This is a genomic window from Coleofasciculus sp. B1-GNL1-01, from assembly GCF_040220235.1.
In the GTDB taxonomy this organism is placed as follows: Bacteria; Cyanobacteriota; Cyanobacteriia; order Cyanobacteriales; family Coleofasciculaceae; genus Coleofasciculus.
Map to the genome: position 1 here is coordinate 115,344 of NZ_JAVJTO010000044.1, position 40,696 is coordinate 156,039.

Annotated in this window: 30 protein-coding genes and 3 pseudogenes (1 of these 33 running past the window's edge); 18 read left to right on the forward strand and 15 right to left on the reverse strand. The window is 47.0% G+C overall.

The features are described 5' to 3' along the window. A protein-coding gene (locus tag RID53_RS10275) for a PAS domain S-box protein (protein WP_446388006.1) crosses the window boundary here: on the reverse strand, nt 1-148 show its start. The gene continues 3,866 nt to the left of window position 1, outside the view; only the first 148 of its 4,014 coding nucleotides appear in the window; it begins with the start codon at nt 146-148; its stop codon lies beyond the left edge, outside the window. A 643-nt stretch (nt 149-791) separates the two neighbouring features. On the opposite strand from RID53_RS10275, the gene RID53_RS10280 reads away from it, so the two are divergent. The 3 genes from RID53_RS10280 to RID53_RS10290 all read left to right on the forward strand — a co-directional run bounded on the left by RID53_RS10280 (nt 792) and on the right by RID53_RS10290 (nt 4,358). Then, nucleotides 792-1,466 (forward strand): response regulator, encoded by a 675-nt coding sequence (locus RID53_RS10280; RefSeq protein ID WP_446388007.1) that lies wholly within the window; start codon nt 792-794, stop codon nt 1,464-1,466. Nucleotides 1,467-1,489: 23 nt separating this feature from the next. Further along, on the forward strand, nt 1,490-3,430 hold the full coding sequence (locus RID53_RS10285) for a CHASE2 domain-containing protein (RefSeq protein ID WP_446388008.1): 1,941 nt from the start codon (nt 1,490-1,492) through the stop codon (nt 3,428-3,430). Between the two features lie 178 nt (nt 3,431-3,608). After that, complete coding sequence (locus RID53_RS10290; protein ID WP_446388009.1) at nt 3,609-4,358, forward strand: DUF928 domain-containing protein; 750 nt, start codon at nt 3,609-3,611, stop codon at nt 4,356-4,358. A gap of 167 nt (nt 4,359-4,525) precedes the next feature. On the opposite strand, the gene RID53_RS10295 is transcribed toward RID53_RS10290, so the two are convergent. From RID53_RS10295 to RID53_RS10305, 3 genes are all read right to left on the reverse strand, one after another. Then, nucleotides 4,526-7,195: a CHAT domain-containing protein gene (locus tag RID53_RS10295; protein ID WP_446388010.1), complete on the reverse strand. Its 2,670-nt coding sequence runs from the start codon at nt 7,193-7,195 to the stop codon at nt 4,526-4,528. A 160-nt stretch (nt 7,196-7,355) separates the two neighbouring features. Next, complete coding sequence (locus tag RID53_RS10300; RefSeq protein WP_446388011.1) at nt 7,356-7,742, reverse strand: hypothetical protein; 387 nt, start codon at nt 7,740-7,742, stop codon at nt 7,356-7,358. A 3-nt stretch (nt 7,743-7,745) separates the two neighbouring features. Next, nucleotides 7,746-7,967: a hypothetical protein gene (locus RID53_RS10305; protein WP_446388012.1), complete on the reverse strand. Its 222-nt coding sequence runs from the start codon at nt 7,965-7,967 to the stop codon at nt 7,746-7,748. Nucleotides 7,968-8,138: 171 nt separating this feature from the next. Between RID53_RS10305 and RID53_RS10310 the strand changes: the two genes are divergently transcribed. Continuing rightward, entirely contained in the window at nt 8,139-12,536 is a 4,398-nt protein-coding gene (locus RID53_RS10310) for a two-partner secretion domain-containing protein (protein WP_446388013.1), read from the forward strand. Nucleotides 12,537-13,293: 757 nt separating this feature from the next. Here RID53_RS10310 and RID53_RS10315 read toward each other — a convergent pair. Continuing rightward, entirely contained in the window at nt 13,294-13,635 is a 342-nt protein-coding gene (locus RID53_RS10315) for a hypothetical protein (protein ID WP_446388014.1), read from the reverse strand. Between the two features lie 443 nt (nt 13,636-14,078). On the opposite strand from RID53_RS10315, the gene RID53_RS10320 reads away from it, so the two are divergent. From RID53_RS10320 to RID53_RS10330, 3 genes are all read left to right on the forward strand, one after another. Then, the gene (locus tag RID53_RS10320; RefSeq protein WP_446388015.1) at nt 14,079-16,127 is read left to right on the forward strand and encodes a M10 family metallopeptidase C-terminal domain-containing protein; all 2,049 of its coding nucleotides are present in this window, start codon (nt 14,079-14,081) and stop codon (nt 16,125-16,127) included. A 95-nt stretch (nt 16,128-16,222) separates the two neighbouring features. Beyond that, nucleotides 16,223-16,618 carry a hypothetical protein gene (locus RID53_RS10325; protein WP_446388016.1) on the forward strand — a complete coding sequence of 132 codons (396 nt, stop codon included), beginning with the start codon at nt 16,223-16,225 and terminating at the stop codon, nt 16,616-16,618. Nucleotides 16,619-16,722: 104 nt separating this feature from the next. Then, nucleotides 16,723-18,507 (forward strand): ShlB/FhaC/HecB family hemolysin secretion/activation protein, encoded by a 1,785-nt coding sequence (locus RID53_RS10330; protein ID WP_446388017.1) that lies wholly within the window; start codon nt 16,723-16,725, stop codon nt 18,505-18,507. Between the two features lie 196 nt (nt 18,508-18,703). Here RID53_RS10330 and RID53_RS10335 read toward each other — a convergent pair whose 3' ends face one another. The 3 genes from RID53_RS10335 to RID53_RS10345 form a co-directional block, all read right to left on the reverse strand. Beyond that, nucleotides 18,704-19,333, reverse strand: a complete 630-nt coding sequence (locus RID53_RS10335; RefSeq protein ID WP_446388037.1) for an alpha/beta hydrolase — start codon at nt 19,331-19,333, stop codon at nt 18,704-18,706. A 213-nt stretch (nt 19,334-19,546) separates the two neighbouring features. Then, on the reverse strand, nt 19,547-19,747 hold the full coding sequence (locus tag RID53_RS10340; RefSeq protein ID WP_006101743.1) for a hypothetical protein: 201 nt from the start codon (nt 19,745-19,747) through the stop codon (nt 19,547-19,549). 244 nt (nt 19,748-19,991) lie between these two features. Further along, nucleotides 19,992-20,519: a response regulator gene (locus RID53_RS10345; protein WP_446388018.1), complete on the reverse strand. Its 528-nt coding sequence runs from the start codon at nt 20,517-20,519 to the stop codon at nt 19,992-19,994. Between the two features lie 193 nt (nt 20,520-20,712). On the opposite strand from RID53_RS10345, the pseudogene RID53_RS10350 reads away from it, so the two are divergent. The 3 genes and pseudogenes from RID53_RS10350 to RID53_RS10360 all read left to right on the forward strand — a co-directional run. After that, nucleotides 20,713-20,901 (forward strand): annotated as a pseudogene (locus tag RID53_RS10350) (NACHT domain-containing protein); the annotation flags it as partial. 49 nt (nt 20,902-20,950) lie between these two features. After that, a complete protein-coding gene (locus RID53_RS10355; RefSeq protein ID WP_446388019.1) occupies nt 20,951-21,610 on the forward strand; it encodes an NACHT C-terminal helical domain 2-containing protein in 660 nt (219 codons plus the stop codon). 156 nt (nt 21,611-21,766) lie between these two features. Then, the gene (locus tag RID53_RS10360; RefSeq protein WP_446388020.1) at nt 21,767-22,693 is read left to right on the forward strand and encodes a histone deacetylase family protein; all 927 of its coding nucleotides are present in this window, start codon (nt 21,767-21,769) and stop codon (nt 22,691-22,693) included. Nucleotides 22,694-22,718: 25 nt separating this feature from the next. Here the strand turns inward: RID53_RS10360 and RID53_RS10365 are convergent, their stop codons facing one another. Next, complete coding sequence (locus RID53_RS10365; RefSeq protein ID WP_446388021.1) at nt 22,719-23,393, reverse strand: hypothetical protein; 675 nt, start codon at nt 23,391-23,393, stop codon at nt 22,719-22,721. Nucleotides 23,394-23,453: 60 nt separating this feature from the next. Further along, a complete protein-coding gene (locus RID53_RS10370) occupies nt 23,454-23,654 on the reverse strand; it encodes a hypothetical protein (protein ID WP_446388022.1) in 201 nt (66 codons plus the stop codon). 340 nt (nt 23,655-23,994) lie between these two features. Here RID53_RS10370 and msrA point away from each other — a divergent pair, with 340 nt between their 5' ends. Further along, nucleotides 23,995-24,657: a peptide-methionine (S)-S-oxide reductase MsrA gene (gene msrA / locus RID53_RS10375; RefSeq protein WP_446388023.1), complete on the forward strand. Its 663-nt coding sequence runs from the start codon at nt 23,995-23,997 to the stop codon at nt 24,655-24,657. Nucleotides 24,658-24,777: 120 nt separating this feature from the next. Here msrA and RID53_RS10380 read toward each other — a convergent pair whose 3' ends face one another. Both RID53_RS10380 and RID53_RS10385 read right to left on the reverse strand, forming a co-directional pair. Continuing rightward, complete coding sequence (locus RID53_RS10380) at nt 24,778-25,215, reverse strand: hypothetical protein (RefSeq protein WP_446388024.1); 438 nt, start codon at nt 25,213-25,215, stop codon at nt 24,778-24,780. 21 nt (nt 25,216-25,236) lie between these two features. Further along, on the reverse strand, nt 25,237-25,368 hold the full coding sequence (locus RID53_RS10385; RefSeq protein WP_446388025.1) for a hypothetical protein: 132 nt from the start codon (nt 25,366-25,368) through the stop codon (nt 25,237-25,239). 262 nt (nt 25,369-25,630) lie between these two features. On the opposite strand from RID53_RS10385, the gene crtA reads away from it, so the two are divergent. Next, on the forward strand, nt 25,631-26,455 hold the full coding sequence (crtA, locus tag RID53_RS10390; protein ID WP_446388026.1) for a cyanoexosortase A: 825 nt from the start codon (nt 25,631-25,633) through the stop codon (nt 26,453-26,455). Between the two features lie 737 nt (nt 26,456-27,192). Here crtA and RID53_RS10395 read toward each other — a convergent pair. After that, nucleotides 27,193-30,249, reverse strand: coding sequence for a protein kinase domain-containing protein (locus tag RID53_RS10395; RefSeq protein WP_446388027.1), 3,057 nt, complete (start codon nt 30,247-30,249; stop codon nt 27,193-27,195). Nucleotides 30,250-30,436: 187 nt separating this feature from the next. On the opposite strand from RID53_RS10395, the gene RID53_RS10400 reads away from it, so the two are divergent. Then, nucleotides 30,437-31,498 (forward strand): adenosine deaminase, encoded by a 1,062-nt coding sequence (locus RID53_RS10400; protein ID WP_446388028.1) that lies wholly within the window; start codon nt 30,437-30,439, stop codon nt 31,496-31,498. A 196-nt stretch (nt 31,499-31,694) separates the two neighbouring features. Here the strand turns inward: RID53_RS10400 and RID53_RS10405 are convergent, their stop codons facing one another. After that, entirely contained in the window at nt 31,695-32,201 is a 507-nt protein-coding gene (locus RID53_RS10405) for a hypothetical protein (protein ID WP_446388029.1), read from the reverse strand. 437 nt (nt 32,202-32,638) lie between these two features. Then, nucleotides 32,639-34,267 (reverse strand): mechanosensitive ion channel family protein, encoded by a 1,629-nt coding sequence (locus RID53_RS10410; protein WP_446388030.1) that lies wholly within the window; start codon nt 34,265-34,267, stop codon nt 32,639-32,641. A 235-nt stretch (nt 34,268-34,502) separates the two neighbouring features. On the opposite strand from RID53_RS10410, the gene acpP reads away from it, so the two are divergent. The 5 genes and pseudogenes from acpP to RID53_RS10435 form a co-directional block, all read left to right on the forward strand. Beyond that, nucleotides 34,503-34,751: an acyl carrier protein gene (acpP, locus tag RID53_RS10415; protein ID WP_006101784.1), complete on the forward strand. Its 249-nt coding sequence runs from the start codon at nt 34,503-34,505 to the stop codon at nt 34,749-34,751. Nucleotides 34,752-34,814: 63 nt separating this feature from the next. Then, on the forward strand, nt 34,815-36,068 hold the full coding sequence (gene fabF, locus RID53_RS10420; RefSeq protein ID WP_446388031.1) for a beta-ketoacyl-ACP synthase II: 1,254 nt from the start codon (nt 34,815-34,817) through the stop codon (nt 36,066-36,068). Nucleotides 36,069-36,176: 108 nt separating this feature from the next. Beyond that, a pseudogene (locus RID53_RS10425) lies at nt 36,177-37,414 on the forward strand (hypothetical protein). Nucleotides 37,415-37,608: 194 nt separating this feature from the next. Continuing rightward, entirely contained in the window at nt 37,609-39,627 is a 2,019-nt protein-coding gene (gene tkt / locus RID53_RS10430; protein ID WP_446388032.1) for a transketolase, read from the forward strand. Nucleotides 39,628-40,600: 973 nt separating this feature from the next. Continuing rightward, nucleotides 40,601-40,678: pseudogene (locus tag RID53_RS10435) on the forward strand (RRXRR domain-containing protein); the annotation flags it as partial. Nucleotides 40,679-40,696: the final 18 nt, after the last annotated feature.

Below are 40,696 nucleotides of genomic sequence, written 5' to 3' on the forward strand. Positions count from 1 at the left end.
CCTCACGAGATACACCAAATAGGCGACAAGCCGCTGGATTGACCTCAACATACTGTCCTTGATCATCCGCGATCGCCATGGCGTCGAGTGCTTGATTAAACAGTGCCTGAAATAGCGATAAAGAGTGACTGTCACTGTGGCTATACATAGCGTATACTATTGATTGACTCTCATCAGTTGGGATGTGATGTGAACAACCGCTGCTCATCCTATTGACTACAGCACCATCACCCTACATATCGGATAAGGTCTAATTGAGTTGATTTCAAACGTTGGTAGAAAAATACTCCCCAAAAAATGATTCAGTCGGTAAAGACAAAAAATTGGGGGTGTCCAGTCCTCGTTTCCCTGCTCCCTTATGTCTCCCTAGTGCAAGAGCGAATTTATCTCCCCGGTGTCCCCAGCTTGAACAGCTAGCTACAATGGTGAGAGTTTTCCTCGATTTGAGGGAAAACAAACCCTTATTTGTAATCTACTATACAGTAACTTAGCAACGTATGAATTCAGTCTTGCACCATCCCCAGGCAAGTCGATTTATATAGGATGGGCAAGGGTGGTCAGGATTAAAACGTTTGTACTATAGGCTGGGTTTGGCTAATCACAGTCACATTCTCATCCAAGGAATCCCCAGTGTGGGAACACAACAGGCGCTATCGAGTAAAATTTTACTGAAAAACTTTTCCCTTGGACTTTGAGAGCAGGTGATCGCGCAAAACTGCCACACATCCAGCGTGTTCTACTTAGTCTCAAGTCCAGATGGTGAATAGCAAACTCTGAGGGTTGACGGATTGATGATCAGCAAAGACTTACCAAAGCCAGAGAAGATGAAGATCCTTGTCGTTGAAGACCACGAATTAACCATGGGTGGCACAATCGAGGTGTTGCAACGGCAATACCCAGAGGCTCAAATCCGAACCGCTCAAACGCAACAAAGTACTCTGGAGCAAGTGGAAACATTTCAGCCTGACCTGGTTATTATGGATCTTTCTATTCCAGAAGTCTCTGGAAAGACAGCTAAAACTGAGACGGGCATTAAACTCCTGCGGACAGTGATGCATCAGTACCCCGATCTCAATCTCGTCGTGTTAAGTACCTATGTCAATGCCTTGGTGCGGATTAACCATGAAATTGACGAGCATAAAGGGGGTTTCACCGTGGTTGATAAAGGTTTCTCCAGTCAGGATATGTTAACCCGAGTTGATTGGGCATTCCAGGGATTAACCCATACCAAAGACCTAAATATGCCAGGAGGAGAAGTCAAGCCAGAGTGGCTGGAGGTACTCATCCTAGCATTTCAAGAGGGATTGCAAGATAAGGCAATTGCTGAGCGGATGCAGATAACAACCCGAACCGTGCTTCACTACTGGACGAAGATTCGAGACGTTCTGGGTGTTTATCCGGAAGAGGGGAAGAATCTGCGAATTCAAACCGAGATGCGAGCGAGAGAAGAAGGGTTTATTGATTGATCACTTAAGCAAGGAAGAAGCTGTTGCGGCGAAGTCTTTGGCAAAAAATAAAAAAGGAAATTGTCATCTGGCGTGGAGGATCACTGCCAGGAATTGTGGTGACTGGACTGGTAATACTCGCTCGTCTCAATGGTTCACTTCAAAGTCTAGAGTGGATAATGCTCGATACCTTCCTGCGTCTGCGTCCTGCTGAACCTATCGATGAACGGATCGTCATTATTGGAATTGATGAAGCGGATATCCAGGATGTAGGAAGCTATCCCATACCGGATCAAGAAATTGCCAGATTATTTAGAACATTGCAAACCTACAAACCCAGAGCTATCGGTCTTGATATCGTTCGGGATTTACCAGTTAATCCGGGTCACGATGAACGGGTTGCGGTTTTTGAGGAGTTCAAAAATATTATTGGGATTGAAAAAGTATTACCCGTTCAAATTGCGCCACTTCAAATTGCACCACCTCCCGAATTACCCCCTAAGCAAGTTGGTTTTTCAGATACTATTCTCGATAAAGATGGTAAGATCAGGCGCTCTCTTCTAGTAACGCCTACTTCCCCAGGATACCAGTTTTCTTTATCTCTGCGTCTGGCAGAAATTTATTTAGCCTCTGAAGGCATTTCTCCAGAAAATGACATTCATGATCCTCATGCGATCAGGTTTGGTTCAACGACACTCCCTCGCTTTTTGCCCAATTCCGGTGGATATGTGGGAACGGATGCAGGGGGGGTTCAAGTCTTGCTTAATTTTCGGAGTGGTCGAGAACGGTTTCGGACTCTCTCACTTAATCAGATCAAAACCGGGAATTTTAATCCCAGTTGGATTCGCGATCGCATTGTTATTGTTGGTATAACAGCTCCCAGCGTCAAAGATATCGTCAAGACTTCTGCCATTACCAATCTCAATCCTCCTGGGCAGATTTATGGCGTGGAATTTCATGCTCATTCTACGAGTCAAATTCTCAGTGCTGTTCTGGATGGGCGATCGCTGTTAAGGACTTGGTCAGATGGGTGGGAATATTTATGGATTTTAGGTTGGGGTTTTGTCGCAATTAGTCTGGGGCGGCTGACTCAATCCCCTTGGAAAAGTCTGTTTGGTTTTGGCATTGTTAGCCTGGGGATCGTTGGAATTGGTTATGTGTTTCTAGCTTGGGGGTGGTGGATTACCGTAGCACCTGTTTTATTAATTTTGACCCTCAATGGTTTAGGACTGAGTGCTTTTGCCTTTTATCAACATGACCAAGTTTTGAGGTCTGAGATTTACGTTCGCCAAGGCACTATTGAACACACATTTAATGTCATTCATAATGGTCCTTTGCAAACACTGGCTAATGTTTTGAGGGATATTCGAGAAGACTCACCACAAAACCCCTTTCTCTCAGAATTAGAGAATCTTAACCAGGAAATTCGGGGAGTTGGTGAATACCTGCAACGAGAAGCTCTCACTCAAGAAGAAAGCCTTCTCCTAGGAAGCGGCTTCAAACTCGACTTAAAGCTGCCAATTCACGAACTGTTCTATAAAGTCTATAGGGAGACGCTTCAGCGAGATAACTTTCCCAACTTTAAGACTCTCAAGGTTAAAGTCCGCACATTTGCTCCAATTGAGTCTCAATCCCTGAGCCTTGAGCAAAAGCGGGAACTCTGCCAGTTTCTCGAAGAGGCGCTGTGCAATGTGGGAAAACATGCCAAAGGAGTAACTCGCCTCAGTGCTATTGGCAAGCCCAATCAGGGCTGGTACAGTTTGAGTATTAAAGATAACGGCTCCGGCATCTGTTCATCCTCTGAAAACCGAGGGACAAAGCAATGTAAAAATCTGGCGAAACAACTAGGGGGGACATTTAAGCGAGAGCCTCTTTCTCCCCGAGGAACTCTATGCGAGTTAACCTGGCCCCTCGTAAGTCGGTACTGGAACCTGGGTAAAGTTGGAGATAGCGTTAAATCCTTTTTCTTGAGAAAAATAAGATGATTCGTTTAGCTGCGAAACCGTAGGGGCGCACCGACGTGCGCCCGATTCAATGGTAAAATCTATTCCAAAATTTTAGCTGTGTCAGTCCGCCATAGTGGGTTTGGCGATAGCCGTAACCCGCCAACATCCAGGAATGGATTGTGTTACAGTTTAACCCAAATTGCTAGCACCAGAGATTATGAAAACTAAAACCCTGGAATTTCTGAGCAACCCCATCAACACTAGACTGGTAACTAGCTGTGTTTTAGGCTTATCGCTGGTCATAACTCCGGCGGCTCTAGCTAATTATGTACCCCCTGCTGATCAGGAGCCTCCAAGTGACTATACAGGACAAGCAGGTCCCAGAGGTGGGTGTGAAGGTAAAGGGATACCCCTAACAGCCCTAGCGCCTCAGAGTCATGTTGGACAAACAGCTTCAACTCGCCCGACTTTTGCTTGGTTTGTTCCTGACTCGACCACCAAACCGATGGAATTTAGGCTCTTTGAATATGACTCGAACGGTAACCTCCAATTAATCGGTGAGCCAATTTTATGGGAGAGTTCGCCAGGGATTATGACATTGCCCTTGCCAGAGGACAGACCAAAACTTAAAGTAGGCCACACTTATCTTTGGCAAGTCACCATCTTATGTGACCCAGATAACGCATCGAGTGATTTGATTGCTACGGCAGATATTAAGGTTGTAGAGATGCCTTCGGCTTTGGAAGGTATGTTTGTCGATAGCTCAAACAAATCCGATTTCTATGCCAAGGCAAGTTTATGGTACGACGCTTTAGGTGAAGCGCTCAAGTTGGCTGACAAATCCAGGCTGGGAAAGGTGGGTTCAACCTTGCTAGAGGACCTAGCTGAATTAGAGGCAGCAGAACTAATTGACGAGGAGTATGAACGGATTGAGAACTTAAGCCAAATCGCCAGTAACCTGTGGTAATTGGGGCTTGCTGCACAAAACCGAAACCATTAGCTATCAAGGCTTGGAGTGGCATTAATATTTGCTCTAGTCTAGAAACTATTGTAGAGACGCGCCATGGCGCGTCTGGGCGGGTTTAGTCACATCTGGATGTAACTCACCTCACAACTCCCGACAGCAACCCTTAGTTAAAGCCAATTGCCGATGAGGATAAACGGTGCCCAGTAGGCGGGGTGGGCATATTGGTCATTAATTTCTTCTGTGTCCTTCGCCTCAATCAGTTTTCGCTGAGCTGCACGTAAAGCCTCGGCTTTGCTCACGCCGGGACGGCGCAAGTTGGCATAAAACTCTGTCACCAACTCGGCTGTGGAGGCATCATTGACAAACCAAAGGGAAGCTAAGGCACTGCTGACACCGGCTTGCACGGCAATGCCAGCTAAACCCAGAGCAGCTCGGTCATCTCCGACTGCTGTTTGACAAGCTGTGAGGGCAAGCAAGTCGCCGGAGTCGGGTTTACGACTAACGCGGCTGATGATGTTTTCTAGATCATTGAGGGTGAGTTTGTCGTTATTGCCAGTGACGAGAAAGGTGTCCTCTCGAATCGCACTAAACTGACCGTGGGTGGCGATGTGAAGAATTGGGTAAACGGTTTGACTCAGTTCTTTTTCCATGCTCTCTTGGATAAAATCCTCATTCAAGAGTGTTTTGCTACCGGGAAATTGAGTCTCGATTTCCTTGAGTTCAGTTTTAACATTGGTCAACGCTGAAAACGTTTGCCCATTGACTTCACTTTCTTGGGTTAAACCTAAGGCTAAAACGCGAAGGTTTTGACGGTTCAAAGCTTGCGGATTGGTCAGGTTAAGACTGGGGGTTGTGGCAATGGCATAGTTTTCCACCAAGAATTTCTCACCGTCGTGAAGGGCAGCCATTGGGATGCTGCGTAAGATGCCATCCTGGATGAAAACGAGAGTGTCTATCGGTGCTGAGTTTAAATCATTGGCAAAAGGGGCAATAATCCTGTTGTACAGCTCCTGGGCTGGTTTTGGGTTATAGATAATGTCACGTCTGCGCTCTAGTCCCCGGCGAAATTGGTTAATGTCTTCCCGAAGCTTCTGACTATCAACGTCGATCCACTTCAGCCGCTTTTCACCGTTGGGAAGACTGACCAGAATCGCGGTGCGATCGCTTAAAATAATCGAGCTAAAGACAGCGGTGTTTTCCCCAACCAGTTCGTCAACCCGTTCCTGACTGATGAGTGTTAAGGCACAATCATTCCCGAAGTAATTTTGCAGTTCTGCGAGTTTTAGGGAATCAATGGTTTCGAGGGCAGAGTCTAGTTCCTTTTTATAATCTTGACTATCTCTTGGTTTCAAAACAGCACGCTCTAACCTTAACTGAGCCAACTCCCGGTGGAGAGGATTAATCGCATCCCGAAAGTCAAACTGTAAGTCTCGCTCGGCAATCAGAAGCTCATTTCGGATATCGTTGAGTGTCGCGATCGCTTGTTCATAAGCTTTGAGAGCCTCAGTTTCATTCCCTTGGGCGTTGAAGATGCGTCCTGCCTGCCACTCCCACAAATACAGACTATCTTTAGCCGATTGATTGTTGTCCGCCACCCACTGTGCCTTGCGAGTGAATTCTTGGGCGTTCTTATAGTCTTGGCGGCATTCATAGAGATGACCCAATTCACCCAAGGCAAATGACTCGGAACGGGAGTCCTGAAGACGTTGAGCAATTGAGACGGCTTGATTGAGGAGTTCTTCTGCCTGTCCTTCTAGCAGACGCTTACCGCAGGGACTAACTGGGGTCATTGGCTGCTCCAGTTTAGCTAATTCGATGGCGGCATAGACTTTATCTTGAGAATCCGGTAGCTGCTTGAGTAAGTCCTGAGCTTGTTTGAGGGTTGTTGCTGCGTTGTTTGCGGCGTTGGGTAAGGTTGATTCTTTCGGGCGGTAATAAAGTTTAATTAAATTGCGTAACACCCGCATTTGAGCAAATTGGTCGTTTTGAGCAAGTTGGAGACTCTGTTGAAAATGGGTTTGAGCTTGCTGGTAATATTCAATCGCCTCTTGTCGAAATTCTGATGCCTTAGTGTTAGCACCGCGTTGCTGGGCGGAGTTGGCATAACCCTCTGTGAGTTGAGCTTGAGCCATGTAGACGTTGCCTATATTGTTTAGAGTAGAAGCGGCAGAGGCTGGGTGATTAAGCTCTTGGGCAATTTTTAAGCTCCTGTTTAAATGGGCGATCGCTTGGTCGTAATCCCCTCTGAGGCGATAGGCTTCTCCTAGACTCCCGTGGGCGGCTATTTCTCCGTCTCGATCGTGATGCGCTTGGGCAATTTGCACAGCACTGCCTTCAGGGCAACTCTCCTGTTGGCGAGAATCAGGGACGCCACATAAAAGCGCGATCGCTTTTCTGGCTTGTCCAAAGCGGCTGTAGGCTTGAGCCAGTTCGGTTTTCGTTCGCCCTATTTGCTGCCAGTCACCTAGTTTTTGATAGTCAGCCATGGCTTGTTGCCAATAGCTGATTGCCTGCTCAATGTGACCGATTTTTTGATAGGTTCTTGCTAGGTTTTCCCGGATAATGGCGGCGTTGGCGCGATTATTGGTCCTTTGGTAGAGTTCTAAGGCGTTTTGCCAGGGTTCAATCGCCCCTTGATAATCTCCTGTCCGGTAGGACTCAACCCCTTGTTGCACGAGTTGACTGGCATTGCCAGATTGGGTTGTTGCTACATTTCCCGGTGCAGCCGGTTGAGCAATGGAGGGAAGATGACCGAGCCATAGGGAAAGGGTAAGGCTACTGAGAAAGAGAAATCCTAAAAGGCGATGGACGCTGGTTTGATGATGTTGACTGGGCATTTAATAGAACCCTCCAGTGCTACAGCACTTTCTAACACGGTGTAGTACAGTAACGATGAGACAGTGCTTTTCTACTCTTGGAAATGGTGTATCACATTGAGTCTGAAAACGCTGTAAATACCTGGACACAAATCTTGCACTGATTTGTCGTGTGGCTGTATCAACCTTTTGCGTCTTGCAACTGCTGCGGAACCCGAATTTCTGGTAAGGGTTCTAGGGGGGTGGAGACGGGGGAGTATTGGCAGTAGCAGATGACAATAGAGTCAAAATCAACGCCAGGGATTTTTGATTCATACTCCTCAACCCGGATTACTTGCCAATCTCCCACTCGGCTGTGGGTGCTAGCAGCCAAGAAATGTTCTTTGGCAAATTTTTCAATCCGATGGTACTCTCTAAGTCTGTAACCTGGGGTAGGAGAGGACTGACCAGAAGAGTCAAAGTGTTCGGCAAGAATATCGGTGATTGCGCCTGTATGTGCCAGTATCCTGTTTTCGGCTCCCTGCTCCTCACTCCAGTCTGCACGAAAGATGATGTACTTTCTACCCATTGATTAGTCCTCCATCATGTAATTCGGAAATTCGGTTTGACCCTCAAACACACAATTGTATTTCAGGGTTTTGTCTCCAGTTGGCTCTATTCGCAGCAATGTCCACCTGTATTTCTCCTCCATTTCGTAGCACCGCTTGCGTTCGGCTACAGCGTGACGAGATTCGGGCTGTTCGTTGCGATTGGTTGGGTTACCAGCCGAAGGGCGATCGCTTGAATCCGTCATGATGTGATTCTCGTTTCCCGAAATATGACCTGAAACTATGCTTATGTACCTGCTGGTCAGTATAATTGTACAATTATTCACCTGACTCCTCCTGTTTTTATTTTCGGAAAATTTTGATGGCATGAATTGCCGTGAGCGCTCAAGTGAGCTGTCCCAAAGGAGATAAAGCCCATGATGACTCAACTTATGTACCGTGGATGCTGGATGTTAGGGCTAGCCAGTGGTTTAACCCTAAGTGGGACAATCACTCTCATGGGGTTGTTCGCCAGTGCTTTTTGGGGAAAATGTGCTGTTGCTCAGATTACACCAGATACAAGTTTAGGGGCTGAGAGTTCTCGTGTCACGCCTGATGCTGAGGTGAAAGGGAAGCCAGCGGATTTGATTGAGGGGGGAGCAGCGCGAGGTGTCAATCTGTTTCACAGCTTTACTGAGTTCAATGTTGAGGAGTTACAACGGGTTTATTTTGCCAATCCAGCAGGGATTGAGACTATTCTGTCGCGGGTAACTGGGGCAAATCCCTCGAATATTTTGGGAACCTTGGGAGTTGATGGTGCTGCCAATCTATTTTTACTCAATCCCCATGGGATTTTGTTTGGGTCGAATGCTCAACTGGATGTTGAGGGTTCGTTTGTGGCAACTACTGCTCATTCTATAGGGTTTGAGGATGGCTCATCGTTTAGTGCAGCAAATCCAGAGGACTCATCGTTGTTAACGGTGAGTGTACCTTTGGGGTTGCAGTATGGGGCGAATCAAAGTGGAGAGATTGCCAATGCTGGAAATTTGGCAGTAGGGCAGGATTTGACGCTCTCGGCTGGAAATTTGGATTTACAGGGTCAACTCTATGCTGGGGGAGATTTGACCCTGGAAGCGCAAGATACGGTGCGGATCAGGGATAGCGTGGATGCACCTTTTATGGCAGCAGCGAGAGGACAGTTGTGGGTGCAGGGGAATCAAGGGGTGGATATTTTTGCCCTCAATCATCCCGATAGTGGGTTGTTTTCTGGTGGGAATATGGTGCTGCGAAGTGCGGCTCAAGTGGGGGGAGATGCTCACTATTGGAGTGGGGGCAGTTTTCGCATAGAGCGGTTGGATGGGAGTTTGGGGGATTTGGAGAGTCTCAATGACCCGGTGATTCGGACGATGGGAGATGTGTTGATTGGTGCTTACCAGGGAAGTTCTCTGCATATTGTAGCTGGGGGTAAGGTGGAGATTCCTGGCTTTGTCTTTATTACTGGGGCAGACCCCACCAATGGTTTACAGGAAACTGTTACCTTATCGGATGGCACGACTATAAATATTGACGGTAGAAGCGAACCGACGTTGGATATTCGGGCGGGAGTAGACCCAAGTGCGATCGGAGTTCCATTTTTCTCTGGAACTGGTAATGATTTTTTCTTCCCTCCTTTAGATTTTCCGAATACCCCAACCAGTGCAGACATCACTATCGGCGATATCTTGGTCTTTGACCTCACCGATGGGGGCAAAGTTTTGTTGACGAATCAGTATCAGCCGAACTTAGCACTAGACACCCCCAACGGTATTACTGTTGGCTCGATTGACGCAAGAGATATTTTTGGCGGGGGTTCTGTCTTTATTGATTCTCGCAGCAGTATTACTCTTAATGGCACAGTTAGTGCCTCTGCCTTTGAGCTTTCTGATACTTACTTTGGCGATGGTGGCGATGTCAGGCTAAAGGCTGAGGGTGATATTACTCTCAATCGGGGGGCTAATGTCTTTTCCAGTGGTTTATTGGGAGGGAATATCACCTTCAACAGCGAGGGGGACATTTCTATTGCAGAAAGTGTGGGGACCGCGAGCTTTACCAATGTAGCGGGTGTTACAGGGGGTGAGATTCAGGTGACGGCTAAGTCCCTCTTCTTGACCGAGGGGGCGACACTAGGTACCCTTACCTTTGGGGCTGGGAATGCGGGTGTGGTGAAGATTACCACGACTAATTCAGTGCGCTTGGATGGGCAATCGAGCGATGGATCTGCCAGTGGTGTCTTCAGTCAGGTGCTTCCTGGAGCTGAGGGGAACTCGGAAGGGATTGAGCTGACCACTGCCTCCTTGGAACTAACTAATGGCGCTCAAGTGAGTGCTTCTACCTTCGGGGTTGGGGATGCGGGTGCAGTTAAAATTACCGCTACCGATTCGGTGCGCTTGGATGGGGAATCGAGTGATGGAATTATCAGCAGTGGTATATTCAGTCAGGTGGCTCCTGGAGCTGAGGGGAACTCTGGGGGGATTGAGCTGACAACTGTCTCCTTGGAACTGACTAATGGTGCTCGAGTGAGTGCCTCTACTCTTGGGGTTGGGGATGCGGGTGCAGTTAAAATTACCGCCACTGATTCGGTACGCTTGGATGGGGAAAAAAGCAATGGATTTTCCAGTCGTGTAGTCAGCCAGGTAACTTCTGGAGCTGAGGGGAATTCTGGGGGAATTGAACTAACAACTGCCTCCTTAGAACTGACCAATGGCGCTCAAGTGAGTGCTTCTACCTTCGGGGTTGGGGATGCGGGTGTAGTTAAAATTACCGCCACTGATTCAGTGCGCTTGGATGGGGAACCAAGCGATGGAATTCCCAGTGGTGTATTCAGTCAGGTGGTTTCGGGAGCCGAGGGGAACTCTGGGGGAATTGAGCTGACAACTGCCTCCTTGGAACTGACCAATGGTGCTCAAGTGAATGCCTCTACTGGCGGAGTTGGAGATGCGGGTGCGGTGAAGATTACCGCTACCGATTCGGTGCGCTTGGATGGGCAAGACAGCGATGGATTTACCAGTAATATATCCAACCAGGTGATTCCTGGAGCTGAGGGGAACTCTGGGGGAATTGAACTAACAACTGCCTCCTTGGAACTGACTAATGGTGCTCAAATGAGTGCTTCTACCTTCGGGGTTGGGGATGCGGGTGCGGTGAAGATTACCGCTACCGATTCGGTGCACTTGGATGGGGAATCAAGCGATGGATTTCCCAGTAATATATCCAACCAGGTGGCTCCTGGAGCTGAGGGGAACTCTGGGGGAATTGAACTAACAACTGCCTCCTTGGAACTGACTAATGGTGCTCAAATGAGTGCTTCTACTCTTGGGGTTGGGGATGCGGGTGCAGTTAAAATTACCGCTACCGATTCGGTGCGCTTGGATGGGGAAGACAGCGATGGATTTTCCAGTCGTGTATCTAGTACGGTGGAGCCGGGAGCTGAGGGGAATTCGGAGGGGATTGAACTAACAACTGCCTCCTTAGAACTGACCAATGGTGCTGGAGTGGCTGCCTCTACCTTCGGGTTGGGGAATGCGGGTGCAGTTAAAATTACCGCCACTGATTCCGTCCGATTGGATGGAGAATCAAGCGATGGAATTCCCAGTGGTGTATTTAGTACAGTGGAGCCGGGAGCTAAGGGGAATTCGGAGGGGATTGAACTAACAACTGCCTCCCTGGAACTCACCAATGGCGCTGTAGTGGATGCCTCTACCGATGGGGTTGGGAATGCGGGTGCGGTGAAAATTACCGCCACTGATTCGGTGCGGCTGGATGGGGAATCGAGCGATGGAATTATCAGCAGTGGTGTCTTCAGCGCGGTGGCTCCTGGAGCTGAGGGGAATTCAAAAGGGATTGAGCTAACAACCCCTTCCCTAGAACTGACCAATGGTGCTCAAGTGAATGCCAGTACCTTTGGAGGAGGAAATGCTGGTGATATCTCGGTGCGAGATGCTCAATCGGTCTTCCTAGACAACAATAGCTCTATTTCCACGGCGGTCAACCCTGATGCCAAAGGCATTGGTGGCGATATTGATATCCAAACCGACTCCCTTTCCCTGGAAAATAATTCCCAGATATCGGCTCAGAGTCAAGGACAAAGCAGAGCTGGCAACATTACCCTCAAAGTCTCAGACACCTTAACCGCGACTGACAGCGATATTATTACCGCCACCACGCAATCTGCTGGAGGCGCTATCGACATCACAGCTCAAGACATTCGTCTGCGCGGTGACAGTGACATCACTACCAGTGTCTTCAGTGGTGCCGACAATGGTGGTAATATCACCATCACCACCGACTCCCTGATTGCCTTCGCTGACAGCGACATCCTCGCCTTTGCCCGTGATGGTCGAGGCGGCGATATTACCTTCAAGACCCCTGTTTTCTTCGGCTTTGCCTTCCGTCCAGCCCCCAAAGGCACCGACCCAGCTACTTTAGATAATAATAATCGAGTTGATATCAATGCCAGTGGAGCAGTCGATGGAGTCATCACCTTACCCAACCTTGACTTTATCCAAAACAGCCTGACTGAGTTACCCGAAAATCTAATTGATACCGACAATCTGCTTGCCAATAGCTGCATTGTCCGAAGCGATGAACAAGAGGGAACATTCATCATAACGGGTGCTGGGAACTTACCCACCCGTCCTGGTGACGCTTCAGCCTTACCTTATCCCACTGGAGAGGTACGCGCTGTACCGAGTGAGAGTTCCTCTCGTCCTTGGCAGAAGGGGGACCCAATTGTAGAACCAACTGGGGTGTATCAACTGCCAAATGGACAGTTAGTGATGGCGCGGGAGTGTTCGTGAAGTACCCCAACTTGCGAGAGCTCTTATTTGGGGCTTCCAACCCTCTTGAGCATCGTGCCTTAGAAGGTAAGCTGTCATGCATTTAAATTGGGAATGGGTAGCGAGCAAGATGCAAAGCCTGCGGCATGGCTTCGCTAAACGCACTACAAGGATTTTGCCATTCTTGACATTAAGGTTTAAATGCCGAACAGCTTAGACCGTTAATTGACACTCTCCCGGTTAAAACGCGGGAGATTCTTGAGCTAATCATTGCCCTTTCAAGTCACCCTTCGACTAAGCTCAGGGTTAACCTCTAATTAGGTCTTACACAATTATGTCCTACCCGAAGTCAACTCGAATATCACTTAATATCTAGAACCCCTCTTTTTGGGTAGCTCTCCAAGCTTTTACCTAAATTAATTAGGAAGTTTCCCTATGCCCTACTTCATCCGAGGGATGAATCACGAGGGAACCTGCACCATCGCTAATTCTGTAACTAGGGCTGGCTGCACAAGTCGAAAACCCTTATATTTGAAGGACCTTCAGGAGTTTTCCGGCTGAGGGAGTGCAAGAAAATAAGATAGGATTTGTGAAAAACCTAGCATCATAGCGAGCGAGACGCTCGCACTACCGTTTTGTTCTTTCCTCCTGAACTCCTACTCCCTACTCAAATACTTATTCAGCAGACCCTAACTATTGTACCTACCTCCTTTTCCGGATGTTTCTAACGCGGCTACTCCCATCTTGTTGTAGGAAGAAATCACTGTATGAACTGTCCCTACTGATAAGCTGTTCGACATTTAAACCTTAATGTCAATAATGACGAAATCCTTGCCGTAGTGCGAGCATCTTGCTCGCTACATTGAGCATCTTGCTTGCTACATTGAGCATCTTGCTCGCTACATTGAGCATCTTGCTCGCTACATTGAGCATCTTGCTCGCTACATTGAGCATCTTGTTCGTTACTAATACCCAATTTAAATGCATAACAGCTTACCCCTATTTGTTTAGCGATAAGAGCAGCCGTTCTAGGGTCAACCAACCCATTGTAAACAATTAGCCACTTTTTTCTGAGCCAATAACTCTCTTGTGATTTCAGCTTGTGTTCCACATCTTCCACGCTCAGATGGGGGGGTTGCCCTACTTACTCTACTCATAATTCTACCTTATACATAACTCTCCGTTCTAGACTCTACCAGGACTTACGCAGCCACGCCATATACATAGGTTAAGGTGCGTTACGCTTCGCTAACACACCCTACACATAGAGGCTTTGCGTAAGTCCTATCTACATTAGACGGCAACTTGGCATAAACCCTCTTCCCTCCTGCCTTGGAGCCTCTTTCCCCACCACAAGACTCCCTACAGCAGACCCCACTTATGTAGTTTTCAGCAATCTTACTGTAGTTTTCAGCAATCTGATTGACTCAATCGTGCAAAGAGCCTTGTTTGTCCATACTATCAAACTGGTAGATATGGTGAATGCATTATATAAGTCCTACTTTTATTCTAAAAATTAGCGTATTTACGCAACAGGATAACAATGACGATTTGGAGATAATCATGGCACATTCTAATCCCTATATCGACGGTATTCTCTGGGGAGGAAATAAACTTAATGACAACACAATCACCTACTCCTTCTGGAGTGATGCTTCCCTAGATGATGATTACTACAATGAGGATACCATTAATACACCTTGGTTCGACTATGAAGAGGCGGCAATGCAGCAAGCCTTGACCACTTGGTCTAATGTCGCCAATATTAACTTTGTCCAAACCGCCGACAATGATGCTAATGCCGATTTTGGATTTCTTTTAGTCAACAATTTTGAGGCTAACTACTTAGGAGCATTCTCTCCCCCAGGTACCTTTGGAGAAGGAATTGGTTACTTTAACTGGCAAGGAACAGGTTGGGATGCAGAAGGTTTGCAACAAGGAGGCTTCGGATTTATTACCCTAATTCATGAGCTAGGGCATGGTTTGGGATTAGCCCATCCTCACGATACAGGGGGGGGTTCCAGTATCTATCCTGGGGTTTCTTCTCCTTGGGATACGGGAGATTACGGTCTCAACCAGGGTGTTTGGACAACGATGACTTACAACGATGGTTTAGATACCAACGACTATACCGGAATTACGGATTATGGCTATCAAGGTGGTCCTATGGCTTTCGATATTGCCGCAATTCAATATCTCTATGGGGCAAATATGTCCTACAAGACTGGCAATGATACCTACGTCTTACCGACTAGCAATACCTCCGGCACATTCTACTCCAGCATTTGGGATGCAGGCGGCATTGATACAATTTCAGCGGCTACTGCCACCGCTGATGCTACTATCAATCTCAATGATGCGCCACTAGTCGGACCCAATGCAGGTGGTTACCTATCTGCCGTTGAAGGCATCTATGGCGGTTTCACTATCGCCAATGGTGTGGTGATTGAAAACGCGATTGGTGGTGCTGGCGACGATACCATCATCGGTAATGAGGCAGACAACGATCTCTCTGGTGGTGCTGGCAACGATTATCTTGATGGCTGGACTGGGGATGATAACCTGTATGGTAGTTCGGGTCACGACACCCTTTTGGGTTACTCTGGGGACGATTACTTAAGTGGCGGTTCGGGCAACGATAACTTATACGGTGAAGCTGGCAACGATTATCTTGATGGCTGGACTGGCAACGATAACCTGTATGGTAGTTCGGGTAACGACACCCTTTTAGGTTACTCTGGGGACGATTACTTAAATGGTGGTTCTGGCAACGATAACCTATACGGTGAAGCTGACAACGATTATCTCAATGGCTGGACTGGGGATGACAACCTGTATGGCGGTTCGGGTAATGACACCCTTTTAGGTTCCTCTGGGGATGATTACTTAGATGGCGGTTCTGGCAACGATAACCTATACGGTGAAGCTGACAACGATTATCTCGATGGTTGGACTGGGGATGACAACCTGTATGGCGGTTCGGGTAATGACACCCTTTTAGGTTCCTCTGGGGACGATTACTTAAGTGGCGGTTCGGGTAACGATAACCTATACGGTGAAGCTGACAACGATTATCTTGATGGCTGGACTGGGGATGACAACCTGTATGGCGGTTCAGGTAACGACACCCTTTTAGGTTACTCTGGGGACGATGACTTAGATGGCGGTTCTGGCAACGATAACCTATACGGTGAATCTGGCAATGATACATTACTTGGCGGAACGGGAACCGATATATTAGTGGGCGGTTCCGGTAATGACAGCCTCAATGCCTATGGTGGCAATACGGGAGAATACGATATCCTAAGCGGAGACTACAGTTCATCCCAACCCGGCGTTACAGGTGCTTCTGATGGAGCGGATACATTTGTTTTAGGAGATACCTCTGGGGCGTTCTATCTAGGCTTGGGATATGCTACAGTCACAGACTTCTACTGGGCTGAGGGAGATATGTTCCAGGCTTATGGTAGCCAGAGTGACTACTCCCTGGGCTTCCAAAACTGGTCTGGCAGCAGTGCGACCGATACCTTAGTCTACTATCAGAGCGATCTGATCGCTGTGGTACAAGACACTACCAATGTTATTGTCTCTTGGGACTTTACGTTTGTTTAAGACTCAGATCGTCGATTGCATTCTTAATGCGCTAAAGGCATAAGTTTATCTCGATCAGCCGTTAGCTAGCCCAGTTGAAACTGGGCTTTTGAATGATGACCAATCCACTTAAGCGCTATCACTCGAAGTTTGCGCCAGTTGTTTTTTTACTCTTCTGTACGGGCGTAGCGATTCTCCCAATTCGACCGACTTATGCCTGTTCTTGCGTGCGTCCACCTGACTCGGAACAGGCTCTAGCAGACGCTACGGTTGTTTTTTCAGGGCAAGTTACGAACATCCAACGGGTCAATGGACGACTAAGCGTCACCTTTGGCGTTGACGAACAATGGAAAGGGAAGCCAGCTCAACGCCTGGTTATTCAAACGGCTGCGACAACTGCTATGTGTGGATACCCCTTTGAAGTCGGTCAGACCTATCTTGTCTATGCCAACCATCGACGAGGCAGGCTCCAAACCAATCAATGTTCTCGCACTACCTTAGTTTCCCCCTAAAAGGACTCCTCTCAAATTGCCTAATTCAAGTTCCCATCTTAGAGACAGTTTCTTTAGGGAAATCACTGACTAGAGTTTTGTAAATAAGCCTCAAACTCTGACAAATGAAGAATGACGAAAGACAAAGGACGATTCCCACCGTTAACCTTAATTGTGTCCACCTACTGACACTGAGATGGATTGCAATTTCATGCTCTAGCATTACTACCATCACGGGTATAACCTTGAGGACAGTAGCTCAATCTACCCCACCCCCAGGCGTGAACCTTCCCCCCACCACCCCGGAGAGGATTGAGGAAACCATTCCCAACCCCTCCGACTCCCCCCCTCCTCTCCCGGAAGAATCCCCAGTATCGCCACCAGAACCAGGTCTACAAACTCCTTCCTCTCCCCAACTCCCTGAGGTGACAACTCCATCCAATGTGCCATTTTTTGTCACAGAAGTGGAGGTGCTAGGAAATACCGTATTGCACGATGAGATTGCAACATTAAAAGCCGAATATGAGAACCGTGAGGTAACATTTGAAGAATTGCTGGAGCTGCGCTCTCGGATTACTCAGCTTTACCTTGACCAAGACTACATCACCTCCGGTGCATTTTTACCCCTGCAAGACCCTAGCAATGGTGTTGTGCAAATTCAAGTCGTCGAGGGTGACTTAGAACAGATCGAGATTGACGGCTTAAACCATCTGCGGGAAGGCTATGTGCGTAGTCGCCTTGAACTCGCCACTGACGCACCCTTAAACCGAAACCAATTAGAAGAAGCACTGCAACTGCTGCAACTTGACCCCTTACTCAATCAAGTGGATGCCGAGTTAACCGCAGGAAGCCGTTCTGGTAGCAATATTTTGCAAGTCGAACTCAAAGAATCACCCACCTTTCACGCTGGCGTTTCTACCGCCAACAACCAATCTCCCAGTATCGGTTCCCTACAAACCAGCCTTTTTGTTGCCCATGATAATCTCTTAGGTTTTGGCGATCGCCTCAGCACTCAATACAGCCTCACCGCAGGACTCGACCTCTACGATATCAACTATGCTATCCCCATCAATGCCCGCAATGGCACTCTGAGTGTACGCTACGCTAACAGCGACAGCAGCATTATCGAAGATGAGTTCGAGGAGTTTGATATCGAAAGCGAAACTCGCACCTTTTCTGTCAATTTTCGCCAACCGATATCGCGATCGCCAGAGAGGGAATTTGCCCTGAGTTTAGCCCTAGACTTGCGTCGCAGTCAAACCTTCTTACTCGACGAACCCTTTTCTTTCTCAGTTGGTCCAGAAGACGGCGAATCCAAGGTAACGGTACTCCGATTTTCTCAAGATTGGGTAGACCGTAGTCGATCCAGTCGCATCTTAGCCGCCCGGTCTCAGTTTAGCATCGGGCTAGATGCCTTTGATGCAACCATCAACAACACCGGGACTGACGGGCGATTTTTTTCCTGGCTGGGACAATTCCAATGGGTGCAACGGTTGTCACCGAGAACGACGCTGATCACGCAAGTGAATGCTCAGTTAACCCCAGATTCTTTACTCTCTCTAGAGCGGTTCAGTATCGGTGGAGTCGATTCAGTCAGAGGCTATCGGCAAAATCAACGGGTTGCGGATAACGGTATCTTAGGTTCACTTGAGGTTCGCATTCCCCTCACATCAGACCCCAGCCAGCTACAACTTGCTCCTTTTTTTGCAATCGGTACAGCTTGGAATAATCAAGATCCTGACCCTGACCCAGCCACAATTGCTAGTCTAGGATTGGGTTTGCGGTGGCAAATTCCTTCAGGTTTGGATTTGCGCCTAGACTACGGCATCCCCTTAATGGAGGTCAACAATCAGGGGGATTCGCTGCAAGAGAATGGTCTTCACTTTTCTCTACGCTACCAGCCTTTTTGAACCCACTTTGGACTTTGGACTTTGGACTTTGGAAAAAAAATAAATTTGCGTAAAATACACGCCAAGGCATTGAGAGACAAAAGTTCCTCTATTTCAGCTCAAAGAAAGTTCCCCTGTTCTACCGGAGAAAGCGAAAGCGGTTCTGGGATTAATTAGGGTAGTGCAGCGGATGAAAAATGCTCTAAGGTTGTCAAGTTCACGATACAGAACTTGAACCAATAACATCCAGCACAAAACGCCGTACCAACATCAAAACCTCTGGCAGAATCTGATGCGCCATATCAAACTCTTGATACGTCACCGCGATTCCCAACGCCTTTAAATTATCTCTGGCGTGTTGTGCTTTACTCACAGGTACAACCGGATCTTGTCTACCATGCACAATCAAAACTGGGGGTAACGATTCCCGTGTCAGTTGAGCTGAATCATGCCAGTAGCCACTCATTGAAACTAAGGCGGCACAGGGTAATCTTAACCCCACATCTAACGCCATGGCTCCCCCTTGGGAAAATCCACTTAAAATGGTACGGGATAGGGGTACACCAGTACTTTCTTCCAGAGACGTTAACCAGTCAATCAACTTTTGACGACTTTCCTCTAACCCGTGATTATCTTGGCTTTCCAGCGCATACCAGGCATTGCCCCAGGGGACATCGGGATGAGGAAACGGAGCATCGGGAAATAGAAACTGGACATTGGGCAAGTCTAATGCTGAGGCTAATGGAACTAAATCCTGAGAGTTAGCCCCCCAGCCATGTAAGCACACCATCAAGTGAGTTGGGGATTGACCATTGGTCGGTCCAATAGTGACAGATTTTAAAGACAAAGACTGAGATCCTAAATCAGAGGTTGTTGGATTTCTAGCAGATGGAGAACGGTTTTGGCAAGCCTTCAACCCCAGGACTGTTCCAAATACGGCACAGCCTCGTAAGAAAAATCGCCGTCCCATTAATACCATGTTGCAGTCCAAGATCTCGGATGGCAATCTTCAAATCGCGGATTTCACTGATCAGTCAGGACAATTGAGTCGCTTGTCTGTTTAGGAATTAACCTGCCTTGAACGAGGGACTCTGGAATTGATTAGATGAGAACGTAGGATAGTAGCCAGTATAGCCGCACCATATTTATCTTGAATCTCATCACAGGTGGCTTCGCAAAGTCTCTCGACTTCATTGATACGCTGTTGAAGTTCAGCAATTTGTTGGTCAGTTTTGCTTCTGTTAGGCTGTATCCCAAACATTTCGTCGTTCTCCTCAACGAATTAAACGGTTTGCCAAGCTGATGTCCTAGCCCTCTATAGGATAGTCGGAATGTGCGATCGCAGGGTAGATTAAGGTGCGATCGCGTTCCCACTCTTCAATGTAAGCCTACGGCTGACTTAAATTTGGATTGAGAAATGATTGAGATTCCCCAATTTATCTGTAAAGTTTTTTAAATTATACCGTGTTTGGAGAAAAATAAACAAGGTCAAGTATTGACCGATATCAAAACTGACACATCCTTAACGCTGCAACTAATTTATCAACTGCCAACGGCTTACTCAAACACTCATTCATCCCTGCTTTTAAGCATTCCTCGCGCACCTGTGGCATTTCATCAGATGTTACCGCAATAATACAAGGATGCTGTTCCGGTAACCATTCTTGGCATAAGCGGCGCATCATTGCCAAACCCCCCATCTGTGGCATTTGCACATCGGTTAAAACAACATCGTAATGGTTTTGGCGTAACGCTTCTAAGGCTTCCAATCCATTCCCGACAACATCTGCCTGATAGCCTAGCGATCGCAAAACTCGTAACGCCACTGTGCGATCGCCCCATTGATCTTCGGCTACGAGAATCCGCAGGGGTAATTCCTTCGCTAACGGTGCAACCGATTCAGCACTTGGCTGCGGATTTTGATTAGTCTGCGATGGCTGACTAAACATCTGCGTCCAAATGTTACCAATCTGAGACAGTTGCAGGGATTGATCGGTGAATGTAGCCCCATTGGCGATAGTTAAACTAGACATTGTTACTACCTTTCAGTGGTAATGTACAGGTTGAGCAAGTGCGATCGCGTCTGTCACTGTAGTGCGATCATTTCTCCATCTCATCAAAGCCGACGGTTGCTTGAGATTCTGCTTGAGAAATGCTTGAGTTTGCTTGACTTATGCCAGATCCGAAAAAAAGAACATTATCATACAATAAAGTGCTTTTTCCTAACTCTGTTTAGAATTTGAAGATTCTGGCGACTTTCCCGCAGATCGGGCGGAATTATATAAACGTGGGATTGCTACCCTTTTACTAAAATGGGACGCTAAACGGGGAATTATCCGAGATCAGGTTTATAAAAAACTATCCGTTCAACGTAAACAAAACTTACTTAGTCAGATTGCGTTTACCACCTTTGATTGATCAATTAGTGGCTACAGATGCGGAATTACAACGGTTATTGCAGTGAGTGTATGGGAAATCAAATACTGTTCACGTTCGCTATAAATCAGCAGCCGTGCGGGTGTTTTATTTTAATTTAGCCCGGAATCATTATTCTCAACACAACCCCACACCTCCGCAACCGGAATCAGACTTGATTGGTGTCCTCGATTGCCATTTCCACCATCTTCTACTGTTAGGATCTAGCCAAACCCAGGATATTGGACTCGATGAACTGCTATCCTTGACCTTTGAACAGGCGTCTAAGCTGGTTTTGGGATTAGCCGATCGCCCCTACGCCATGAGAGGAGCATTATTTCTGGCGTGCGATCGCGCCCTGAATCTTGACCCCAGGTTGGGCAAAGCCTTACAGGATCTTAAGCAACAACTCCCTAATCCAGATTTCAATCTCGATGGGGATGAGTGGCAGTTTAAGCAATGGTGGCAAACTCATGGTATTTCTTGGACAGAGCAATTGTCGGCGGCGATTATTAAGTATCGCCAGATTGGTTACCCTTGGCAATTTAATTCTCAACAAAATAAACTCCTCAAGCATTATTATGATGCCAATCGATTATTAGTGGACTGTCTCAATAGTGATTGTTATGTTAGTCGTGAGGTGCGACAGGAGATTGAGGATACCTTATTATTGCCGATGGCTGAAATAGAGAAATGTCAGGGTGCATAGGTAAATTTGCCCTCCTGTGAGTATCTTGCCCACTTCCCTTGCTTCCAGAGACCAAGATGCTTCCACAACATAAGTCCTGGTATCAACCGTTCAATGCCGAACTAATAATAATACAATTATAGAAAGCACTAATTTGCTGGCAGTCTTACTGAACCTATGTTTCCAGTTATTTACTCTGATGAATTTCTCAATCACGACAACGGTGGTTTCCACCCTGAACGTCCAGAACGATTGACAGCCATTGTCAACGCCTTAAACGCTGCACCCTGGGCAGATAAAGTTGATTGGCAGCTACCTACACCTGTAGAGAGTCGTCCGGTAATGCCTCTGTTGCAAAAAGTTCATGACCAAGATTACATCAATTTAGTCAAACAACTCGCCCACGACGGTGGAGGAATGATAGATGGCGACACCAGGGTTTCTCCCCGCAGTTATGATATTGCCCTGTTAGCCATCAGCGCTTGGTTAGATGGAGTTGATCGGGTTCTCACCAGCCACAACCCGGCATTTGTCCTCGCACGTCCCCCTGGACATCATGCCGAAGGTCCCAGGGGGATGGGATTTTGTCTCTTTTCCAATGCGGCGATCGCGGCTTACTATGCCCTAGAACAACCTGGTATCCAAAAAGTCGCCATTTTGGATTGGGATGTTCATCATGGTAACGGCACTCAAAGCCTCGTGGAAAACGATGCCCGTATTGTCTACTGTTCCCTCCACCAATATCCCTGCTATCCTGGCACTGGAAACCCTCGCGAACGCGGCTCGTACAATAATGTTCTGAATATACCAATGCCACCAGGCAGTACATTCACAGAATACCAACCCATGTTTGAGCAGGGGGTAATACCATTTTTCCGTGAATTTCAGCCCGATTTACTCATCATCAGTGCAGGTTACGACGCCAACGCCGATGATCCCCTCGCCAGCGTCGCCCTGAAACCAAACGATTTTGGCGTATTCACAGATTATTGCTTGCAAGTGACTCACCGTATTTTATTTGGCTTAGAAGGAGGTTATGATCTGACTGCCTTAGCCAAGTCCGTTATTGCCACTATTGAACCTTGTTTAAAGCTGGGTGAATAGTTGCCACAAATCGCTCAATCAACAATTAGAACAGCTTCAGATTGTAACCTACACCTAAAACCAGTCCCACATCTGTTTCATCATCCTCGGGAAATGCCACATTGACACGCACTGTACCCGTAAATCGGGGAGGGATGGGAACATCGACGCCCCCGGAAACCAACGGATCAGCTTCCCAGTCGTCATCAGGTTGCAGCAGCACACCCCCTCCCGCAAAAGGAATCACAATCGTTTGTCCAGTAACAGGAGTCTTGATTGGAAAATTTAGGCTAAGGGTAAGTGATGTGGTGGTTTCGTCACCAAACATGACTGCATTATGCACAGAGAAATTCTCAGTAAATCCTGCTTTACTGACAATGACGAAAGATCCTTCCCCTAAGTTGGTTTCTTCACCATCCAGACCAATATTCCCACCTACGCCGATATAGCTGCGTCCCAGTATTTTTAGAGGATTAACCCCAGGGACTTGTGCTACCTCTGGAGTGGCGGCGACAGTTTGGGGTTGAACCAAGACTAGGGTTGGCTGGGTGTTATTAGTCGTTGAGCCAGACGATTGAGCCGAGTCAGAGGGAGTAACAGTTATATAACCATAGTAGGCAGAGTCTGGCGTCTGGGCTTGAGCGGATAAACCACTACACAGCAGGGACGAAGCGGTGAAACCGAATAGCCAGAAAAAAAGTTTTGCCAAGTTCGGTTGCATGATTGTTCACGTTTGTGTTTAGGAAAATCATGCCACAATTCAACCGACATTGGAAAGTGCTCACGTCGTCTGTAGTAAATCTCTACTACTGTGCTGGATTTGAGCCAGAATCTGCATCGCTTCTGTCAAATTCTCACAAAGATAATTTGTTTTGAAGTAAAAGGGTTTCAGACGCTCAGTCGTTATTTCAGCCGGTTCCCAAATGATCAGCTTCAAGGGTTTTTGGGGATGATTCGTTGCACAAAGCGAGTGGAGTAACATCGTAGTACGCACCTCAATCAGTAGAATGCTCCGGGTTCAGAATCCAGATTCAGCCTCCCACCGCCAGACGGCTGACAGCGATCAGGACTTTTTCCGGGGTCTTTACAAAACTACATTCACAAAGGTGTCTATCAGGACGCTTCATTAAAACTTTACAACCAGGGAGATGGGGGAATTGTAGGGGCGGGTTTTACTACTAACGTTGGGTTGTCACCTTGATATCACTAAACCCGCCCCAATTAGAGTGCAAGTCATCTTCAACAAATGACGAATGACAAAGGACAAATGACAAATATTAAGTAAAGTAAAGATATAGCAGCAAAATCGGAGTCGTAATTTTATGGTGTTATTTGGATTTGGCGGATTTGGCAAAAAGCTCAGCCTGCCTAAACCTGAAGAAGCGTTACCGGGGCGGGAAGAACCCATGTCCGTTCCAGCCAACCACTATGTCAACGGCAATCCTCTCAAACCCCCTTACCCCGATGGTATGGAAATGGCGATGTTTGGCATGGGCTGTTTCTGGGGGGCTGAACGCCGATTTTGGCAACAAGAGGGAGTGTTTGTCACGGCTGTGGGGTATGCAGGTGGGATAACGCCTAACCCCACCTATCAAGAAGTCTGTACCGGGATGACGGGTCACAATGAAGTTGTGCGCGTCGTATTTGACCCCAAGGTGATTAGTTATCAGCAATTGCTGAAAGTTTTCTGGGAGAGTCATAATCCCACCCAAGGGATGCGCCAAGGAAATGACACGGGTACTCAATATCGTTCGGGAATTTATACCTATTCCGATAGTCAAAAGAAACTCGCAGACGCTTCACGAGACGCCTATCAAAAAGCGCTGAGTGAGGCGGGTCATGGAGAAATCACCACAGAAATTGTTGATGCTCCAGAGTTTTACTATGCAGAAGGCTATCACCAGCAATACTTAGCCAAGAATCCCAATGGCTATTGTGGGCTAGGAGGAACTAATGTGACTTGTCCGACTCCAGTGGCTCTGTAGTGTATAAATTCCAATTGACCTTGATTTGACCCCACCCTAACCCTCCCCTTACCAAGGGGAGGGAACTTGAACAGCTTGGGTTTTGCCCTTGTGCCTTCTATCTTCTGCCTTAATTTGTGCCTATCGTTGGGCTTGTATCTGATCAATCTTGCGTGTCAGTGCGATTCGGGTTGAGGCGGTGTAGCAGCGATTTGTCAAGGGATCATACCCTTCCCAATGTCGGGCAGCTTGGTTAATAAACCAATCGCCATACATACCATTCCCATCGAAATCACTGTCTAGCATCATCCACTCCCTGGCTAAGGGTAAGCCATCCTCAGCCAAGGCTTCAACCTGGGGTTGCACCCAGTCCCACAATTCCTGAACACTAGGAAAAATACCGGGATGCCAGTATTCATTCAGAATACTTGATACCACAACTCGATATCCTTGCTCGACTGGATAAATCCGAACTTCAATCCCATCGTGGCTAATCGCTTGAGATGCCGTAAAACGGTTTTCTGGCATGGCTTGGGGATGATTCAGGCGGCGATTGTTAAGCTTTGATTTGCCGGACATGAAATTATTGGATACATCGCTTCATCTGCCATGATAGCGATCGCGCTTCCCAAACTTGGCGACTTCACCGATGGAACGCTTCTCCTTCAGGCTAATTCCATCCTGGCGAACTCTAAGAAACCACCCGGAGAGATCGCTGGGCTTTTTGGACATATTTGGTGATAACCGCCATTTATTTTAGCGATTATTGACAAAAAATTGGCACGCCATCTCAGAAAAGCCAGCGTGAGAGAGCGCTGGATGACATGGAAAGTATCATGGTGCCGCTACTAGATTACACCATTGATGGGATGACTGAAAATAGTAGCTTTACAGTTTGATACTTTCGCCACAAAGGAAAAGCATGATTTATTTTTTTCTGTGTTAACTTATGGGTATTTGCATCGAAGCCGCTTGAGTTCCCAGTTGCTGAATCATGACTCAACTCAATCCCCTGAAATCTAACCAATTTTGGTTATTGGGTATCGCCACGGGTTTAATCACACTGCATTTCACGTTAGTATCGAGAAGCAATAATAATAATCTATTCAGCGCCAGCCTCCTGTTTGGGTGCGTGGTTTTAGGGTTGCTGTGGATGAAGCGCGATCAAATAACCTGGCACAGCAGTCCATTATCCAGTAGTTTGGCAGGGTTGCTGATAGCCGGGATTCTGTTTAAAAGTAAACATGTCGTTGGCGATGACGTTTTCCTGCAACTTTTCCCGTTGATGTCAGGATTGGCGTTAGCGTTACTGGTATCTGGGTTTAAGGGATTAAAACAATACAATAAAGAATGGCTACTGCTGGGGTTTATTGCAGTTCCTTGGAGACAACTGGTTTATCCAGTTCTTAACTTATCCTTGTTAACCGCTAAGTTTGCCAGTGGTTTTCTCTGGCTATTGGGCTTTGAGGTTAAGCGTGAAGGGGTTATTGTCAGTTTGCCTACGGGGAGTATTGAAGTTTACAATGGCTGTGCCGGTTTAAAGCTTATGGTTCAGCTTTTAGGCATTGCCTTGATTTTTTTAGTCCTTGTGCCAACGGGATTAAAACAGAAGGTTTTACTACCCATTTTTGCCGTTTTTATCGGTTTTGTGATTAACGGGATGCGGGTGGCGCTGATGGCGGTACTTGTCGCCCTATCAGAGCAAGAGGCATTTGCTTACTGGCATTTGGGACAGGGTTCTTTACTATTTTCGCTGATTGCAGTATTGATTTTTGGTTTAGTCTGCCATAAGGTTGCAGGGGGTTTTGTAAGGGTTTGAGGCTTGTTTACAAAACTTAGTACAGTGCTGTTTTCTTTTGTCCGACTACTTAGTAGTTGCATCCCTATTCCACGAGTCGTCTGTTTGGGATCAGGGATAATACGCATTAAACGGTTTTTTTGTCAAATCTGCCTCGAAATGAGTCTAGGCAATTAGGTTGTGCAATATAGTTGTAGTATTTGAGGCTTGCCGACACGAGAACGAAAAAAATAACGCAGTATAAGGCGTTGAAGCGTTTACTGTTGAAAATTGGCACTGAAATACACCCAATACAGGATTCAAATAACATCATACTACATTCTCAAACCCCGATCAAATCAGGATTTACCCGCGATATTTTCGGGCAGCCCTAAATCCGCTTTACTTTAGAATATTAAAACGTAAACGTCAATGGTAAAAGTTTTATTTATCTGTATGAACTGGTACAGATTGTTAATAATGGCGAATGCGACAACAAAATATTCTCGATTGTCCTCCACTTGTAGGGGCGGGTTTAGGGACTCAATTAATCGGGAAACCGATAACTTATAGCCCTACGGGGATACGTTAGGACATTCCCCTGTTGCCTGTTGCCTGTTGCCTGTTGCCTGTTGCCTTTTCACCCAATTGTATTGTCCTAACCTTAATGCGTAGTGCTATATCAACCAGACCCACCCTGATTAAATTGACAAAACAACGTCCTAATTCAAATTTTTGGGATTCCCCAGGGGAATTTTCGGGCGCACGTCTGTGCGCCCCTACGAACGGATTTTTATGATTACCTTCCTTAACGGCTTGATCCCAAAGACAACTATCAATAACAGCAGGGTAAAGAGATTCCCGATAATCTGATCCGGTTCTGGTACACTAGCGGTGTTTCCAGTCGATGGTGTATCTGTTCCTTGATTATCCATTCCTTCAGGAGTCTCAACCGGGACATTGAGTTTTTTACCATCCTTGTTATCGACTCGAATTTCTTCGGTAACGGCTACAAATGACGTATATTTGGACATTAAGCGATAATTGAGTGCTGTATCCGTCACCGCTTCGACTACCTCTGGCGTTTCACGACCATACATTTGATTCATTAATGCCTTAATCCGCGCCCGTCCCCACAGTTGCGCGATCGCACCATTCCCGCGCACCTCGTCAAAGTTCACGTCTAAGGTGGTTTCGTAGGGTTGACCTCCAGCCACCGTGCCGCTAATCTTAAGTTTGCCATTCGTGCGATCGCCTTTGCGTCCAAATACGACTAAGGGCTGGTTGGCAAATAAATCCCGTATCTTTTGGGGATAAAATTCTGGTGCGTTTCCTGTCCCCTCCCAACTGACTTGGATATTCGTCAAGACAGGATTATTAATCTCTTGGAAAAACTCCTTGGCGACAACCTCTGCTGATTCATTCGGGGGAACCACTTCAGCGGTTCCGCGCCCCAATTCCGCTAACCGTTCAATTAAAAAGCGATTCGTCGAAGACCCCACGCCAAAACTATACAAGCGATTTCCTGGCTTGAGGCGATCGCGAATTTGACCGATAATCTGTTCATCATCGCCAATTAATCCATCGGTCAATAATACTACACTCCGCAACCGTCCCGCAGGTGCAGCCGGGAACTTCAATACGGTGTCAATCCCATTCATTAACTCAGTTCCGCCATTGGCATTGAGGCGATTAATATAGTTGAGGGCTAACTTCCGGTTCTGGGGTGTATTCGCTAACGGTTTATCCGATAACTGAGTCGTACTATTGGCAAAATCAATAATCGTAAACGTATCTTGGGGATTCAATCCCTGAATAAACTGGCGCATCAATTCCTTGGATTGGACAATGGGGGAACCGGATTGTGATCCAGAGGTATCGACGAGGAATACTACATCCTTGGGGACAATTTCATTCTGTTGATACTCAATCGCCGGGATTAAATACGTGGCGAAATGACCCCCCCGTTCATCAGCTTGGGTTAAGACAGTGGCTTGCGTGTCTGCACCTGCGACTTGATAGCGTAAAATTAAGTCTTTATTCGGAATCGTCTCTTGATCTGCCAGTTCTACCCGTACCGTGGAACTCGTCTGTTGGGTGGTAACCGGATGAGAGGGCGATCGCACGTTACTGATAGGTACGCCTGCATCAATTTCGACGGTCACATCAATATCATGACCGGATCGTCCTGGCGGTGCGATCGGAGGATTCACCTGTGCCGCATAAGCCACGTTTGTCGTCAGCGCTTGGTTTGTAGTCGGCGCTTTAGCGCTACCAACACTATTCCCAGCCGTATATCGCGGTGCGACTACCATCGGAAACGCAAACTCATAATCCCCGCCCTCAAATTTCAGGCTATCGGTATAGCGAATCGTTACCTCAATACTTTCTCCGGGTTTAATATTCGCCAGCGACTGAGTAAACACATTCGCCCGTTCTTGTTCTAATAACCCCGCCGTTTTTCCCGCTTTTTTCGCTTTCTCATAAATTTGCTTGGCTTCCTGGCGTTTCTTAATCACGCCGCGAATAATCCGATCATCCAGTTGAATTTCCATATCATCCACCGCCGCTTCATCAGGGAGGGGGAATTTATAGACAGCTTCTAAGGGATGATCAAAGGGATTGGTAAAGGTTTGGGTAACTTCCACCCGCGACACATTCCCAGTAATTTTTGTGGCGACTTGGGTATGTTCTAAAGGGAATACCTGCTGTTGTCCATTAACGGTGGCGAAAAGTCCGCCAGTTTGACTCGATGATGATGTCGGTGACTTCTCCTGAATTGGATTCGTAACCACTGGGTTACGGCGAGAAACCTGCTGGGTTACAGGTGATACTAGATACCGAATTCCGGCAAATCCCATAATCAATACTGTACTCGCCACCAACCATTGTGTTCCCTTGCTTCCACGCTGAGAAGTTAAATCCTTTAATACCGCCTCCGCCGACTGATAGCGCCGTTTAGTCGCACTTTGCAGCAAAGTATTCAGAATCTTGGCTAAGGGTTTACTGATTGACCTGTTCGCGTTTAAATAATCCTGCCATACCCACGCATCTTCATGACTATCAAATAAATCAAAGGGCGGTATTTGCGTCAGCAGGTGAATACAGGTAACGCCTAAACTGTATAAATCACTGGCAAAAACAGCTTTTCCGCGCACCTGTTCCGGCGCGGTATAGGCGGCTGAACCAATCACCGTTCCGGTGCGTTCCAGAATGGTTTCTGTGGCAAACTTAGCCGCACCAAAATCCACTAACACCAGATTCCCATAACCGGGACGACGAATAATATTTTCCGGTTTAATATCCCGGTGAATGACCTGATGACTATGGATAAATTGGAGAACAGGTAATAAATCGCGCAACAGCAGGCGGATTTTTAATTCACTGAAAGGTCCTTCGCTGGCGAGTTCAGCGGCTAGGTTTTGTCCATGGATAAATTCTTGAACTAAATACTGACGCTTGTCTTGGCTAAAATAATCTAATAATTGGGGAATTTGGGAATGATGTCCCAGCGTTTTTAAGCGTTGGGCTTCTTGTTCAAATAGTTCGGCAGCTTTTTCCTGATGCGTGGTGCTTGAGTGTTTGGGGAAAAACTGCTTAATCGCACAGTCGGGATGATTGGGATTGGATTCATCCACACCGCGAAAGGTTCTGCCAAAGCCACCTTGTCCTAGGGGATGAATTGCCCGATAGCGACCGGATAATAGTAACTCTGAACCGCAACTGTGACAACTGACGGCATCTCGCGGATTCTCTGGATGCTGACAATCGGGGTTCAAGCAATAGCACTGAGAGGGATGAGAGGCAGTGCTGTTTTCAGGGTTAGCGGTGGTCATGGCATCCAGTTCTCTAAGTCCTTGAGGTTATTCTAGCTGGTGAGAATGGAAAAAGGGGAATTGTAAATTACTGTTGCAATAATTAGAGTTGCTGCAATTTTTTTTTACAAAGGCTACCGTTGATCTAAGTCGTGGTGACATGTCTGTCCAGCCAAGACTGAAAACGACCTGATTATCAGGAGATTGTATGCCATTATATGCAGAATTACACCGTCATCTGGGCGGTTCAGTGGTTCCTCGGATTCTCTGGCGATATTTTCAACGTCAAACTGATCCGTTGACCCAGAAATTTGCCGACTATGACGACTTTGAGGAATTTTACACGCGATCGCGCAATACACTAGATGAGTATTTGGAACTGCACACCTTAGTCGAACATGTACAAACGGCGCAAACGTTGCCCTATTTTATTTATCGCTTAATTCGCGGCGCGTATATCTTTGAAAATTTAGCCTATTTAGAACTGCGGTATACGCCTTATTTACGCACATCGGAACAATTAAGTCAATCGGAACGGATTGATCAGATGGCGCAGATTGTGGAGATTGTCGGACAAGCCAGTCAAGTCCAGGATTATCCGATGGTAACCAGTCAAATTCTCTGTATGCATGCGCGGCTTCCCTATAACGTGAATAAGGCAATTGTAGACCTCGCCGCCCAAAGAAAGGATTATGTCTGTGGGGTGGATTTGGCAGGAGGAGATGCCCATTATGGGGAACGGTTAGCCGAATTTGTCGGACTCTATCAGTATGCGCGATCGCTCGGTCTGAATACAACAGGTCATCTCTACGAAACCAGCGACGGTTGTTATCCGGAACTGTTACCTTATTTAATGCGGATTGGTCATGGAATTCATATTCCCTTAAAGTATCCAGCGTTGTTAAAAGAAGTTGCCCAGCGACAGCAATGTTTAGAAGTCTGTCCCACCACCTACTTAAAAACCGGAACCCTGGAGGATATTCAGCAACTTAAAATCGTCTTTGATTCCTGTTTCGAGGCGGGGGTGGATATTGCCATTTGTACCGATAACGCCGGATTAAATAATGTGCGGTTACCCTTTGAGTACGAAAACCTATTAACTCAAGATATTATTGATTTTGAGCAAATGCAAGCCTGTCAAGATGCTGCCTTTCGTCACGCCTTTGCTTGGCCCCATCAACAGCATCCCGCCTCTCTATTAACCGGATTGTTGAAAAATCCCAGAGATGAGGTAGTCACCGCCAATGGTACGCCCAGAACCAAAGATTAACTGGTAGATACCCGCTGACATAAATTAACACCCTGTAGGGGCGACCCGCTTGCATCAATTAACAACGGTGATCCACTCGATTTGATCGGGTCGCCCTCTCTTCCTGTTTAAGCGAAGATAATATCAAAGACTGTTCGTTACCCTCATTTCTAGATGGCGTGAAAAGTCAGCTAATGACTATTCTAATAGTATTACCCTATTCAACATCATTAATAATTTTAAATTCATTCGATATACGTTCCGACAACGGTAATAATTCGGCTTCATTTACCGGATCAGATAATTCTTGATAAATGTCCCGAACTAATCGATACCGACCCGGAATAGTAGCGTCGAACGTAGGTGCAGCATTATATCCAGGCAAATAACCATAAACCTGATAAGTATCTCGGTATGTCTCTCCTGGAGGAATTTCCCAAGGCGGACTTAAACATTCATTCTCTACCGGAGAATATACCGTTTCCCATTCCCCATCCCTATATTTTTGTAATTGAGGCGCAGACGGTTGGTGACAACCGATTAAATAAACAGTATTGCCTGTCGTATTCGTATATTCAGTTTCAATGGTCAATTTAACCCCGGGTTTAGGATTATTTACAATCTCGGCATAATAGCTTAATTGATCAGTACGAATCGCCGAGTTGCCTATTGTCTGTGATGTTGCTGAACAGGCTACGGTTACACTTGCTAATGCTATACCCATCCATCTAATTCTCTGGTTAAATTTCATCGTCATGCCTACTTGATTTGCAGATACTTATATGATGTCCGAACCCATCACCCCTACTCCCTATCACCGTAATTATGGGTATTCAACCGGACATGATATTAAAATATAACTTGACTTATTGGCGGGTGTCACGGCTAGCCACAGATGAAAACTCTGACCCACTAGACTCATACCTTTCGGAAAAAGTTCCTCAATTCAACTAATTTACCTTCGTTGGTAAGTACCTGGACATAAATTCTGTACGCTGTACTAAGAATGCTAACAAGCCTCAAATCTCTCCTGTTCCCTGTTCTCAACCGTTAACATTAATGAAAGTCCGACTACTTACAAGGGATACTGAGTAACCTCCTGTATGGCTTAAATGATTTTCCCTTGAAGTCCTAAAACCTTCTGGCTTGTTGCGCTTTTGTTTAGGGTTTAACTGGTGGGTAACTCTCTTTAAAATGTCGCATTACTTCTTGATAAATTTCACTACTTACGCGACTACCCCGTCTAAAGTCTTCTAGCTTGGCATTATCTAAATAGAATTCAATAGTAAATTTAATTAAGGTAAATCCCTCATATTGGGATGTTCCCTTCATCCTAATTTTTGGTTCCTGCCGTTGACTTCTAGCTTGTTTAAATCGCTCCCGCAACCATTTGACTAAATCCAGGACATAATCATCGAGCCGGGTTTCTTCCCGATGAGGATTGCTAATTTTCTGAAAAACTCGTTGAAACCGTCGTTTTAATAGTTCAATTTTTCGTTCCCATTCATCAGGTAAAATATATTGATCTTCATCGCGTAAATCTGGATCTCTTAACCACAGGCGATACCATTCCCGCACCAAACCAATTAATGTGTCTTGCGATTCATTTTCTTCCAACTCAAAAATGATCCGTTTATTCTGCCGTCTTTGCACAACTTCTAAACCCACTTGTTGAAGAACATCCTCATATTCTTGTTGGATCGTTTCAATTTCTTCAATATTTAGACCGCCTTTTTCGGCAAATTGAATCGTTACCATCAGGGCTTCTAACGATTGTTCAATATCTTCGAGTTTGAGATTTACATCATTTTCCAGAAGTAGACGCTGACGACCTACTTTTTTTTTATAGGCAAAATTAGTTTCTAAGTTATCTACAACAAAGAAATCATCTATATGGGTTAATTTTTTGTCAATATCTCCTAATGTATCCGGATGAGCAAAAACAATTTCCCACATGAGCTGCTGACTTTCTTCTAAGTCACATTCAGGTGGTATTTCTATCGGCAATGCGTAGAAGTGATGGGGAATCGGGCGACTTAAATTGGTAATCAATTGACCTTGTAAAACGCTATTGGGGATATAGACTTCACTGCGGTCATCAAATATATAAAGTTGAGTCACGCGCACGCCAATCTTTCGCAGCATACCAATGGAGCCATTTTCTAACTCCAGAATGTCACCAAATTGAAATGGCGTGTCAATCAATAGAACAATTCCACTAAAGAAGTTCGCTAAAATATCTTTAACCGCAAACCCGATAATAAACGTCGCCCCACCCAAAGTGACCCAAATCCCCGTTAAATCAACACCAAAGGATTGGAGAACAAACGCACTACCCAAAAGAAAAATAACAAACGGGACAACCCCTTCAAGGAGAGGCAGCAGCACATTGTCCCACATCGCTTCCGTTTGTCGGGCATAATCTTTGAGGTAGTAGACAAAAACTTGAATAAATAACTGGATCAACCAATAACTGACTGCCACAATAATGCCAGCAGTCAACAGGCGATCAAACCAGCCGATGGTATCCCCAGAATCAAGATCCGCAAAGGAAACCTTTAAACTAACCAGAATGAAAATGCTCAGGATGGGATAGGCGGAGACATTCAGGGTAACCAGGGCAATATCGCTCTCAAACTTCCGAAAAATGGAGCGCAGCCCATAAAATAAGATGACATAGAGGAGACAGGCTCCTAGGGCAGCGATCGCCAGCTTCCCCAAAACGAACCCAATGGTCTGTAAGGGAATGACAGTCAATGCAGTAAATAGAATCAGAGTGTTGATGTTCATGGTTGATTGCCACGTAGCTTGCTTAAAGGCGAAGGAGTACCACGTAGCTTACTTCTCTCTTCGCAAGTACCATGAACATGATATGATGAATAGCCCAACTGGATGCCAGTTGGTGAAGCGACTACCGATGGGTTTGATGATTCCCCTTTCGGATAAGATGAGAAAATGCAAAGGAACCAAGTAACATAAGCTTGATAACGTTCTAGCTAGCAAGTCGGTTGAGGTATACAAGTAAATGAACCAAGAAATTTTCGATAGAGTCAAAAAAATCGTGGCGGAACAACTGGAAGTTGAACCCGGTGACGTAACCCCTCAAGCTAACTTTGCCAATGATCTCAATGCCGACTCCCTGGACGTGGTGGAATTGGTCATGGCTTTAGAGGAAGAGTTCGATATCGAGATTCCAGACGAAGCCGCCGAACAGATTGCCACAGTCCAAGCGGCTGTGGACTATATCAGCTCAAAAACAGAAGCGGCGGCGTAATTAGCGGTTATCTTCTCGACTAAGTTCTGCGTTCTCAGGCAGTTTCCCTGTTTTATTGGCATCATGACAAACATTGAACTCAAGCGCGTTGTTATTACAGGTTTAGGCGCGATCACTCCCATCGGCAATACTTTGGCGGAGTATTGGGACGGACTTTTAAGTGGGCGTAATGGGATTAGTACGATTACCCGGTTTGACCCGTCCCGTCATGCTTGTCGGATAGCGGGCGAAGTCACGGGGTTTAATCCCCATGATTATATGGATCGCAAAGAAGCCAAACGGATGGATCGCTTTGCCCAATTTGGCGTCGCGGCGAGTAAACAAGCGATCGCGGATGCGAAGTTTGTCATTAATGAACTGAACGCAGAACAGGTGGGTGTCGTTATTGGCACCGGGGTTGGCGGGATTAAAGTCATGGAAGACCAACAAGAGGTCTACTTGAATCGCGGTCCCGATCGCTGTAGTCCGTTTATGATTCCGATGATGATTGCCAATATGGCAGCCGGACTTACGGCAATTCATACCGGGGCAAAGGGACCAAATACCTGTACCGTCAGCGCCTGTGCCTCTGGTGCCCATGGGGTAGGAGATGCCTTTCGCTTGATTCAACGGGGGTATGCCCAGGCGATGATTTGTGGGGGAACGGAAGCCGCCGTAACTCCGTTATCCGTGGCAGGGTTTGCTTCGGCAAAAGCCCTGTCTACCCGCAATGATGACCCTGAACATGCCTGTCGTCCCTTTGATCGCGATCGCGATGGCTTTGTTATGGGTGAAGGGGCAGGCATTTTAATCCTAGAAGAACTAGAACACGCCTTGAGTCGAGGGGCGCGGATTTATGCCGAAATGGTCGGGTATGGCATGACCTGTGATGCCTATCATATGACCTCACCCGTACCCGGTGGTGAAGGGGCAGTCCGGGCAATGCAGTTGGCACTCAAGGATGGGGGATTGCAGCCTGAAGATGTCAGCTATATTAATGCCCACGGCACGAGTACGCCTGTTAATGATCCCACAGAAACCACTGCGATTAAAAAGGTTTTGGGCGATCATGCCTACAAAATTGCCGTCAGTTCCACCAAATCGATGACGGGTCATCTGTTAGGCGGTTCTGGGGGGATTGAATCCGTCGCCTCTGTCTTAGCCGTCGCCCATGACCACATTCCACCAACGATTAATTTAGAAAATCCCGATCCAGAGTGTGATCTCGATTATGTCCCCAATCAAAGCCGCCAGCAAACCGTAGACGTAGCCCTATCCAATTCCTTTGGTTTTGGCGGTCATAATGTCACCTTAGTCTTCAAGAAATACCGGGCATAACCTTCGTTCGTACATTCGCTCGTAGTTGCGCTTTAGCGCCATACACAGCATGGGGAACCTGTCAACGGAAAGCTAACATAAACAAAACTCTCTACCCAAAGTCCGCCCATGCCCAAATGGTTTAACACGGCAGGTCCGTGCAAAGCGGACATACACTACATGCTCTCCCCCTTAGATCGGCTACCCCAGCTAGACCGACTAATTGAGCAGCAGGGCTACTTTGTCATCCATGCGCCCCGGCAAACAGGCAAAACCACCGCCATGCTAACGCTGGCACAGCAGCTTACCGCCAGTGGACGCTATACGGCTGTCATGGTATCCGCAGAAGTGGGCGCGGCTTTTCCCCATGATCCGGGAATGGCAGAACGGGCAATCCTGGATGCCTGGAAAGAGGATGCCACCTTTTGGCTACCCCCCGATATTTTACCGCCCCAGAAGTCGCCCAGCTATATGCACAACACACGGCTGAAACGGGTCAAGTCTTTTCCCCCGAAGCGATACAACGGGCTTTTGAATTAACTCAAGGACAACCTTGGTTGGTGAATGCCCTCGCCCGACAACTTGTGGAAGTTGTAGTGCCTGATCTGCAACAGGTGATCACCATTGATCATTTGGAACAAGCCAAGGAAATTTTGATTCAACGGCAAGATACCCATCTGGATAGTTTAGCCCACTTGTTGCGGGAAGACCGAGTACGGGTCATTCTGGAGCCGATTTTAGCAGGACAAGAATTGGGGGATATACCGAATGATGACCGACAGTTTTTGGTGGATTTAGGCTTGGTGGTGCGCCATCCTGCTGGAGGATTAACCCCAGCGAATCCGATTTACCGGGAAGTTTTACCGAGGGTATTAGCAAGTGGACCCCAGGATAGTTTGCCCGTGATTCACCCCAGTTGGCTAACCCGTGAGGGGAAACTGGATTCGGAGCAACTTCTGGAGGCGTTTCTCAGGTTTTGGCGTCAGCATGGAGAACCCTTACTCAAAAGTGCGCCCTATCATGAGATTGCGCCCCATTTGGTATTGATGGCATTTTTGCATCGGGTGGTGAATGGGGGTGGTATCCTAGAGCGGGAGTATGCGATTGGTACAGATCGGATGGATTTGTGTCTGCGTTATGGGAACGTCACGTTGGCGATGGAGTTGAAGGTGTGGCGCGAGGGACGCCCCGATCCGATTAAAGCGGGATTGGAGCAAATTGATCGCGATTTGGCGGGGTTAAAACTTGATACAGGATGGCTAGTGATTTTCGATCAACGTCCGGGATTGCCGCCTATTGCCCAGCGTACCACCACAGCATCGGCAATCACTCCAGGCGATCGCGCTATTGTGGTGATTCGGGGATGAGCAACCCCCTACTCCCCACGATTTACCAAACGAACCCCCAATCGCCAAATTTTAGCCCAGCTTATACTAGGAAGTCTTGATCATCGATCCCCCTAATGGGATGATGAGTGTATCCTTGGGGAAAGAGAAACCCTTGCTTTACGGAAATAATTTTGCGTTAAACCCTAGTTTCCTGGAGTCATTAGATAACACCTATGGTCGTTGCAACCCAATCTCTCGAAGAACTTTGTATTAATTCCATCCGCTTTCTGGCGATAGACGCCGTAGAGAAAGCCAATTCCGGTCATCCCGGATTGCCAATGGGCGCAGCACCGATGGCGTTTGTGCTGTGGGATCGCCTGATGCGGTACAACCCGAAAAATCCTAACTGGTTCAACCGCGATCGCTTTGTTTTGTCAGCGGGTCATGGCTGTATGTTACAGTACGGCTTGCTCTATCTGACCGGCTATGATGACATCACCCTTGATGATCTCAAGCAGTTCCGTCAGTGGGAATCCAAGACTCCCGGTCACCCAGAAAACTTCATGACTCAAGGGGTAGAAGTCACCACCGGACCGTTAGGACAAGGGATCGCCAACGGTGTCGGGTTAGCGATCGCAGAAGCACATTTAGCTGCCCAATTCAATAAACCCGATTGCCAAATTATCGACCACTACACCTATGTCATTTTAGGTGATGGTTGCAATATGGAAGGCGTATCTGGGGAAGCCTGTTCTGTCGCCGGACATCTGGGATTGGGTAAACTGATTGCCCTCTACGATGATAACCATATCTCCATTGATGGTTCCACCGACCTTGCCTTTACCGAAGATGTGGGCAAGCGCTTTGAGGCTTATGGGTGGCATGTCCAGCATGTTCCCGATGGTAACACCAACTTGGACGCGATTCACAAAGCAATTGAAGCGGCTAAAGCGGTTACCGATAAGCCCTCCTTAATTAAAGTCACCACCACCATTGGTTTCGGTTCTCCCAATAAAGCCAATACCCACGGCGTCCATGGTGCGGCGTTAGGTGCAGACGAAGTGAAAGCCACTCGTGAACATCTGGATTGGAACTATCCAGAATTCGAGGTACCCGAAGACGCCCTGAAGCATTTCCGCAAAGCAGTTGATCGCGGTGCTGAGTACGAAGAAGAGTGGAATAAACTCTTCACCCGTTACAAAACCGAATACGCAGAAGAAGCTGCCGTATTAGAACGGATGATCAGCGGCAAGTTGCCCGAGAACTGGGACAAAGCCCTACCCAGCTACACCCCCCAGGATAAGAAAGATGCCACTCGGAATCAATCGGGTGCAACCCTCAACGCTATGGCTGGGGTATTACCAGAACTCATTGGCGGTTCTGCTGACTTAGCCCCGTCCAACAAAACCTTACTCAAATCCTCCAAGGATTTCCAAAAAGGTGCGTATGAAAATCGCAACCTCCGCTTTGGGGTTCGCGAACATGGTATGGGAGCGATTTGTAATGGGATTGCCCTACATAAGTCTGGCTTGATTCCTTACGGTGCCACATTCTTAGTCTTCACCGACTACATGCGAGCATCGATTCGCCTCTCCGCCCTATCCCACGCTGGGGTAATCTGGGTAATGACCCATGACTCCGTGGCATTAGGAGAAGATGGTCCGACGCACCAACCAATTGAGCATATTCCTACCCTGCGAGCGATTCCCGACTTAATCGTGATTCGTCCTGCGGATGGAAATGAAACCTCTGGTGCCTATAAGGTAGCGGTTGAGAAGGCAAAACCTGCCCAAGGTTTAGCAACACCTAGTCTGTTAGCACTGTCTCGGCAAGGGCTACCCAACCTAGAGGGAAGTTCGATTGATGCTGTTGCTCAAGGGGCTTACATCTTATCGGATAGCGATGGCACACCCGACATCATCTTAATTGGCACCGGTTCGGAAGTTCACATCTGCGTTGATGCAGCGGAAAAACTCCGGGGTGAAGGTAAGAAAGTCCGCGTGGTTTCTATGCCAAGCTGGGAACTGTTTGAGGAACAGGATGAAAGCTATCGCGAATCCGTATTACCGAAAGCGGTAACCAAGCGGTTAGCGGTAGAAGCGGGGTCTAGCTTTGGCTGGTGTCGCTATGTTGGCGCTGAAGGTGACACGATTAGTATTGATCGCTTTGGCGCATCGGCTCCCGGTGGCGTTGCTTTAGAAAAGTTTGGTTACACGGTGGATAATATCGTGGCTAAGGCTAAGGCGCTTTAGGGATAGTAATTTCGTAGGGGTACGGCACTGCCGTGCCACTACAATCAGAAAGGCTCTCTATTTCTAGGGAGCCTTTGATGACTCAGGGGGTGACAAGCTAGCGGAAGTGTTGAGCCATCCTGCTTTTAGCCCATTTCTTCTTGTCACAGATAGGGTCAAAGATAGCAGTTTTTCTGGGGGACCAGCCCCCCAGACCCCCCGATGGGGGACGAGCGCCTCCCCCATACCCCCTGCGCAACGCTTCGCTTGAATATATCTCATGGCTGTGGTCTTCATCTGTCAATAAGGCTTCATCTTTGGAGATACTAATTGTCTGTTCAAAGCCCGATTTGAAAAGGTTTTAGACGGCTTGTCACCCCTTCAGCTTTGATGATTTACTGACTATTTTAAAATTGATAAATTAGGTAGGGTTCGTAGTAAGGACTTCAGCCCTAGATTTCGTTGGGTTGAGCGAAGTCGAAACCCAACCTACAACCCATTCCACCCCTCTAGGTGACATTGCTCGAATCATAAGCAATAGAACCCACATTCCGCACGTCAACTTGTAGTATGCCAAGTAGTACGGAAAAACTGGGTAGCTTGGCGAACTTTTTACGTATAAATACTTAGATTTTTCAGTTTTTATGTTCGCCAAGCTACCCAAAAGATGTAATCGTCACGTATTACATTATGAAGTGCGGAGTCTGGGATAGAAAAAAGGAGCGATCGCGTCTTGGACACTCAGCCGGATATAGATTACCCTAAACTAAACGCCGTGGGCGATTTCATGAACCCCGCCTTACTTCGTGAAGTCGGGGATTGTCAGAGATAACCTGTCAGGAAGTCTTGAATAGGGCATGAGTTGGTAGGGGATAACCACTGCTGAACGTTTCTCTAGTTCAGCTTAAATGTAGGTTTAGGAACTGGGTAAATCCAGGACACACCCCTATCAATGCCTGAAGAGAAGTAAACATTACACGAGTGGTTTATATCTATGAATCGTGTTCCGGTAGTTAGCAAAGAAGGAAAACCGCTAATGCCTAACATACCCTCTAGGGCGAGACGGTGGGTCTAAGAAGGTAAAGCCGTG

Excerpts from the sequence above, each read along its gene's own strand:
- tkt (WP_446388032.1), top strand. The coding sequence starts at position 37,609 with ATGGTCGTTGCAACCCAATCTCTCGAAGAACTTTGTATTAATTCCATC.
- RID53_RS10330 (WP_446388017.1), top strand. The coding sequence starts at position 16,723 with ATGAAGAATGACGAAAGACAAAGGACGATTCCCACCGTTAACCTTAAT.
- RID53_RS10290 (WP_446388009.1), top strand. The coding sequence starts at position 3,609 with ATGAAAACTAAAACCCTGGAATTTCTGAGCAACCCCATCAACACTAGA.
- acpP (WP_006101784.1), top strand. The coding sequence starts at position 34,503 with ATGAACCAAGAAATTTTCGATAGAGTCAAAAAAATCGTGGCGGAACAA.
- RID53_RS10380 (WP_446388024.1), bottom strand. The coding sequence starts at position 25,215 with ATGTCCGGCAAATCAAAGCTTAACAATCGCCGCCTGAATCATCCCCAA.
- RID53_RS10310 (WP_446388013.1), top strand. The coding sequence starts at position 8,139 with ATGATGACTCAACTTATGTACCGTGGATGCTGGATGTTAGGGCTAGCC.
- RID53_RS10295 (WP_446388010.1), bottom strand. The coding sequence starts at position 7,195 with ATGCCCAGTCAACATCATCAAACCAGCGTCCATCGCCTTTTAGGATTT.
- msrA (WP_446388023.1), top strand. The coding sequence starts at position 23,995 with ATGGTGTTATTTGGATTTGGCGGATTTGGCAAAAAGCTCAGCCTGCCT.
- RID53_RS10395 (WP_446388027.1), bottom strand. The coding sequence starts at position 30,249 with ATGACCACCGCTAACCCTGAAAACAGCACTGCCTCTCATCCCTCTCAG.
- RID53_RS10325 (WP_446388016.1), top strand. The coding sequence starts at position 16,223 with ATGACCAATCCACTTAAGCGCTATCACTCGAAGTTTGCGCCAGTTGTT.
- RID53_RS10400 (WP_446388028.1), top strand. The coding sequence starts at position 30,437 with ATGCCATTATATGCAGAATTACACCGTCATCTGGGCGGTTCAGTGGTT.
- RID53_RS10345 (WP_446388018.1), bottom strand. The coding sequence starts at position 20,519 with ATGTCTAGTTTAACTATCGCCAATGGGGCTACATTCACCGATCAATCC.
- crtA (WP_446388026.1), top strand. The coding sequence starts at position 25,631 with ATGACTCAACTCAATCCCCTGAAATCTAACCAATTTTGGTTATTGGGT.
- RID53_RS10320 (WP_446388015.1), top strand. The coding sequence starts at position 14,079 with ATGGCACATTCTAATCCCTATATCGACGGTATTCTCTGGGGAGGAAAT.
- RID53_RS10410 (WP_446388030.1), bottom strand. The coding sequence starts at position 34,267 with ATGAACATCAACACTCTGATTCTATTTACTGCATTGACTGTCATTCCC.
- RID53_RS10340 (WP_006101743.1), bottom strand. The coding sequence starts at position 19,747 with ATGTTTGGGATACAGCCTAACAGAAGCAAAACTGACCAACAAATTGCT.
- RID53_RS10360 (WP_446388020.1), top strand. The coding sequence starts at position 21,767 with ATGTTTCCAGTTATTTACTCTGATGAATTTCTCAATCACGACAACGGT.
- RID53_RS10300 (WP_446388011.1), bottom strand. The coding sequence starts at position 7,742 with ATGGGTAGAAAGTACATCATCTTTCGTGCAGACTGGAGTGAGGAGCAG.
- RID53_RS10305 (WP_446388012.1), bottom strand. The coding sequence starts at position 7,967 with ATGACGGATTCAAGCGATCGCCCTTCGGCTGGTAACCCAACCAATCGC.
- RID53_RS10405 (WP_446388029.1), bottom strand. The coding sequence starts at position 32,201 with ATGGGTATAGCATTAGCAAGTGTAACCGTAGCCTGTTCAGCAACATCA.
- RID53_RS10370 (WP_446388022.1), bottom strand. The coding sequence starts at position 23,654 with ATGTTACTCCACTCGCTTTGTGCAACGAATCATCCCCAAAAACCCTTG.
- RID53_RS10365 (WP_446388021.1), bottom strand. The coding sequence starts at position 23,393 with ATGCAACCGAACTTGGCAAAACTTTTTTTCTGGCTATTCGGTTTCACC.
- RID53_RS10385 (WP_446388025.1), bottom strand. The coding sequence starts at position 25,368 with ATGTCCAAAAAGCCCAGCGATCTCTCCGGGTGGTTTCTTAGAGTTCGC.
- RID53_RS10280 (WP_446388007.1), top strand. The coding sequence starts at position 792 with ATGATCAGCAAAGACTTACCAAAGCCAGAGAAGATGAAGATCCTTGTC.
- fabF (WP_446388031.1), top strand. The coding sequence starts at position 34,815 with ATGACAAACATTGAACTCAAGCGCGTTGTTATTACAGGTTTAGGCGCG.